The 44,593-nt window shown below is 62.0% G+C and carries 55 protein-coding genes and 1 pseudogene (1 of these 56 only partly in view); 30 read left to right on the plus strand and 26 right to left on the minus strand.

Annotated features, from left to right (window positions below):
* Positions 1-741 carry the 5' portion of a Rieske 2Fe-2S domain-containing protein gene (locus tag CK489_RS36420; RefSeq protein ID WP_095735658.1) on the minus strand. It extends 483 nt beyond the left edge of the window, so only the first 741 of its 1,224 coding nucleotides appear in the window; the start codon lies at positions 739-741; its stop codon lies beyond the left edge, outside the window.
* A 102-nt stretch (positions 742-843) separates the two neighbouring features.
* Between CK489_RS36420 and CK489_RS36425 the strand changes: the two genes are divergently transcribed.
* From CK489_RS36425 to CK489_RS36435, 3 genes are all read left to right on the plus strand, one after another.
* Positions 844-1,719: an SDR family NAD(P)-dependent oxidoreductase gene (locus CK489_RS36425; protein WP_050631612.1), complete on the plus strand. Its 876-nt coding sequence runs from the start codon at positions 844-846 to the stop codon at positions 1,717-1,719.
* Between the two features lie 14 nt (positions 1,720-1,733).
* Positions 1,734-2,048: a cupin domain-containing protein gene (locus CK489_RS41115; protein WP_143278300.1), complete on the plus strand. Its 315-nt coding sequence runs from the start codon at positions 1,734-1,736 to the stop codon at positions 2,046-2,048.
* 149 nt (positions 2,049-2,197) lie between these two features.
* The gene (locus CK489_RS36435) at positions 2,198-2,824 is read left to right on the plus strand and encodes a hypothetical protein (protein WP_143278301.1); all 627 of its coding nucleotides are present in this window, start codon (positions 2,198-2,200) and stop codon (positions 2,822-2,824) included.
* A 425-nt stretch (positions 2,825-3,249) separates the two neighbouring features.
* On the opposite strand, the gene CK489_RS41120 is transcribed toward CK489_RS36435, so the two are convergent.
* Positions 3,250-3,666: a hypothetical protein gene (locus CK489_RS41120; RefSeq protein WP_143278302.1), complete on the minus strand. Its 417-nt coding sequence runs from the start codon at positions 3,664-3,666 to the stop codon at positions 3,250-3,252.
* An 885-nt stretch (positions 3,667-4,551) separates the two neighbouring features.
* On the opposite strand from CK489_RS41120, the pseudogene CK489_RS36440 reads away from it, so the two are divergent.
* The 7 genes and pseudogenes from CK489_RS36440 to CK489_RS36460 all read left to right on the plus strand — a co-directional run bounded on the left by CK489_RS36440 (position 4,552) and on the right by CK489_RS36460 (position 8,189).
* Positions 4,552-5,216, plus strand: a pseudogene (locus CK489_RS36440) (SOS response-associated peptidase).
* Between the two features lie 231 nt (positions 5,217-5,447).
* On the plus strand, positions 5,448-5,942 hold the full coding sequence (locus CK489_RS36445) for a hypothetical protein (RefSeq protein ID WP_143278303.1): 495 nt from the start codon (positions 5,448-5,450) through the stop codon (positions 5,940-5,942).
* A 214-nt stretch (positions 5,943-6,156) separates the two neighbouring features.
* The gene (locus CK489_RS41565; protein ID WP_158226548.1) at positions 6,157-6,306 is read left to right on the plus strand and encodes a hypothetical protein; all 150 of its coding nucleotides are present in this window, start codon (positions 6,157-6,159) and stop codon (positions 6,304-6,306) included.
* 136 nt (positions 6,307-6,442) lie between these two features.
* On the plus strand, positions 6,443-6,598 hold the full coding sequence (locus CK489_RS41570; RefSeq protein ID WP_158226549.1) for a hypothetical protein: 156 nt from the start codon (positions 6,443-6,445) through the stop codon (positions 6,596-6,598).
* A 6-nt stretch (positions 6,599-6,604) separates the two neighbouring features.
* A complete protein-coding gene (locus CK489_RS36455) occupies positions 6,605-6,895 on the plus strand; it encodes a hypothetical protein (RefSeq protein WP_245350651.1) in 291 nt (96 codons plus the stop codon).
* 424 nt (positions 6,896-7,319) lie between these two features.
* On the plus strand, positions 7,320-7,487 hold the full coding sequence (locus CK489_RS41980) for a hypothetical protein (protein WP_198961109.1): 168 nt from the start codon (positions 7,320-7,322) through the stop codon (positions 7,485-7,487).
* Between the two features lie 498 nt (positions 7,488-7,985).
* Entirely contained in the window at positions 7,986-8,189 is a 204-nt protein-coding gene (locus CK489_RS36460; protein WP_095735663.1) for a hypothetical protein, read from the plus strand.
* Positions 8,190-8,836: 647 nt separating this feature from the next.
* Here the strand turns inward: CK489_RS36460 and CK489_RS41125 are convergent.
* Complete coding sequence (locus CK489_RS41125; RefSeq protein WP_143278304.1) at positions 8,837-9,103, minus strand: hypothetical protein; 267 nt, start codon at positions 9,101-9,103, stop codon at positions 8,837-8,839.
* Positions 9,104-9,218: 115 nt separating this feature from the next.
* Between CK489_RS41125 and CK489_RS36465 the strand changes: the two genes are divergently transcribed.
* Positions 9,219-9,506 (plus strand): hypothetical protein, encoded by a 288-nt coding sequence (locus CK489_RS36465; RefSeq protein ID WP_095735664.1) that lies wholly within the window; start codon positions 9,219-9,221, stop codon positions 9,504-9,506.
* A gap of 115 nt (positions 9,507-9,621) precedes the next feature.
* Here the strand turns inward: CK489_RS36465 and CK489_RS42720 are convergent, their stop codons facing one another.
* Complete coding sequence (locus tag CK489_RS42720; protein ID WP_283807334.1) at positions 9,622-9,750, minus strand: hypothetical protein; 129 nt, start codon at positions 9,748-9,750, stop codon at positions 9,622-9,624.
* A gap of 156 nt (positions 9,751-9,906) precedes the next feature.
* Here CK489_RS42720 and CK489_RS36470 point away from each other — a divergent pair, with 156 nt between their 5' ends.
* Entirely contained in the window at positions 9,907-11,409 is a 1,503-nt protein-coding gene (locus tag CK489_RS36470) for a CYTH and CHAD domain-containing protein (protein ID WP_095735767.1), read from the plus strand.
* Between the two features lie 303 nt (positions 11,410-11,712).
* Complete coding sequence (locus tag CK489_RS36475) at positions 11,713-11,895, plus strand: hypothetical protein (RefSeq protein WP_095735665.1); 183 nt, start codon at positions 11,713-11,715, stop codon at positions 11,893-11,895.
* A gap of 2,186 nt (positions 11,896-14,081) precedes the next feature.
* On the opposite strand, the gene paoC is transcribed toward CK489_RS36475, so the two are convergent.
* From paoC to paoA, 3 genes are read right to left on the minus strand one after another with little or no spacing between them, the layout of a single operon-like run.
* Positions 14,082-16,280, minus strand: coding sequence for an aldehyde oxidoreductase molybdenum-binding subunit PaoC (gene paoC / locus CK489_RS36485; protein ID WP_095735667.1), 2,199 nt, complete (start codon positions 16,278-16,280; stop codon positions 14,082-14,084).
* 15 nt (positions 16,281-16,295) lie between these two features.
* Entirely contained in the window at positions 16,296-17,246 is a 951-nt protein-coding gene (locus CK489_RS36490; protein WP_095735668.1) for an FAD binding domain-containing protein, read from the minus strand.
* On the minus strand, positions 17,243-17,887 hold the full coding sequence (gene paoA / locus CK489_RS36495) for an aldehyde dehydrogenase iron-sulfur subunit PaoA (RefSeq protein WP_095735669.1): 645 nt from the start codon (positions 17,885-17,887) through the stop codon (positions 17,243-17,245). Before paoA ends, CK489_RS36490 begins: the two co-directional genes overlap by 4 nt.
* A gap of 196 nt (positions 17,888-18,083) precedes the next feature.
* On the opposite strand from paoA, the gene CK489_RS36500 reads away from it, so the two are divergent.
* Positions 18,084-18,899, plus strand: coding sequence for a thioredoxin domain-containing protein (locus CK489_RS36500; RefSeq protein WP_095735670.1), 816 nt, complete (start codon positions 18,084-18,086; stop codon positions 18,897-18,899).
* Here the strand turns inward: CK489_RS36500 and CK489_RS36505 are convergent.
* The 6 genes from CK489_RS36505 to CK489_RS36530 are packed head-to-tail and all read right to left on the minus strand — an operon-like array spanning position 18,844 to position 25,893.
* Positions 18,844-19,938: a hypothetical protein gene (locus CK489_RS36505; RefSeq protein ID WP_143278305.1), complete on the minus strand. Its 1,095-nt coding sequence runs from the start codon at positions 19,936-19,938 to the stop codon at positions 18,844-18,846. The genes CK489_RS36500 and CK489_RS36505 overlap by 56 nt on opposite strands.
* On the minus strand, positions 19,935-20,462 hold the full coding sequence (locus CK489_RS36510) for a c-type cytochrome (RefSeq protein ID WP_502694165.1): 528 nt from the start codon (positions 20,460-20,462) through the stop codon (positions 19,935-19,937). Before CK489_RS36510 ends, CK489_RS36505 begins: the two co-directional genes overlap by 4 nt.
* Entirely contained in the window at positions 20,462-20,992 is a 531-nt protein-coding gene (locus CK489_RS36515) for a DUF3341 domain-containing protein (protein WP_095735673.1), read from the minus strand. The genes CK489_RS36510 and CK489_RS36515 overlap by 1 nt, the downstream gene beginning before the upstream one ends.
* Positions 20,985-22,340 carry an NrfD/PsrC family molybdoenzyme membrane anchor subunit gene (gene nrfD / locus CK489_RS36520; RefSeq protein ID WP_095735674.1) on the minus strand — a complete coding sequence of 452 codons (1,356 nt, stop codon included), beginning with the start codon at positions 22,338-22,340 and terminating at the stop codon, positions 20,985-20,987. The genes CK489_RS36515 and nrfD overlap by 8 nt, the downstream gene beginning before the upstream one ends.
* Positions 22,337-25,240, minus strand: a complete 2,904-nt coding sequence (locus CK489_RS36525; RefSeq protein ID WP_095735675.1) for a TAT-variant-translocated molybdopterin oxidoreductase — start codon at positions 25,238-25,240, stop codon at positions 22,337-22,339. The genes nrfD and CK489_RS36525 overlap by 4 nt, the downstream gene beginning before the upstream one ends.
* On the minus strand, positions 25,237-25,893 hold the full coding sequence (locus tag CK489_RS36530) for a cytochrome c3 family protein (RefSeq protein ID WP_095735676.1): 657 nt from the start codon (positions 25,891-25,893) through the stop codon (positions 25,237-25,239). Before CK489_RS36530 ends, CK489_RS36525 begins: the two co-directional genes overlap by 4 nt.
* 119 nt (positions 25,894-26,012) lie before the next feature.
* Between CK489_RS36530 and CK489_RS36535 the strand changes: the two genes are divergently transcribed.
* Genes CK489_RS36535 through CK489_RS36555 form a run of 5 tightly spaced genes read left to right on the plus strand, consistent with a single transcriptional unit; the run spans position 26,013 to position 29,858 of the window.
* Positions 26,013-26,366: a hypothetical protein gene (locus CK489_RS36535; RefSeq protein ID WP_143278306.1), complete on the plus strand. Its 354-nt coding sequence runs from the start codon at positions 26,013-26,015 to the stop codon at positions 26,364-26,366.
* 40 nt (positions 26,367-26,406) lie between these two features.
* A complete protein-coding gene (gene coxB / locus CK489_RS36540) occupies positions 26,407-27,345 on the plus strand; it encodes a cytochrome c oxidase subunit II (protein ID WP_095735678.1) in 939 nt (312 codons plus the stop codon).
* Entirely contained in the window at positions 27,342-28,949 is a 1,608-nt protein-coding gene (gene ctaD / locus CK489_RS36545) for a cytochrome c oxidase subunit I (protein ID WP_095735679.1), read from the plus strand. The genes coxB and ctaD overlap by 4 nt, the downstream gene beginning before the upstream one ends.
* On the plus strand, positions 28,942-29,586 hold the full coding sequence (locus tag CK489_RS36550; RefSeq protein WP_095735680.1) for a cytochrome c oxidase subunit 3: 645 nt from the start codon (positions 28,942-28,944) through the stop codon (positions 29,584-29,586). The genes ctaD and CK489_RS36550 overlap by 8 nt, the downstream gene beginning before the upstream one ends.
* The gene (locus CK489_RS36555) at positions 29,583-29,858 is read left to right on the plus strand and encodes a cytochrome C oxidase subunit IV family protein (protein WP_095735681.1); all 276 of its coding nucleotides are present in this window, start codon (positions 29,583-29,585) and stop codon (positions 29,856-29,858) included. Before CK489_RS36550 ends, CK489_RS36555 begins: the two co-directional genes overlap by 4 nt.
* Positions 29,859-29,895: 37 nt before the next feature.
* On the opposite strand, the gene CK489_RS36560 is transcribed toward CK489_RS36555, so the two are convergent.
* Positions 29,896-30,453 (minus strand): phosphatase PAP2 family protein, encoded by a 558-nt coding sequence (locus tag CK489_RS36560; RefSeq protein WP_095735682.1) that lies wholly within the window; start codon positions 30,451-30,453, stop codon positions 29,896-29,898.
* 110 nt (positions 30,454-30,563) lie between these two features.
* Entirely contained in the window at positions 30,564-30,767 is a 204-nt protein-coding gene (locus tag CK489_RS36565) for a CsbD family protein (RefSeq protein ID WP_050630357.1), read from the minus strand.
* 176 nt (positions 30,768-30,943) lie between these two features.
* Between CK489_RS36565 and CK489_RS36570 the strand changes: the two genes are divergently transcribed.
* The 9 genes from CK489_RS36570 to CK489_RS36610 all read left to right on the plus strand — a co-directional run bounded on the left by CK489_RS36570 (position 30,944) and on the right by CK489_RS36610 (position 38,335).
* Entirely contained in the window at positions 30,944-31,432 is a 489-nt protein-coding gene (locus CK489_RS36570) for a YciE/YciF ferroxidase family protein (protein ID WP_095731220.1), read from the plus strand.
* 11 nt (positions 31,433-31,443) lie between these two features.
* The gene (locus CK489_RS36575; RefSeq protein ID WP_095735683.1) at positions 31,444-31,980 is read left to right on the plus strand and encodes a DUF4142 domain-containing protein; all 537 of its coding nucleotides are present in this window, start codon (positions 31,444-31,446) and stop codon (positions 31,978-31,980) included.
* 105 nt (positions 31,981-32,085) lie between these two features.
* Positions 32,086-33,294 (plus strand): MFS transporter, encoded by a 1,209-nt coding sequence (locus CK489_RS36580; protein WP_095735684.1) that lies wholly within the window; start codon positions 32,086-32,088, stop codon positions 33,292-33,294.
* Positions 33,295-33,479: 185 nt separating this feature from the next.
* Positions 33,480-33,782: a plasmid stabilization protein gene (locus CK489_RS36585; protein WP_095735768.1), complete on the plus strand. Its 303-nt coding sequence runs from the start codon at positions 33,480-33,482 to the stop codon at positions 33,780-33,782.
* 73 nt (positions 33,783-33,855) lie between these two features.
* Entirely contained in the window at positions 33,856-35,643 is a 1,788-nt protein-coding gene (locus CK489_RS36590; protein ID WP_095735769.1) for a thiamine pyrophosphate-requiring protein, read from the plus strand.
* Between the two features lie 40 nt (positions 35,644-35,683).
* Positions 35,684-36,436: a DUF72 domain-containing protein gene (locus CK489_RS36595; protein ID WP_095735685.1), complete on the plus strand. Its 753-nt coding sequence runs from the start codon at positions 35,684-35,686 to the stop codon at positions 36,434-36,436.
* A gap of 51 nt (positions 36,437-36,487) precedes the next feature.
* Positions 36,488-37,105, plus strand: a complete 618-nt coding sequence (locus CK489_RS36600) for a flavodoxin family protein (protein ID WP_095735686.1) — start codon at positions 36,488-36,490, stop codon at positions 37,103-37,105.
* A gap of 316 nt (positions 37,106-37,421) precedes the next feature.
* Entirely contained in the window at positions 37,422-37,826 is a 405-nt protein-coding gene (locus CK489_RS36605) for an MgtC/SapB family protein (protein ID WP_349626978.1), read from the plus strand.
* A gap of 77 nt (positions 37,827-37,903) precedes the next feature.
* Positions 37,904-38,335: a CBS domain-containing protein gene (locus tag CK489_RS36610; RefSeq protein WP_095735688.1), complete on the plus strand. Its 432-nt coding sequence runs from the start codon at positions 37,904-37,906 to the stop codon at positions 38,333-38,335.
* Between the two features lie 209 nt (positions 38,336-38,544).
* Here the strand turns inward: CK489_RS36610 and CK489_RS36615 are convergent, their stop codons facing one another.
* The 7 genes from CK489_RS36615 to CK489_RS36635 are packed head-to-tail and all read right to left on the minus strand — an operon-like array spanning position 38,545 to position 41,583.
* On the minus strand, positions 38,545-38,757 hold the full coding sequence (locus CK489_RS36615) for a hypothetical protein (RefSeq protein WP_095735770.1): 213 nt from the start codon (positions 38,755-38,757) through the stop codon (positions 38,545-38,547).
* Between the two features lie 36 nt (positions 38,758-38,793).
* Positions 38,794-38,949: a hypothetical protein gene (locus CK489_RS41575; RefSeq protein ID WP_158226550.1), complete on the minus strand. Its 156-nt coding sequence runs from the start codon at positions 38,947-38,949 to the stop codon at positions 38,794-38,796.
* Positions 38,950-38,973: 24 nt separating this feature from the next.
* A complete protein-coding gene (locus tag CK489_RS41985) occupies positions 38,974-39,138 on the minus strand; it encodes a hypothetical protein (protein WP_198961110.1) in 165 nt (54 codons plus the stop codon).
* Between the two features lie 58 nt (positions 39,139-39,196).
* Positions 39,197-39,376 (minus strand): hypothetical protein, encoded by a 180-nt coding sequence (locus CK489_RS36620; protein WP_143278307.1) that lies wholly within the window; start codon positions 39,374-39,376, stop codon positions 39,197-39,199.
* A 9-nt stretch (positions 39,377-39,385) separates the two neighbouring features.
* Entirely contained in the window at positions 39,386-39,730 is a 345-nt protein-coding gene (locus tag CK489_RS36625; protein ID WP_095735689.1) for a cupin domain-containing protein, read from the minus strand.
* Between the two features lie 36 nt (positions 39,731-39,766).
* Positions 39,767-41,065, minus strand: coding sequence for a PQQ-dependent sugar dehydrogenase (locus CK489_RS36630; protein WP_198961118.1), 1,299 nt, complete (start codon positions 41,063-41,065; stop codon positions 39,767-39,769).
* A 41-nt stretch (positions 41,066-41,106) separates the two neighbouring features.
* On the minus strand, positions 41,107-41,583 hold the full coding sequence (locus tag CK489_RS36635; RefSeq protein ID WP_095735691.1) for a DUF2231 domain-containing protein: 477 nt from the start codon (positions 41,581-41,583) through the stop codon (positions 41,107-41,109).
* A 136-nt stretch (positions 41,584-41,719) separates the two neighbouring features.
* On the opposite strand from CK489_RS36635, the gene CK489_RS41580 reads away from it, so the two are divergent.
* A complete protein-coding gene (locus tag CK489_RS41580; protein WP_158226551.1) occupies positions 41,720-41,866 on the plus strand; it encodes a hypothetical protein in 147 nt (48 codons plus the stop codon).
* A 39-nt stretch (positions 41,867-41,905) separates the two neighbouring features.
* Here CK489_RS41580 and CK489_RS36645 read toward each other — a convergent pair whose 3' ends face one another.
* Together CK489_RS36645 and CK489_RS36650 are read right to left on the minus strand one after the other, a co-directional pair.
* Positions 41,906-42,235, minus strand: coding sequence for a four-helix bundle copper-binding protein (locus CK489_RS36645; RefSeq protein WP_095735693.1), 330 nt, complete (start codon positions 42,233-42,235; stop codon positions 41,906-41,908).
* A 140-nt stretch (positions 42,236-42,375) separates the two neighbouring features.
* A complete protein-coding gene (locus CK489_RS36650) occupies positions 42,376-42,579 on the minus strand; it encodes a hypothetical protein (protein WP_095735694.1) in 204 nt (67 codons plus the stop codon).
* A gap of 146 nt (positions 42,580-42,725) precedes the next feature.
* Here CK489_RS36650 and CK489_RS36655 point away from each other — a divergent pair, with 146 nt between their 5' ends.
* A complete protein-coding gene (locus CK489_RS36655; RefSeq protein ID WP_245350655.1) occupies positions 42,726-43,895 on the plus strand; it encodes an MFS transporter in 1,170 nt (389 codons plus the stop codon).
* Between the two features lie 43 nt (positions 43,896-43,938).
* Here CK489_RS36655 and CK489_RS42960 read toward each other — a convergent pair whose 3' ends face one another.
* Positions 43,939-44,079 carry a hypothetical protein gene (locus tag CK489_RS42960; RefSeq protein WP_502694166.1) on the minus strand — a complete coding sequence of 47 codons (141 nt, stop codon included), beginning with the start codon at positions 44,077-44,079 and terminating at the stop codon, positions 43,939-43,941.
* A gap of 14 nt (positions 44,080-44,093) precedes the next feature.
* On the minus strand, positions 44,094-44,570 hold the full coding sequence (locus CK489_RS42965; RefSeq protein WP_502694160.1) for a YhjD/YihY/BrkB family envelope integrity protein: 477 nt from the start codon (positions 44,568-44,570) through the stop codon (positions 44,094-44,096).
* Positions 44,571-44,593 lie beyond the last annotated feature (23 nt).

Below are 44,593 nucleotides of genomic sequence, written 5' to 3' on the forward strand. Positions count from 1 at the left end.
CGGCGCGATCAAGCCGTAATAGGGCATCACGAACTCGGTGACGCGGGCGAGGCACGATCCGTCCGGTCCGGTGCGCAACGCCGCGGCGCGGAAGCCGTAGGCCTTCTTCTCGAACTCGTAGCCCACTTCAGTGTTGACGCGCGTCGCGCCAAAATCGGTCGACGAGGTCGCGGTCCAGCTTTGGTGCAGCAGCGCGACATGCGAGGAATCGATGGTCGCCTCGACGCCCTGCAGCCAGTTTGCATTGAGCTCGATGCCGGCCGTGTAGACCTGGTCCGGCGGCAAATCCATCCACTCGAAGTCGGGCGCCGGGGGGGCCGTGCCCTCGCCGAGCCAGACCCAGATCAGGCCGGCGCCTTCGCGCACCGGATAGGATTTCGCCCTGACCGTCTTGGCGAATTCCCTGGGATTGTTCGGCTCGTTGGGAACGTCCAGCACCTCGCCATCGGCCTTGATCTTCCAGCCGTGGAACAGGCAGGTCAGCGAGCAATCGTCGACCCGTGCCAGCGCCAGCGAGGCGCCGCGATGGGGACAGGCCTCGTCGAGGAAACCGACGGTGCCATCGTTGCCCCTGAACGCGACGAAGTTGCGCCCGAACAGCTTGACGCGAACCGGCGCCTCGCCCTTGCGCACGCGCACCGAGAGCACAGCCGGCAGCCAGTAATGCTGGCGCAGCATCCGTCCCATCGGCGCGTCACCCGTGACGCGGCACAGCAATTCGTTCTCTTCCCTGGTGACCATCGCGAAACCTCCCTGTTGACGCCTTCGACGCTCCCGACCTAATATCTTCCTAGGAAGATTATTGTCAAGATACCTTCCAGAGAAGCCATATCGGGAGATCGCATGACCAAGGGACGCCTCGAGGATCGCATTGCACTGGTGACGGGAGGAAGCCGCGGGGTCGGCAAGGGTGTGGCGATCGGCCTTGCCGAATCCGGCGCGACCGTGATCGTCACGGCACGGACGCGCAATAGCGGCGGATCGGAATGGCCAGGTTCGCTCGACGAGACCATTGCCGCGATCGACGAGGCCGGCGGCCGCGGCATCGGCGTGCTGTGCGATCATTCCGACGATGGTTCGGTGAAGGAGGTCTTCGACCTGATCCGGCGCGACCACGGACGGCTCGACGTGCTCGTCAACAACGTGTTCGCGGCGCCGAACGTGATGCCGGTGAATGTGCCGTTCTGGCAGGTGCCGGCCTCGCTATGGGACACCATGCACCGCGTCGGCCTGCGTTCGCATTTTATCGCCAGCCAGTTCGCTGTGCCGCTGATGCTACCGCAAGGGCGTGGCCTGATCGTCAACACGTCATCAGGCGGCGGCATCCGCTACACCTTCAACGTGCCGTTCGGCGTGCAGAAATCTGGCGTCGATCGCATGGCGCGCGACATGGCGCACGAGCTGCAGCCATTCGGCATTGCCGCGGTCTCGATCTGGCCCGGCTACATCAAGAGCGAGAAGCTTGCGGCGCAGCCCGACCGCGTGCCGCCGGCTCTCGCCAGGCTAATTACGGAACGCGGCGAAACGCCGGTGTTCGCCGGACGCGCCGTAGCTGCGCTCGCTGGCGATCCCAACATGATGGCTAAGAGCGGCCAAATCCTGCTCGCCTCGGAGTTGGCGGCAGAATACGGCTTTACCGATGTCGACGGAAAGGTCCCGCCGGCGCCAAGCCGCGATCCGGCGCCGCTTTCCGTGTTCAAGCCGAACATCATGCCCTGAGGAAGAAGCAACCCATGCGCGTCGCGATCGAAGCATTGGCCCTATTTGCGGGACGAGACCGGCAGCGGCTATCGCTCGCAATCTTCACCGGCTTCGCCTGCGCGGTCTCGATCGCGAAAACTTTGCCGCTGGCGATGAGCGTGACATCAGCATTTCCAGCGCCGCTGTGCGCCGAGATCTCGTCGTCCACGTCAGCGCTGAACAAGGTCGAGGTGATTTCGTCGTATGCCCTGCCTGACGTCCCAGGCAAGCGGGTCACGGTGGTGCCGCGTCAGCCATGGGCCGGGCGGAGTTCAAGAGCACGGATGATTGGGAAAATTATCGGTTGAACCCGATAGATTCTCCCAGTGCTGCTCAGCATGCTTATTTTGCTGTACGGTGGGCTCGATCGATTTGATTTCATCAACAATGCCCAACAGCGCGTTCGATCCGGGCAAGCCTGTCCGGGAGACACCGACCGCGACCTGGGACGATCTCGTTGCGTTCAGAAAAGCCGCGAAGAAGCTCGGATACCTTCTCGGTTGCAACGGCAGCGTTGGTGACCTGGGAATGGTTGCAGCGCGAGGAGCATGTCTTCTGCGCCTTCGAGATCACGCACTACCGGCCAAAGGAACGGCCCAACAGTGTCAAGATCGTCCATCCCAAGAACGGGCAAGAAGCCTGGTGGCCGCTTTTCGATGACCGGGGAGAAGCCCTCTTCCCGGAGCTGATGGCCGAGCTCGTCGCCATCAAGCAACACGTGGTTTCGGGGCTGGTTTTCCAGCGGAATCACGCGCACCGCAAATCGCTTACCCCGATACCATGGATCGCTAAACGCAAGGATTTGCGGTACCTGCGCAGCGTCGTGAAGGACATCGTCGCGGCAGCCGGCATCCGAGCTGAGCTTTCGTTTACCTCATTCCGCCATGGCGGATTTGCGGAGGGCGCCGACAGCGATCTGACGGGCGCGGAACTGCGTGCAGCAGGCCGCCACCGGTCGGCGCGGCAATTGCCGACCTACGCGAAATGGACGCGCAAACAGCCGATATCGGGGACCAGGCAGCGGCGCGAGGAGCGAAAAAAGCAGCCGGTTTGTCGAAATAGACATGGCTGCTTGTCGGAATGACCGCTACGAGGGCTTACCTAAGCTATTGAAAAGCTTGGTGGGCGCACCAGGGCTCGAACCTGGGACCCGCTGATTAAGAGTCAGCCCCTCTACAGGTTATTACAGATACTTAGCTGTAAAAACGCCTCCCAGCGTGGCCATATAGATCAATGGGTTACAAGCAAATTGTAAATCACAAGCCGGCGCGTTGCCGACCTCGCAGCCCTTGGCAAAAGAGGCGTGAGGCCGTTGGCCGGCCCGCGGTGGTGGGGGATGCTGCAGTGTTTTCCAAAGTGCACCAGAATTTGCGCCTGCCGAAGCTTGGCACCCAACGAATCCAGCACCCTAGTGCGTTTCTGGAGCTGCCGCGTGGGTTTCGCGGTAGCTCGTTCTAAAAATTGCTCACTCACGATGGCATTGCGAATGTCCGCGAGGTCTGCGGCGCTTCACGCCGTTCGCCGACTGGATCGGCCTTTCCCGCGGCGACGCCGTGACCCTTGACGACGGCTTCGGGGAGGGTCAGGCAACCTTGCGGCTTCCGTCACCGCTTGAGGAGCGGATTCGCTCTTTGACTGATCGTCGACTGATCGAAGCGGCGATCTTCGGACGGCGCCCGCAGTCTCGAGCGCGGCGAGAAATTTCCGTCCTTCATCCGTGATTTCCCAACCTTCATTATCGCGAACAACAAATTTGGCTAGAAAGATATTCAGATCTGGCGCCTGCTGCGCCAAACGCTTCATCCGATCGGTCCAGTCTTTGCCGCTGTTCATCAGGATTTCGACGGCGTGACGAATCTCGGCAACGGAGGCGCGCCCGGCGGACTGGCCGGCCAGCACTTTCAAGACGGTAAGTTGGAAGGACACTTCCACGTCTCCGGCGGTCTGGCGGAATGCAAGTCTCCGCGAGATCAGTTAACCGGCGCTCAAAGATTGATTAACAAATTACTAATTGGCGGAACTGATGGGGCACCGAACATAATGATCCCCCGCTGGGGGTGCATTGAGGGCTCTAATCATTGGAGCGGGACAACGACTTCCTGCGGCCTCTGCGTCCCAAACGTGAATAGCAGACGAAACGATCAATAAAAACAAATGCGATCTGCTCGCGATTGACCACCGTTATCGCTATTTGTTCCCGGGGTTTCGGTGGTCAATCGGTGGTTGGCTGACCGTCTCGCCTGAATTTGCTTCACGGATTAGAAGCCGCATCCACGCGCTGAATTAGCGTCGCCGTCCTTCGCGTCGGGTCCTTGGCTAATCCTCACATCGAGGCTGCCGATCGCGAGTCCGATCGCGCGAGATTCCCGTGATGATGCCATCAGCCATGCGGAGCGTCTTGAGAAGGACGATTGGGGCATCGCCTATTGGTTTACGTCGGTCAACAGCTTCCTCGGTGGCAAGCGACCGCAGGACTTGCTAATCAGCAAGCCCGACAGCGTCGTTGCAGCGGCCGAGGACGAGGTAGCCGACCTGTTCTGTCGCTGATGAAGAATCCGATGCACGTTGGCCGATGGCCTGTCAATCGGCACCCAAGCGGGTTGTGGTATCACCTTCGGTAGTTGCAGGTCTCGGTGTTCTGCAGAATCATAGCGGCAAGTAAGCGTGGACCAGTAATGTGGTCGCCCCGCTCACCCGAACTGCAAGTGAAGATCATAGTTGTCTAGGTCGCCGAACACGACCAGCGCCAATGTAACAATAGGATCTCCGCCATGAACCCACCATCAACGTGGTGGGCAGGAGAGCGACAGGATGTGCAATCTTTATTCGATCACCACAAACCCGGCCGCGATCCTAAATCTGTTCCGGATCGTCAACCGGTACGTCGGTAACCCGGCCCCGATGACGGGCGTCCTCCCTGACTACCCAGCGCCGGTTGTCCGCAATGCCGGAGCCGAGCGTAAGATGGTGCCGATGCGGTGGGGCATGCCGCCTCCGCCGCGCACAGGCGGGCCGCCGGTCACCAACATCCGCAACGCGTCATCACCGCACTGGCGCGGCTGGCTGAAACCGGAAAACCGCTGCCTGGTGCCAGGCAACAGCTTCGCCGAATACACACCAGAACCAAATCCGGAGACCAAGAAGAAGGACGTCGTTCGGTTCGCCCTCGGCGACGAACTCCCGCTGACGGCGTTCGCCGGCATCTGGACCGAGTTTAAGGGTGATCGCGGGACGAAGTCCAAGCCGTCCTCGGCCCTCACCTAGTCTGCGGCTTCCTGACGACCTCGCCGAACGCAGTTGTCAAACCGATCCATCCCAAGGCCATGCCGGTGATCCTGGCAACCGACGAAGAGCGCGACGTCAGGATGCGAGCACCGTGTGATGAGGCCAAGGTGTTGCAACGGCCGCTGTCCGACGACGCGCTGAAGATTGTGATGCGCGGAGCTGACAAAGAAGACCGTTTGTCGGCTGTCTAGGGTCTCAAAGGGGGTCGGTGCCTGAGGCGATCGATGGTGGACTTTCCGGGTTCGCCATGCATACGATCAACGAAGCGGTGACGGCGCTCCGGGCAGTCTATGCTCTAGGTGGTCGGCTGGTCCGCCGATAAATCGAACGGCGCTTCCAGGATGGCAGAAGACTCTCTCGATGCGAAGGCATCACTTGGAGCCCGGCCCGAACTTATGTCGGCCTGAATTCGGATGGAGCGCATGAGTATCTTCGGAAGGCAGCAAGGAACTCTGGTCTCAATCCACGAAGACAACGCTAATACGAAGGACTGGCTCATTCTTCTGGAAGCCGCCACCATTGTTGGGCACGAACGCGAAAGGCTGCGTGTTGCCCTCACTACGCAGGACCGGCAGCTGGTGAAGAAGCGAAGGCTTTTTCGTAAGCCGGAATACTTCCTCGTTCTGGACGGATATGACCCGCGGATCCACGCGCTCTATTTCTGCCCACAGCTTTACAAGCATGAGGATGGTAGTCTCGTCCCACTGACCGGACCTGAGATCGGCCAATTGATGGCGAAGGCGCTGGAGGGCGGAGCCATTGAAAAGGCGCCGTGGTACGTGCCCAACGACGGCCTGCCCGCTGATCCCGTGATTAAGGCTTCGTCCAAGATGGAATTCGACAGCCTTGTGGTCGAGCCACCGGGCACGGGGGCAGATAAGATGCTGCGCGCTGTCGGGTCTCCCGACAAAACCTGACGCGCCGGGCCAAGGGGTTAGTCTGCCTGCGGGTTCATCGCCAACCGGCATGACAACGTTCGTGTTACTGCGACGCGCGCTTCGCCGCAGTAGAAAGCCATCTCCCAACGAGACAGCAGTGAGCAGTCGGGCGAAGCCGAATTGAAACGATCGACGAAATCCGCAGGTAATATTTAACTGCTAAGCTCTCTCCATTAATTTGGGGAGAATTTCAATGGTTGCGCTTTCAAAGACTACAGCCGAGATCCAAGTTGCTCGCCGGCACGTTTCAGGCCTTGCCGTCGTAACCCTGTTCAGCCTCTTCGGCTTAGTGCTGTCTATCTTCCTCGCGCGGTACGGGATTGATATCGCCTCGGGCATGTAGTTCGCGATCTAAGCTGCATACCGTCCATTCCTGCAGTGGGACTATTGCCCGTACCTTCCCGGTACCGGCACCACTTGTCGATTGCTAAGTCCCGCGCATGCCCACTTCGTACAGCCACAGAGGCGTCACGTTTAGCGTGACACGCCAATACGACGATCAATTCGAGATCATCATTGAGCTAGGTGAAGAGGTGCTACATAGCACCGTGCGCACGCGGTTGCCCGAACTGGCAAAGCGGCGTGCGGAAATGCTCATCAACCGCAAGCTGAGAGAGAAACTCAAGCCTGTATGAGCACGAATGACCGAGATGACGAAAGTTTCTAAGATGCAGATGAAGGGTGACCCACCCTACTCCGACCTTGAGAAAGCAGCCCGCAGGATCATGGAGCACGCTCGGGCGTTCGAGCCCATCCAGGATGGCCGGATCTACATTGAGAAGATCAACCGCCCCATGCTCGACGAGGACAAGGCGACACTGGCCGAATACTGGGCCGGTCTACAACACGCGATCGGCCAAGGCTGGCTCGAGTACCACGAGAGCGGGACGTTCGTGCGAATGCTTCAGGCTGGCAAAGACCTGTTCGCTTAAAAAGCGCCCCAGCCGAGGGGTTTGAGCTGGGGCCGAGTTCACTTGGAGTCGACCCGGCGCCGTCCATTGCGCCGGGCAAAGGTAAACCCGGTATGCGCCACACCCGTTCCTTCGGTATGGGAACAAAGCGGCTCTTGTGTCGTTACAGATCATCACCGGCCAAGGCTCTGCCCGTAGGCGTCGGTGGCTGAGAGACCGCTAGCGCTCCCGCCTGCTACAAGGAGCACGGTCATGGACCACCCAAACTATGAAGCAGAACTGCGCGCAGCTATCCAGCGCACGCGTGAACTTGTGCGCTTCGCAGCCGATCTCCTGAAACAAGCGGCGCCCGACACATTTTTGGGCAGGGTTACGCATGAGCCACCCTTACAAGAGAGTCACATAGGCAAAAGCCCTGAACGGATAGCGGAAATAGAATGACCGGATGAGTGATCCGTTCGCTGCTGCCATGGAAGAAAGTTCTCGGCTGCGCGCACAAAGGAAGGCTCTGGCCGACCAGCGCGACCAGGATATTGCCGATCTCAGGCTTTCGGTGCTCGAGAGTGCTATGGCTCGGGTAGAAACAAAGGCATATCCCGACAACCGAGAGTAAGGCTCATGTGCAGCAAGTGCGACGATCTGGACTTGCGCGTATGCCAATTCCGACGCTTCGTCGCTCAGTTGCTTGATCCTCTCACATTGCGGCGATTGAGCGCCGCCATCGTGCAAATGGAAGCTGAGAAAGCAACGCTTCACCCAGAGTAAGGCCGCCTCAGTTGGCGGCCGCCGAAAAAATCTCAGCGCACGGGGGTTGAGCGCTGGGATTTTCAGACGATGAAGCAGCGGGATGTTTCATCATCGTACTGGCCTCGTCGATGTTCCAACAGAAGCGACGCCTGTTTAGTTCCCTTCGGCTACCTATTTTGCAGCCTCTTCGAATATTGAACCTTCGGAGGGCCTCCGAGTCCTAATGGCCGCGGTGAACGGAGTTCCTTAGGAACGCCCCATCTGTCCAAGAGTTAATGGAAATCATCGCACGGCCCCCTGGCATTCATCGGTGATGAGAACGCCAACTTGCGCTCCCGCCTTCCTCCCGCGGAAAGGATAGCGCATGGTCATCAAGCGTCGTCGTTTCAAACAAACTCAGTCACTCGAAGAACGTCTGGCCGACGAAGCGGCCCGCCTGCGCGCAAAGGCGAAGACGTTGCCGTCATGCGCCGAGAAAGAGGCGCTTTTGGAGAATGCCCGTCAAGACGATACGGCCGCTCACATGAGCGAGTGGCTAAATTATCCTGGCCTTCAACCGCCGACATAGGGTTCGTAGGCATAGCGATGTTCGTTGAGTAAGTTCGCGAACCTGCCCTGTACGCGGACGGGTCGGTAGATGCTGCCGGCAGCTAGCCTCCCTTCACTCAGGCCGCCAATGTTGCCGGGACCGCTATTTGTCAGGTGCGATCACCGGGGGTAGCGGCTGCGTGGGGAGGATAACCGTATCAGTCTGATGCCAGCGCGATATAGCGAGAGCCAGCCACGACGCCTGCCGTTATGATGATCGCCCCACGCATATGGCGATCTTAGGTCACTATGTGGACACCACAATTTGCCAGATGGTCGAAGGCCGCCTCAGTTGGCTTCCCGCTGCTGCCTTAGAGGCCGCCGTAGCTTGCGAGTGCGGCTGATCGGTTAGCCATGTCAGGGTTGTAGCGTCCTACCCACGCCGGCGAACGTCCGCTTATCTGGCCCATAGCTAATGGTCTGCATGATCACCGGGAATGTCAGCTCTTCGCGCTGAACCGGACGTTGCCAGGCTCTGCGGCCAAGGTCGGTTTTGAGCCACCGCAAGCCCTGGGAATGTCCAGCGAAACTTCGTGATGGCGGGCGGATGTACCCCACGTCATGAAAATGGCCCCGGCTTCAACAGGAGCCGGGGTCAAGTTCTCTCGATAGATCAGGATCAGATCGCTACATCGTTTTATGACGCTTGTGGCGCTCGTGGTGAGAACTGCTCTTCATTCCCATTCCGCCCCTCATGCCGCTCTTCTCGGAAGGGTTATTGGCCGTTGCGCCGGGATTTGCCGATGACGGGCTGCTTGAAGCGCCTTGACCACTCTTTTGCGCAGGCGAGTTGCCACCACCACCACCACCACCGCCCCCGCCGCCCTGAGCGGACGCTGCCGCAATCGATCCAAAGATAAACGCGGCCGTCAGCGCGCCCTTTGCTACTTTCATTGGGTATTCCTCCGTATAATTCAACGGACGGCAACTGGCTGTCGAGACAGTCGTTCCTACTGGAACGTTAGCGGCTGGCTTGATTTGATTCGTTTGTTTACTGCGGAGTTGCGCTGTGGCGGTTCAGCGGACGAAGCAAGAGCCGATCGGGACCAAGACATTATTTCCCGGCTTTATCGCGGCCGCCTTGGCATCGCCGATCGACCGGGTAACGACTGGCTCACGCTGGCTTCACGAGATCGAGTTCGATGGCTATCGCGTCCAGGTGCTTCTCGCTAACGAAGAGGTCAAGACCTACCCCCGCCGCGGCAACGATTGGACGACTCGCTTCAAGAAAGTCGCTAACTACGCCTACCATATAACCGCTTCGTCCGCTGCGAAAACTGCCGCTGCAGGAGTGTAAGGCGGTGCTGAAAAAAGCCGAGCGAGCAATCCAGATCGAGGACCTCGTTACAACGCTGGGCGCTGAACTGCCGCGATAGCGAATATCGCGTCGAGCGTTCGCATGCCATCGGTTGTTAGCCAGGAAACTGCGGCTGCAGCAGCGATACCATCATCCAGACTGCAATCAAGAACGCCGGCGCACAGCCGACCGCAGCGGCCAACCAAAGCTCTGCATCAGGGAACAGTTCGCGCTCGTCCTGCATGGCTATTTTCCCATACGTCGAATTGTCAACGGACGGATCTCGATGGCGTTCCCGCGCCTTAGTCCATCAGTCGACGCCGGAAAGCGACTTGCTTTTCCCCGCATTTGGAACTTCGGGCTTTTGCACCACTTTAAGTGGGCACTGGATGCTTTGCCGATGAATTCTGAAACCGAGCTAAAATTTCGGGTTGCGGCGCGCAAATTGTCCTCCGTCTTGGGGAGCGGTGGCTGGCTGGTCCGCGACCGATCCGAGCGAGAGCTTGTGTCGACCTATTACGACACGACGAAGCATAAGCTTAAGCGACATGGTCTCACACTTCGTATCCGCAAGGCCGGCGATCGATACATGCAGACCGTGAAAATCACCGGCGCGGCCGTTACGCGCGGCGAATGGGAGTATGAAGTCGTCGACAATAGGCCTGACCTCAAAAAGGCAAAGAATACGCCTCTCGAAGACTTGGCCGACGGAACACTTGCCCGCAAGCTACGGCCAGTGTTTCGGACCAACATCCATCGTACGGCGCAGACAAGACGGGTCCGGAGAAGCCAGATTGAAGTCGCGGTCGATCGCGGTCAGGTTGGCGCCGGGCGGCATTCGCGACCCATTGCCGAGTTCGAGCTGGAATCGAAGTCCGGACATCTCGCAGATCTGTTTCGACTGGCGCGCAATATCGAACGCAAGACCGGCGCCGAACTCGATCTAAGCTCGAAGGCGGAGCGTGGCTTTCAGCTCGTCGCTGGACGTAGCGACAGCGCACAGCATGCCGAGCCGATCCAACTCGAACGGGAGTTCACACCGCGCGATGCGTTTCGCGTGATTGGGCGTTCGACAGTTCGTCAGATCACAGCAAACAGCGATCCAGTGCGAAATATGGATCCCGAAGGCGTGCATCAGATGCGCGTTGGCTTACGGCGGCTGCGGGCGGCCATTTCCCTCTTCGACGATGTCTTGGCGCATGCAGACACCGCGCGAATCAAGCTTGGGCTCAAATGGCTCACGTCAGAGCTCGCACCGGCTCGGGAAATCGACGTATTTCTGCGAGAAAGCATTCGGCCAGTCGCTCAGGACGCGCCGAGCCGAGGCGCACGAGCAATCCGCAAGAAGTTTTCCAAACAACGAATGGCGGCCTTTAAGCGCGCCCATAACGCGATTGATTCTGCCCGCTATCGCCATCTACTGATCGATACGGTCGAGTGGATCGAATCCGGACGGTCTCGCACGACGGATGATCGATCAATCGCCGGATATGCGGGGGACGTGCTCGACCGCCGAATCAGGAAGGCACGAAAACAGGGCAAGCGGCTGAACGACCTCGATGCGAAGCAGCGCCACAAACTGCGGATCAATATCAAGAAGATCCGCTATGCCGTGGACTTCTTCAGAAGCCTTTATGAGGATGCGGATCAAGCTACGCTCGCGCGTGTTTCCGATCGGCTGAAGCGGATACAATCCGCCTTGGGGTCGCTCAACGATTTCATGGCACATCGCAAGCTGACGACGGAGGCCGCACTGACAGCGCCGCCCGCGAATCGCCGCGCCCAAGCCTTCGCATCGGGTCTCATCGTCGGCCGGGAACGCCAAGCCACCCATGACTACATGAAGGCCGCCACGAAAGCGCTTCATGGACTGCATCCTTTGGACGTCGAGCCCCGCCGCTAGCCTGCAGTTGGCCGCCGGTAGCGCGCATTACTTGGCCGCAAAGATCGAGCGCGGCTCGAAGTGCGGCATATCATCGACGCCAGATGGCTCTCATGCGGCCCCAACGCTGCGCTTGATAGATAAGGGGACACCGCAAGGTCCCATCATCGGAACAGGAACGGGCACGCGCAGTCTTCGTTGTCCAAGTTCGACACCGACCGCCAGGCGGCGCTGACCGCCGATGAGGAGCCGCAGCCGTTGGCACGTAATTTTAAGCTGGATTGCTCCATTTTGGCCATTCGGCTCAATTGAGCGGAGCAGATTGTGACAGACGAGCTTCAATACCGCGGTCATCGGCTGGTCGTCGTCGAGCAGCCAGGCGGTGGCTCGCTAGTCGAAATCACCTCCCTCTCGGGAGGTCAAACGATCCGTACGATGACCTATCAGAGCCGTGAGGAAGCGATTGCCTTGGCAAAGCGAAACATCGACAAGCATCCCGGCGGGTAGCACCGGTTTTCACGACTTGCGCATCATGGCATTGCCGGCGTTGACGATGGACGCCAGCGGGCGAAGTTGCGCCTCACGACCGAAAATGCCGCGCTGAAAATCAGTCCGCTTCTCTTCACTTACGTTAAAGCGGCGGCCGACTTCCTCAGATTACCTTGATCGCAGATCTGGCTTTCCAGGATGGCGCAACCGTGGCTCAGGAAAATGAACCCATCTTCGAACCCAAGCAAGCCGACCTCTGGCGCGTGCTATTTTCACTTGCGATATCGGCAGCTGTAGGTACGGGCGCTTATTTTGGTTTTCGGCTCCTGCTCGGCCACTAATGACGAGGCCCTCACTGAGTGGTCCGAAACTTCCTGCCGGGGGAAGCCCAGGCGCTCATTTACATATGCTAATGCGGGAACTTGCGGCCTCGGCATGATCCATTTGCCTGTCTCCAACAACACAGCCCCGGATGCGCAGGCAACGGCCTCAGCACTGGCCTCCGGCCCCCAGAAGTGCTGAGGCCGTTTCTGCGAGTGGGTTTCTACGCATGGAGCTATTCCCCAGGCGGGACTGTTTCCCGTACCTTCCCGGTGCAATCGTCGTTCGCGGATCGCTAAGAGCGCTCAGCGAACCGGCACGATCGGACGCTTTCAGGAAAGCGAGCGATAATGCCGAAGCCTTGGACAGCGGAGGAGAACGACGGCTGTTAGAGCTGCGAAAAAAAGGATTGATATGGATCCGCGTGGCGGCGGTCCTTGGCAGAACTGAAGCCTCAGTCGTCGGTCGCTATCTGAAGCATCTAGGACAGTAGCCGCGCAAGATCATCTACAAACCGAAATTGCGATTGCCATCGCAGGATCCCCTGCTCCAGCTGGCATCAGCAATCTTAGCTCAGAACAGGCAGTTGCGGGCCGCTCTGATAGACCACCGCTGGAGGGCCGCGGTGTTCGAAAGCCGGCTGCAAACGCTTAGCGATAGCGTGGCCAAAGAGACGCAACGCGCCGAAGAGAGCATCACCATGCGACAATCGCCGCCGCTCTGAACACTCGATAAGAAGGGCCCCCGCGCCGCGGCGGAGGCCCTTCGGGGCTAGGAGGGGGAGGAGCACAACTCCATGCCCCATTCTGTGGGCGGAGCAAGCCCAGGCGTCGAGATCCAGATATCGATCCTCAGCGCGAATTCAGCAGAGCGAATTCTCTGCATGGCGGTTTCTCGCTCGGCGCCTTCCAAATTTGATGCTTGCCGAATGAGGTCGTCCTTAAAGGCCGAAAGCCGGTGTCGAAGGGGGATGTGCTGCTTAGATCGCCGTCGGATTTTCTTCATGACGCGCTCCAGTCGGGAAGCGGAGCGTCCGCGTTCACCTTTGCGACGTAGCTTAAGCAGCCGCTGGGGTTGCAACCACAACCTAGGTTACGAGCGGAATGGCCCAAGCCCCCAAACCAGGGGCCCTCCGAAGGTTCGAGAGCCAGTTGCAGCCGATCACAAGACGGCTCGCTCCGACGAACGAGCGCGACGAAAACGCTCCCGCGCCGCCCAGGAAGCAGCTTATGCTGTTCGGGAGATCCAATCTGAGCATGGCCACAGACTCGACCGCACGGTGGGTGGCCAAGTTCAAGTTGGCTAGTCAGCGAGGCTGTCCTACTTCCTCACACCAAGGAAACGGCCCCGGCTAGAGGGGCAAGCCGGGGCCGTCCTTCATTGCAATTCTGCCGTCGCCGAACCACCGGTTTTCGATAATCTGGCAGCCCTCTGGGCCTAAAATCCATCTTAATGAAAAACTTGCTGCCCAGTTCTTGAATGATGCACGCGAATCCATGTTCCGGGAATCACACGTGTGAATCGCGTTCAATTGGATTGCTGCTTTTTTCGCGGCTGAGGTCCATCGCGAGTGGACCGCGTCGTCGCCGTCGACCTCCACGCAAAATGAGATCCGACCCGGGGCGGCCCGGCTGCTTCGTCTTTCTGAACGGGCGCAGTTTGATCTGCTCGATTTAGCCACTAGTCGGCGCAACCGAGCGCTATTGCCGCCTAATGAAACCGTTAGGAACGGTGGCGTCGTGTCGCTGGTTGCCTAAGCGTCGCTCAACCAGGAACGGCAGAGCGACGCCACGTCGTGCCCTTTGGCTGTCCCGAGCAAAGGGCACCTTGATCGTCGTAAGCCGAATCGAACTTCTCCGTCTGATAACCGACCGCAGAATTGCTCAGCCGAGCACTTCGAGCAGCTTATCGATGGTGATCGGATATTCCCGAACCCGGACGGCAGTTGCGTTGTAGACCGCGTTGGCGACGGCGGCGGCCACGCCACAGATGCCGAGCTCGGCGACGCCCTTGGCCTTCATCGGCGACGAGATTGGATCGGTCTCGTCGAGGAAGATCATGTCCTGATGCGGAATGTCGGCGTGAACCGGCACTTCATAGGCTGCCAGGTCGTGGTTGACGAACAGGCCATACCGCTTGTCGACGACAAGGTTCTCCATCAGCGCGGCGCCGACGCCCATCGTCATTGCGCCGATCACCTGGCTGCGCGCCGCCTTCGGATTGAGGATGCGGCCCGCCGCGCAGACCGCGAGCATCCGCCGGACGCGGATCTCCGCGGTGTCGGCATCGACGCCGACCTCGACGAAATGCGCGCCGAAGGTCGATTGCTGGTAGGTCTTGGCGAGATCGCCATACTCGATGGCATCCTCCGCCACCAGATCACCCGCGCCGGCGGCCTGCGCCAGCGGCACGCTGCGATTGCCGGAACAGACCAGACCATCGGCGAACACCGCCTCTTCGGAGTTGAAGCCGAGCTTCTGCGCAATGGCCTCGCGCAGCTTGGTGCAAGCTGCATAGACGCCGGCGGTGGAATTGTTTCCGCCCCACTGCCCGCCTGAGCCGCACGACACCGGAAAGTCCGAATCACCGAGCCGCACCACGACCTTCTCCAGCGGAACGCCCATCATCTCGGCGGCCGTCTGCGCGATGATGGTGTAGGAGCCGGTGCCGATGTCGGTCATGTCGGTCTCGACCGTCACCATTCCCTGCTGGTCGAGGCGGACGCGTGCCGCCGATTTGGTGACGAGATTGTTGCGAAAGGCGGCAGCAACGCCCATGCCGACCAGCCAGCGCCCGTCGCGAACCTGGCCCGGTTTCGCGTTGCGCTTGCTCCAGCCGAACCGCGCGGCGCCCTCGTTCAGACACTGCACGAGCTGCCGCTGCGAAAAATGCCGCTGAGGGTGTTCCGGATCGACCTGGGTGTCATTGGCGATACGCAGCGCAACCGGATCGATGCCGAGCTTGTCGGCAACCTCGTCGATCGCGATCTCGAGCGCCATCATGCCGGAGGCTTCTCCGGGCGCGCGCATCGCGTTGCCTTCGGGGAGATCGAGCGCCGCGAGCCGCGTCGCCGTCATCCGGTTGGCGCCTGCGTAGAGTAGCCGGGTCTGGCTCACTGCCATGTCGGGCTCACCCTGGCTGACATTGCCGGACCAGCTTTCGTGACCGATCGCGGTGATTCTGCCGTCGTGCTCCGCGCCGATCCGGATCCGCTGGATCGTCGCCGGCCGGTGCGTGGTGTTGTTGAACATCAGCGGCCGTTGCAGCGCCACCTTGACCGGCCGGCCGGCCGCACGGGCACCTAGCGCGGCGAGCAGTACGTCGGCGCGCAGGAACAGTTTTCCGCCGAAGCCGCCGCCGATATAGGGCGACACGAGGCGAACATTCTCCCTCGGGATGCCAAGCGTCTTCGCCATGTCCTCGGCGCCCCAGGCGATCATCTGGTTGGAGGTCCAGACCGTGAGCTTGTCACCGTCCCAGGCCGCGATCGACGCATGCGGCTCCATCATCGCGTGCCCCTGATCGGGCGTGGTGTAGGTGGCATCCAGCTGCACGGGTGCTGCGGCAAAAGCGGACGCGAAATCGCCGACGGCGGTATCGGCAGGGCCGCCGATCTTCGGGTCCGGTGTACTCACATTGCCCCGTTCGGCGGCGAGATCGAATTTGCCATCGCCCTTGGCGTAGTCGATGCGGAGCAGCTGTGCCGCGGCGCGCGCCTGCTCGAAGGTGCCGGCGACCACGATGGCGACGGCCTGGTGGTAATGCGCGATCTCGGGACCGCCGAGCAGCGGCGCTGGATTGCGCTCGCCCTTGCCGAGCTTGCCGGCGTTCTCGGCAGTGACGATGGCGAGCACGCCGGGCGCAGCCTTCGCGGCCGCAAGATCGATCGCCGTGATCCGGCCTTTGCCGATCGCCGAGCCGACCACGTAGCCATAGGCCTGGTTAGCCACGACATCGTGCCGTTCATAGGCGTAAGGCGCGGTCCCGGTGGTCTTCAGCGGTCCCTCGATCCGGCTGGTCGGATGGCCGATCACCTTGAGTTGGTCGATCGGATTGAAGGTCGCGGGATGTTCGAAACGCATGGTCCTGAGCCCTTCCTAAGTCCTGGCCTCGCGCAGCACCGCCGCGAGCGTTCGTTCCGCGAGCGGCAGCTTGAACGCATTGTCGCCGGTCGGCTTTGCATCGGCGAACAGCCGCGCGGTGACGGCCTTGGCGCCCCGGGGCAATTCCGCTTCCGCTGCCTCCACCCGCCACGGCTTGTGCGCGACGCCGCCGAGCGCGACGCGGCCGCTGCCGTCGCGCTGCACGATTGCGGCGACCGAGACCAATGCAAAAGCGTAGGAGGCGCGGTCGCGGACCTTGCGATAGGTTTGCGTCCCGCCAACAGGCTTCGGCAGCGTCACCGCGGTGATCAATTCGCCGGGCTGCAGGGTGGTCTCGATCTCGGGGCTGTCGCCGGGCAGACGATGGAACTCGGCAATCGGGATGTTGCGCGTGGCGCCATCAGGCCGCACGATCTCGACCGCTGCGTCGAGCGCGCGCATCGCTACCGCCATGTCGCTCGGATGGGTCGCGATGCAGGCCTCGCTCGCGCCGACGATTGCATGCTGTCGGCTGAAACCCTCGAGCGCTGCGCAGCCGCTGCCGGGCTTGCGCTTGTTGCAGGGCAAATTGGTGTCGTAGAAATAGGGACAGCGCGTCCGCTGCAACAGATTTCCGGCGGTCGTCGCCTTGTTGCGCAACTGGCCCGACGCCCCGGCAAGCAACGCCCGCGAAAGCACGCCATAGTCACGTCGTACACGGGCGTCCGCGGCGAGATCGGTGTTGCGCACCAGCGCGCCGACCCGCAAGCCGCCATCGGCTGTCGCCTCGATCCGGTCGAGCGCAAGGCCATTGACGTCGATCAAATGGGTCGGCGTCTCGATCTCAAGTTTCATCAGGTCGAGCAGATTGGTGCCGCCGGCGATGAATTTGGCATTCGGCGTGCCCGCAGCTGCCGCGGCCGCCGCGCCCGGCGTCGCGGCGCGCTCATAGCTGAACGATCTCATGCGCTCCTCCCGGCTACCTCGCTGATCGCCTCGGCGATGTTGGAATAGGCGCCGCACCGGCAGATGTTGCCGCTCATGCGCTCGCGAAGCTCGGCATTGGTCAGCCGCATCGGAGCATTGAGATCAGCAGTCACATGACTCGGGATACCCGCCTTGACTTCAGCCAGCACAGCGACCGCCGAGCAAATCTGGCCGGGCGTGCAATAGCCGCATTGATAGCCGTCGTGCTCGACGAATGCGGCCTGCAGCGGATGCAGCGCGTCCGGCGTGCCGAGCCCTTCGATCGTCGTGATCTGGTCGCCCTCGTGCATCACCGCAAGCGTCAGGCAGGAATTGATCCGCCGCCCGTCGACGATGACCGTGCATGCCCCGCATTGGCCGTGGTCGCAGCCCTTCTTGGTACCGGTCAAATGCAGGTGCTCGCGCAGCGCATCGAGGAGCGTGGTCCTGGTATCGAGCTCGAGCTGATGGGATTCGCCGTTCACGTCAAAGGATACTTTCGTCATCACTTGTGCTCCTTCCAGCCCGATTCCGTTGGTCGCCTCTGAGAACGCGTACGAGGCGCGCGGTGTGGCGAGTACGACGGCTCCGATAATCAATAGATCACGGCGAGACGGTTCCAAATCTGATCGGTAGGGCATGGAGACGTTCCTTAGCGGCTCGCAAGATCGAGCGAGATCTGGCCACACGTTGCGCCTTAACCGACGTGCCGACGCCGTTGTTCCTAGAGGCATCAGTCTCATGATCCAAGACGGCACCTGTGCCCGAACAGGAACGTTGCCTCGCGCTGGAACCGGTCGTTCCCTGCGTTGTTAATCGCCCGATTGCGAGCCATCGATGAGCCACTCCCATCTACGTTTCGCTTTTGCTTCGCTGGCGTGCGCGTTTGTCGCGCTTTCGTCGCTGCCCGAAGCGGGTTTCGCTGCACTTACGTCGGCGCAAGTCGATCAGGTGGCTCTCCAGCCGCGGACCGGCGATGGCTTGCCTCTGTCGCTTCGCCTCACGGACGAGTCCGGCGCGACCAAGCCGTTGAAGGAATGGCTGAGTGACGTGCCGACGGTTTGGATCGCTGCGGACTACACCTGCAAGAGCCTCTGCGGGCCAATGCTATCGATCGTTTCCAGCGCGCTGGCCGATACAGGCCTGCAAGCCGGCAGCGCCTATCGGCTGATCGTGTTGGACCTTGATCCAAAAGACACAGCCGCAGATGCGCGCGCAATGAGGGCGGCACAAATCAATCCCCGGTCCGATCTCGCAACGCAATCAGTCTTCCTGAGAGCGGTCCCAGCCGATGTCAGCGCTTTGTTGGCGGCGCTTGGTATAGAGCCGGCCTATGATACCGAACACGATCAATTCGTTCATCCGGTCGCCGCGTTCGTGGTCACTACCGAAGGGCGCATTTCGGACGTGATTTCGGGTATCGCGATTGATCCGGGCAATCTTCGATTGGCACTCGTCGACGCCAGCCGCGGGCGGATCGGCTCTTGGTCTGATCAAGTTCACCTGCTGTGCTACGGCTTCGATCCTGCAACCGGCCTCTATACGCTCTCGGTCTGGCGGATACTGGCCGGCGCCGCGGTGATCACAATGGCCGCCGTCATCGGGCTCGTGGCGCTTTTGATCCGGCAGGATACCTCGCCCAAGCCAGGTTGAAGACCCGGCCGTCATTGGCCAGCGCGCTGTCGAAAGCCAGCCACAACAGTGCGCCAAGGAAGAGCACCGAGGCGAGCAGCATCAGCGCCGTCGTCAGCAGTGTGATATTGTGGATCGCCGGCAGGATCAAAACGGCCGCCTCGCACCAGCGCATCAGCAGGGTCAGCCCGCAGAGCATCATGAGCGCGCGGGGGCCGGACCGCACCCTCGCGCTCAGCAGCGCGAAGAACGGGAGCACGAACTGTCCAAGCGCAACCGCAGCAAGCAAATATTGCCACCCTTGCTCCGAGCGTGCCTGATACCAGGACACCTCGTCCGGGATGTTGCCGGACCAGATCACGATGTACTGCATGGCGTGAAGGTAGGCCCATAGCAGGGTCAGCGAGAGCAGCAGCCCACTGTAGCCGGCACTACGGCCGATCCGGCGTCCCGAGAACAGGCTGATGCCGACCACGAACGCGCAGCCGCTGAGCAGCGTAAAGCTAAGGAAAAGAAGGCCGTAGACCGAGGAATGAAAGTCTGGTTCAAGCGATTCCATCCAGTCGATGCAGGCCAGCGAGACGGTCAAGGCGTGGACGACCAATCCGGCCGATGCCGCCCGCACCATGACGGCGTCGTTGCGCCAGGCCCGGCGGAGCCACAGCGCGAAGCCGATCCAGAGCCCGAAATAGATCGCGCCGCGCATCACGAAGAACCAAGGGGCGAGATAATACGCCTTGAACGACGGCAAGGCTGACGGATCCGCCATCGCCGGATAGATCTGCTTCATGAAGAGCAGGATGGGCACTGACGCCAAGGCAATGACCGGCAGCGTTGCCGTCGCGGCAACGAATTGCGCGTAAAGCGCCTCGGTCCAGACGCGACGGACCAGATAGCTCGTCATCCACAGTGCCAGCGCGCCGATCGGGATCGAGACCCACGTCAGCCAGGCCACGAGATACGCCGATGCCGTGGACCGGCCGTCAACGATAAAGCCGGCCGCAAGGATCAATCCCGTAACGAGCAGAACGGCAATCCTGACGTCGCGGCGAAGGCTCATGGCTGCCCCGTGAGCGTTGCGCGCTCATCTGGCGGCACATCCTCGATCGGGGCACGCCGGCTGAATTGCAGGGCGCGGATATAGGCCACGATGGCCCAGCGATCCCCGGGGGGCACGCGCGCGGCGTAAGAGTACATCGCGCCGTAACCGTTGGTGATCACGTCGAAGAAGTGCTGATCGTCAGCCGTCACCAATCGGTCGACATGGTAGCTGGTCGGGTGCGGCATCCCGCGATGAACGATGATGCCATCGCCGTCGCCGCCCGCGCCGTGACACGGCGAGCAAAAGATCGAAAACCGCTGTCGACCGCGATCCAGCAGCTCGGCCGACATCGCGGGTTTGGTGGTCACCGCCCTCTCCCGCTCCAGGTAGCCGCGCGCCACGGTGTTGGCCGCCGGAGGGCGCAACACGCTGCCGCGGAACAGCGGTGCGCGGGAATACTCGCTGTATTTCGGTTGCACATCCATGTTCTGGTCGCAGGCTGCAAGCGACAACGCGAGTGCGGCTGTGAGCGCCAGTCGGATCATGGCGGCACGCGCTCCACCGATGCGGCGCCCGCACCCGCAAGGAATTCCGCGGTGGCCTGGTCATCGAACATCGGATCCTCGCCTTTGACGCAGAGGAAGAAGCGATCCTTGCTGGCGAGTTGGAAGCGCGGCGCCGCGAAGACGGGATAGTTGAGCCGCGGCAAGCCGTTCTGCCAGAGCATGGCGATTGCCATCGCAAGCGCCGAGAACAGGATGGTCAGCTCGAATGTGACGACGGCGAATGCTGATAGCGCGTAAATCGGTCGGCCGCCAACATTCAGGGGGTAGTCGTAGCTGACGAACATCTGCATGAGAAGCGCTGTGGTCCCTCCTGCAAGAGCTCCGACCAGGCCGACGAGAGAGATCGAAGGTCGCGGAATTTTCAGAACTCGCGCTAGACCCTCGACGGGAAACGGCGTGAACGCGTCGAGCTCGCGATAGCCGGCTGCGCGGGCCCGCCGTGCGGCGGCCAACAATGCTTCCGGGCTGTCGAATTCTCCAAGCATTCCATAGGTGCGCTCAACCATGCCGCGCCTCCTCCTTCTCCTCGTGAAGAAGCTCCTTCGTCTCGAATATCGAGATCATCGGGATGAGCCGCACGGCGATCAGGAACGGCACCAGGAACAGGCCGATCGTGCCGAGATAGGTCGACCAATCCCAGAAGGTCGGCGTGAATTTGCTCCACGAAGACACCAGGAAGTCACGATAGAGGCTGGTGACCAGGATCATGTCCCGCTCCAGCCACATCCCGACCGCCACCGAGATCGAAATCAGGAGCATCGCCCAGCCTGAGCGACGCACGCCCCTCCACCACAGTGCCTGCAGCGGAACGAAGTTGAAGAGCACCGCGCCCCAATAAATCCAGGCATAGACACCGGCGACGCGGTCCAGCAGCGTCCGCATCTCATGCGCCTCGCCGGAATAGAGCGCGTCGAACACCTCGAACACATAGCCGTAGGCGGTCATCAGCCCGGTCGCGAGTAGGACCTTGCCGAGCACGTCGAGATGATCGTCGGTGACCAGGTTTTGAAGGCCGAACCACGAGCGCAGCGCGACAGCGATGATGGCGACCACGGCAAAGCCGGAGAACGCGGCGCCAAGCACGAAATATGGCGGAAAGATCGTCGAGTGCCATCCTGGGATTTGCCCAGCAGCGAACAACAACGATACCTCGCTGTGAACGGACACGACCAGCGGCACGGCGAGCGCTGCGGTCGTCCGGTAAGCCTGCGACCAGCGCTGCCAGTGTATGGCCGAGCCGCGCCAGCCGAGCGAAGTGATTCCGAAGAAGATCTGCCAGCCGCGCCCGGTTGCGCGATCCCGCGCGGCCGCAAGGTCCGGGATCAACCCGGTGTACCAGAACACTAGCGACACCGTGAGATAGGTCAGCACCGCCCAGATGTCCCATTCCAGCGGGCTGCGAAACTGCGGCCAGACGCCCATGGTCGCGGGATAAGGAAACATCCAGTAGACGTACCAGGGGCGCCCAAGGTGCAAAATCGGGTAGATGCCGGCGCAGACGACCGCGAACAGTGTCATGGTCTCGGCGAAGCGGTTTAGCGAGTTGCGCCATTCGCTGCCGGTGAGGAGCAGCAACGCCGAAATCAGCGTGCCTGCATGGCCGATGCCGAGCCACCAGACGTAATTGTGGATCGCAAACGCCCAGTTGACGGGAATGTTGATGCCCCAGATCCCGACGCCGCGCGTGAACAGCTCGACCACCGAGATCACCAGCAACAGCAGCAAGGCACTCGCGAACGCCATCGCGACCACCCAACGGCGCCGTGCGGGAAAGTGCAGCGGAATGCCGGTGAGCTGGTCGGCGATGCCCCCCATGCTCTGCCGCCTCGGCAGGATGTCGGAGTGATTGCTCATCCCTGCCCGCTGCCCGAGCCGTCATCCCGCCAGCGCGCCAGATAGGTGGTGCGGGGCCGTGTCCCGAGCTCTTCCAGCAGCACGTAGTGCCGGCCATCGCGCTTCAGCCGCGAGACCTCGGAATTGGGATCGTTGATGTCGCCGAACACGATCGCCTTGGTCGGACAGGCCTGCTGGCAGGCAGTCACGACCTCGCCCTCGCGCAGCGGACGACTTTCCTTGTCGGCGGTGACGTGAGCCGCCTCGATCCGCTGGACGCAGTAGGTGCACTTCTCCATCACACCGCGCGAGCGCACGGTCACGTCCGGATTGTGCGCCGCTTGCGTCGGGGAATCGGCCGGCGCGCGGTAGTCGAAGAAGTTGAAGCGTCGCACCTTGTAGGGGCAATAGCTCGAGCAGGTCCTCGTGCCGATACAGCGGTTGTAGACCATTTGGTTGAGCCCTTCCGGGCTGTGCGTGGTTGCATGCACCGGACATCCCATCTCGCAGGGCGCGTCCTCGCAATGCATGCAGGGCACCGGCTGGAAATAGCTTTTGGGTTCCTCGATGCTGCCGTCGTAGTAGCGGGCGATCCGCAGCCAGTGCATTTCGCGGCCGACCTTGAGCTGGTTGGCTCCTACGACCGGTACATTGTTCTCGGCTGTGCAAGCCGCCACGCAGGCATTGCACCCGATGCAGGCGTCGAGATCGATCACCATGCCCCAGGCGTTCTCCGAAGATCTCCACTTCGGATAGAAGCTCGCCTGTTCGGACGATGACGGTTTTGCCACCTCACCCGGGCTCACCTCGCGGACGAAATCGAAACCTTCCATGCGGTGATGTAGCTGCGTCACCGCGAGCGTTTCGGCGCCATCGACCTTGCCTACGCTGCCCTTGGCGAGCCACGGCCGATCGACTGGCCGCACCTGGTAGGCATCGTAACCAAGTCCGTCGCCGACACGGCCCGCCCGTGTCCGGCCATAGCCCAGATAGAGCGCAACGGTGTTGCCGGCCTGTCCGGGCATGATCCACGCTGGACCTGTGACGTTGCGGTCGCCAATTCGCACCTCCACGTGATCGCCATTGGCGACCAAAATCCGTTTCGCGAGATCAGGCGCGAGCGCGACGATGTTGCTCCAGGTGACCGTGGTCAAAGGTTTTGGCAATTCCTGCAGCCAGCCAATATTGGCGAATTGACCATCCCAAACGGTCGGGTCTAGCCGGAACACGACGTCGGTTTCATCAAGCATTGACGGCGCGGTGACCGCTCCGCTGACGGGCTTTGCCTCCACAAAGGCCGCAGCGCCCTCAACGAAGCCCTCGCACAGCGCTTGCTTCCAGCGCGTCGAGAACGTGTCGCCGAATGTCGTCTGCCAAGTCTCGTGCACTGCCGCATCGGATGCGGGATCGATCTCGCCGAGCAGCATCGCGAAGACCTGATGAATGGTTCTGACGTCGTAGAACGGCACGATCACGGGCTGGATGATGGTCGCCGTTCCATCGACCGCTCGCGCGTCGCTCCAGCTCTCCAGTGCGTGCGCGGTTGGAAGTTGCCACTCGCACAGCGCGCCTGTCTCGTCACGCTGCAGGCCGACATGAATCGAGGTCCGCACGCGCCGCAGCGCGTCTGCTGTCTCGAGTTCACCGGGGGCGTTGTAGGCTGCATTGCAGTCAATCACGATGATCGACTGGACCTTGCCCGCATGGATATCGGAGACCAGTTCTGCGAGCGTCCCCGGAGCAGGCGGACCGGCGATCGGGCCGGTGAAGTTCAGCGTTTGCCCGGCGTTGCCAAGGACATCATTGATCCTCGCGGTCCAGATCGCCGCAGCCTCGCCGGCGGCCGGGCCCACGCAGACTAGTGACTTGCTACGCGCCTCGCCGCAGGCGTCAGCCGCGCGCCCAATCCAGTCGCGCTCACGCGCCGAGAGATCTCCAGCGCCTGCCCCGGAAATGCCGAGCGCCTTTGCCAATGCTTCCGCGAGAATGGGCATGCGCGAGGCATCGGCGATCAGCCGGCGGCCCGCGGTCGCGCCGGTTGCCGACGGCACGCTCTCAGCCATGAACAGATGATTGCCGGGACGATCGGCAGACCTGCGCCGGGAGGTGGCCCATCCACGCGCGTTGCGCACCTGATCGAGGCCGGGGCCCAGAATGTCATCGTCGAGGCTGACAACGACCTCACACCGCTCGAGTGCGTAGTGCAGGTCCAACGCCTTGCCATATGCCGCCTCGGCCAGGAGCCGCCGCTGAGATGCCTCTGCAGGAACATGGAGATGAACCCGTGCTTTGGGAAACTGCTTCAGCAGCGCATCGATCTGCCGCAGCAGCGTTGGCGACGTGATCGGACCGACCAGCAGCCGCAATCCCTCTCCTTCGTCCCGTGCCCATCCCTCGCGGAGCACGCCGGTCGTCGCAACCACGTCCGTCCAGCTCACGGGTTTGCCGCGACGCGTCGGTACTTGCGCGCGGTCGGGGTCGTAAAGCCCAAGCACCGCGCTTTGCATGAAGACGTCGCTACGGCCCTGGGTGACGGGGTGATCGGGATTGCCGTCCAGCTTGGTCGGTCGCCCCGAGTAGGTCGTCGCGAGCACCGGCTGCGCATATCCGTCAAACACGACCGCAGTGGCGTAGGTGCGCGGGGTTCCGATCGTTACGTCATCGGGTTGATCGACGTAGGGCAGCGCGGCCACGAACGGGCTCTTCTCGCAACCGGTAAGCCCAGCGAGCGCGAAGGACGCTCCCATCAGCTTGAGGAACTGGCGCCGGGCGGTTGGAGAGAACTGTTGAGCCGCCGGATATTCGGCATCGACGAACGCCTGGAACGATGGATCGTTCAACAGTTCCTCGATGCCCGACCATTGGCGTGGTCCGCCTTGCGGCGACGCGACCCGATTGCCGTGTCTGATGTCGCGCTTCATCGGTGACACACGGTACAGTGAGTGAGTTCGCCGAAGCGGATCTTTTCGTGCGCCGCAATTGCTTCGCCCTGGACGCGCGCGGCGGCGGGCGGCGTCCACGCCATATCGGTGATGTGCTCCGGCGGCCGCAGCATCGGCGCGGGATCGCGATGACAATCCAGGCAAAACTCCATGGTGAACGGCTTGGGGCGATAGGTCAGCGCCATCTGGTCAATGCGGCCGTGACAGCTTTCGCAGCCGACGCCCTTGGCGATGTGGATGTCATGGCGAAAATAGACGTAGTCCGGCAACTTTGCGACGCGCGTCCATTGGATCGGCGTGTGGTGAGCAAGGCTCTGCCTGACCGGTTCCAGCATAGAGGCATTGGTCCATATCTGCGAGTGGCAGGTCATGCAGGTTTCCGTCGGTGGCAGACCGGCCTGAGGACCGGTTTCGACATTACTGTGGCAGTAGCGGCAATCGATCCCGAGTTCGCCGGCGTGATGACGATGGCTGAACGGCACCGGCTGCTGGGGGCGGACATCGGTCGAAGTCATGTAGGCGGATCGCGCGAAGCCGATGATGCCAACCGTGCCACCGGCCACCAGCGAAAGACTTCCAACGAGGAACAACCGCATCCACGTATCGGCGGCGGGTGAAAAGAGTTGAGCCATCCGGGCCGACCAACTGGCGGGATGCCAGATCGACAATTTCGCCTCAGTCGATTGGTTCCTAGCGGAGGAACACCGGTAGCCGTTCCGCATTGATCATGCGGCGCGCAAGGATCCGGAACATGGCTCAGACGAGCGGATTCGACTTCGAACGGTCGGACATCGCGACCAATGCCGTCGCCTGGATCGCAGCCGGTCTCGGCGCCTTCGTACTGATCGTTCCACTCGTGATGCCGTTGATCTTTCCGCAATCGTCGCACTACGCCAGCCCCACTGCGCGACCGGCACTCAGCTCGAACGCGCCGCCGCTGGAAGTCGCGCCCTCCGACGAACTCGCACGTGCACGCCGCAGCGATGCTGAGGTGACGGGCACTTACGGTTGGGTTGACCGCGACCGCGGGATCGTGCGCGTGCCGGTCAAGCGCGCCACGGAAATGCTGCTGCGAAAGGGGCTGCCGGGATGGCCCACCCCATGAATTGCGATCTTTCCGCCAGATTATCGGCGGTCGCCTGAGCATGTGGCGCCAGTGGATTCCGTTCTGGCACCCCGGCGTGTCCCCGGAAGGCGGCGACGTCGACCTGCTGTTCGCCGGGCTCCTGATCGCCAGCGCTCTGGTGCTGGGCCTGCTGTTCTTCCTCCTCGCGCTGTTCTGCGTGCGGTACCGCGCCGGCAACGACGTGGACCGCGAGAACCACGAGGCCAAGAGCTGGCACTGGGAGGTCAGCTGGACCACGGCCTCCCTGCTCTGCTTTCTCGCCCTGTTCGCCTGGGGGGCGGCCGTCTACTTCGAACTCTACCGCAAACCGCCCGACGAATTGACCGCGTTCGTGGTCGCCAAGCAGTGGATGTGGAAGGTGCAGCATCCCGGCGGTCAATCCGAGATCAACGCGTTGCACATGCCAGTCGACCGTCCGATTCGGCTCGTGATGGCCTCGCAGGACGTCATTCACAGCTTCTTCATTCCTGCGCTCCGTCTGAAGCATGATGTGGTGCCCGGGCGCTATCAGGACCTCGAGATCACGGCCCAGAAGACCGGGCACTATCATCTTTTCTGCGCCGAGTATTGCGGCACCGCGCACTCAGGAATGACCGGCGAGATCGTGGTGATGGAGCAATCCGATTTTGCCAATTGGCTCTCGCAACAGGCGCCTGCAAGTCCTCTCGCGGACGAAGGCGGCGCGCTGTTCCGCCAGCTCGGATGCAGCGGCTGCCACAGCGCGAGCAGCAAGATCCATGCGCCTCTGCTGGAGGGCGTCTACGGACGCCCGGTGCCGCTGTCCGACGGCAGCACCGTGATCGCCGATGATAAGTATATCCGCGACTCCATCCTGCTGCCGCGCAGCCAGATCGCCGCGGGTTACGAGCCGCTAATGCCGTCCTTCGAGGGCAAGATCACCGAGGATCAGCTGCTTCGCCTGGTTCTCTACATCAAATCGCTGGGTCGACAGCCATGATTGAACCCAACTACCTCACGGCCGATTACACGCTGCGATCGTGGTTCTTCACGACCGACCACAAGCGGATCGCGATCCTCTACTTCGCAAGCCTTACGCTGTTCTTCTTCATCGGCGGCGCGGCGGCAACCGCGATACGGATCGAACTCGCCACGCCGCAGGCGGATCTGGTGAGCGACGACATCTACAACCGCCTGTTCACCATGCATGGCATCATCATGGTATGGTTTTTCCTGATCCCGTCGATCCCCAACACGCTCGGCAATTTCATCGTGCCGCTGATGATCGGCGCGCGCGACCTCGCCTTCCCCCGCCTCAACCTGTTGAGCTGGTACATATTCATGCTGGGCGGCAGCGTGACGCTGTTTGCGATCCTGGCCGGCGGCATCGACACAGGCTGGACCTTCTACACTCCGTTCTCGACGCTCTATTCCAACAGCTACGTCATGGTCGCCGCCGCCGGCGTCTTTATCGCCGGCTTCTCGTCGATCCTGACCGGACTGAACTTCATCGTCACCATTCATCGGCTGCGTGCGCCGGGATTGACCTGGTACCGGCTGCCGCTGTTTCTCTGGTCGCTCTACGCGACCTCGGTGATCCTCGTCCTAGCCACCCCGGTGCTGGCGATCACGCTTGTGCTGATCGCGGTCGAGCGCTTCTTCGGCGTCGGCTTCTTCGATCCGCGGATCGGCGGCGATCCGCTCCTGTTCCAGCACCTGTTCTGGTTCTACTCGCACCCCGCGGTCTACATCATGATCCTGCCCGGCATGGGCGTGATCAACGAACTGATCTCGTGTTTTTCCCGCAAGCAGGTGTTCGGCTACAAGTTCGTGGCCTGGGCGAGCCTTGCGATCGCCGCGCTCGGCTTTTTGGTCTGGGGCCACCACATGTTCGTGACCGGACAATCCCTGCTCGCGAGCCTCGTGTTCTCCTTCATGAGCTTCGTCGTCGCGGTGCCCTCCGCGATCAAGGTCTTCAACTGGACCGCTACCCTGCACAAGGGATCATTGCGGTTCGACGCGCCGATGCTGTACGCGCTGGCCTTCATCGGGCTGTTCACGATCGGCGGGCTGACCGGCCTGTTCCTCGCCTGCCTGGCCTTCGACGTCCACGCTACCGACACCTATTTTGTGGTCGCGCATTTCCACTACATCATGGTGGGCGGGATGGTGACAGCCTATTTCGGCGGGCTGCATTACTGGTGGCCGAAGATCACGGGCCGGCTCTACTCAGAATACTGGGCGCGCGCCGCCGCGATCCTGATCTTCCTCGGCTTCAACCTGACGTTCTTCCCGCAATTCGTACTCGGCGCCGAGGGCATGCCGCGGCGCTACCACGTCTATCCGCCCGAATTCCAGGTCTGGAATGTGCTGTCGTCGGGCGGCGCCACGATTCTTGCCGCCGCCTACCTGCTGCCGCTGTTCTATCTGAGCTATTCCGTGTTCTTCGGCGCGCGCGCCCCCTCGAATCCGTGGGATGCGCCGGGGCTCGAATGGCAAACATCGTCGCCGCCACCGGAGCACAATTTCGACGTTCAGCCGGTCGTGACACGCGCGCCCTATCAATATTCGCGCAAATTCGAGGCGGAGCCACAGAATGCCTGACAGTCCCGCCGTCGCCCCGCAATTTGCCTCGGCCGCCCATCGTGACGAGACCGCCGAGCTCGGCATGTGGGTTTTCATCGCGACTGAGGTGCTGCTGTTCGGCGGCTTGCTGCTCACCTATTTCGTCTACCGGCACGCCTATCCGCAGGGCTTTACCACCGGCAGCCAGCACACCGAGATCGTGATCGGGACAGCCAACACCGCGATCCTGCTCACCTCCAGCTTCCTGGTCGCCTGGGCCGTCGAGATCTTCTCTGCCGAGACCCGAAGATTGACCGCCGGGCTGCTTGCCGGCGCAATCTCCCTCGGGCTCGCCTTCATCGTATTGAAGGGCATCGAATATCACGGGGAGTACGAGGAACATCTCGTACCGGGCATCGATTTCCGCTTCTCAGGGGACCTCGCCAACGGCGTCCAGTTGTTCTTCATCTTCTACTTCATCGCCACTGCGATCCACGCCCTCCACGTCATCATCGGCATCGGATTATTGGGGATTCTGGCGGCCCTTTGCCGCGAGGCCCGAACAACTCGGCACCGCGCAGCGCTGCACAGCGCGGCGCTGTACTGGCATTTTGTCGACATCGTCTGGATCTTCCTGTTCGCGCTGATCTACCTGCCCGGGAGGTCGGCCGGATGACACAATGGCGCCCATCGCTTTCGCTGATCGCCGCCTGGCTCGGCCTGCTGGGCCTGCTCGCACTGACCGTGACGATAGCCTACGTGCCGCTCGGCGCCGCCAATGCGGTCGTGGCGCTCGGCATCGGCGTCACCAAGGCCGCCCTGGTCGCCGCGATCTTCATGGAGCTGCGGCATCGCGATGCGCTCACCCTGCTGTTTGCCGGCGCCGGCCTGTTCTGGCTCGGTATCCTGCTCTGGCTCGGACTGATGGATTTCCTGACCCGGACGTGAGACAGCTCTTTGGGCCCGGCGCAGCATGTCGGGCGTGTTAGATTGACTTGCTACCGTAGCCGGTCACGCACCGGATCAGCCGCTCGAGCACCACCCCAATCACCGATCCCACGACGACATCGCTCGCCCAGTGCGCCAGCAAGAACACGCGCGTCGATATCAGACAGGCCCCGAGCGCGCGGACCATTCGACGCTCGCCTTGGGGGAGTTGGCTCGCGGCCGAACTGATGGCGCCGACCTGAATGGCGTGGCCGGAGGGAAACGCGTCCTTCGCCCTGCCCGAGATCGGAATGCCATGGAGATGCCCGACAACGGTAAGCCGGTCGGGCCGCTCCTGGTCGAAAACCGATTTCAGCAGATGCGGAACAAGCGACGCGGCCAACGCCGTGACCAGAAGGTGGTCGCTCGCCAGGCGCTGGGGCTCGGATTTGCGGCGGCACCATAACCACCACCCCAATGTCGCGGCACAGACGACGTGCTCGTCAGCCACCCATGTCAGGATCGAGGCCGCGCGCTCGGTTGGCGGTGTCGTGTTGCGCGAGATGGTGCGCGCAATGGCAATATCGGGCGTTGTCGGCCGGACCGTGATCGGCATGGAAATCCGTGGTTAGGGGCGATGACAACATCCTCCAACGCTGGGCATCAGCCACCGTTCCAGACCGCAAGGGCCTCGTCAAAGGCGGGGCCCTTCGAGTACAGCCTCATTCACCATTTCTGGCGGCCGTACCAGTCGTTCACTTCCTTGGTGGCCTGGTCCTTGGCATAGCCGTAGCGCTGCTGGAGGCGGCCTTCGAGCTGGTCCTGCTTGCCGGCGATCACGTCGAGATCGTCATCGGTGAGCTTGCCCCACTGCTCCTTGACCTTGCCCTTCATCTGCTTCCAATTGCCTTCGACACGATTCCAATCCATCGCTGTCCTCCGTTGAAAGATGAGCCCCTCCAACGGCTGCGCCGAGGCTTCATTCCTTGACGGCCTTGCGGCAAAGCTACGCGATCGCCGATGGCGGATGCGCCGGCGCAGATAGGAACGAGGTCCCGGAGCGCCGGTTGTGGGTGCATATCAACCCGCAGACACGGAGCAGACCCATGCCGGAGAAAGACCTCAGCGCCCTCTTCCTCGATACCCTCAAGGACATTTATTACGCCGAGAAGCAAATCCTCAAGGCGCTCCCGCGCATGGCCAAGGCCGCTGGCTCCGACCAGCTGCGCGCCGCGTTCGAGAAGCATCATGACGAGACCGAAGGACAGATCGATCGGCTCGAACAAATCTTTGATCTGATGGGTAAGCCCGCACGCGGCAAGAAGTGCGATGCCATCGAGGGCATCCTCGACGAAGGCAAGGAGATTATGGAGGAGTACGCCGACACGCCGGCACTCGATCCGGGTCTGGTCTCCGCGGCTCAGGCGGTCGAGCATTACGAGATCGCCCGCTACGGCACCCTAAAGGCCTGGGCGGCCAAGCTCAGCATGAAGGACGCCGTCAAGCTGATCGACCAGACCTTGGCCGAGGAAAAGAAGACGGATGAAGCCCTCACCAAGCTCGCGGTCAGCGCGATCAACGCCGAAGCGGCCTGAGGAGACCGGCCATGAAGCGAACCATTCTGGCGATTGCACTCGGTTGTGCGCTGGCCTCGCCGGCGTTGGCCCAGTCAGTGGGTGAGAAGAGCGGCGTCAACTCGGTGCTCGGCGTCGCGCCGAAGACGGAAGACTTCATCAAGGAAGCCGCAACCAGCGACATGCTGGAGATCGAAGCGGCCAAGATCGCTCAGCAGAAAGGAAATGCCGCCGAAAAGAAGTTCGCCGATCAGATGATGACCGACCATACCAAGACCAGTACGGAGCTCAAGGCGATGGTCAGTGGCGAGATGGCGTCGGCATTGCCGACCGGCCTCGACGACAGTTCCCAGAAAAAGCTCGGCCGGCTGCGCGACGCCAAGGCGGACGATTTCGCCAGCGAGTACGATCCGATGCAGGTCAGCGCCCACAAGGACGCGGTCTCGCTGTTCGAGCGCTACGCCAAGGGTGGCGACGATCCGAAGCTGAAGGACTGGGCGGATAAGACCCTGCTCGCGCTCAAGCACCATCTCGCGATGGCGCAGGACCTCGACAAGAACCGCAAGTAGCCATCGACCGCGGGCAGTCGCCGATCGGGCTGCCCGCGGCTTCGCCTGGAACGAACGGTCCGATCGCGGATTGCCCCGCTATCCCGGCTTTATGAGGCAATTCGAATGGCGCACTTTGCAACCGCACGCGCCCATCGGGTGGAACTTCGGAATACTGCTGCGCTCGCAGCGGTCGGGATGCTGGTTGCCACAGCCTTCGGCCTCAGCACCCTGATCACGCCGTTGTACCTGGTCTATCAGAAGGCGTTTGGCTTCTCGCAGATCACCCTGACGTTGATCTATGCGGCCTACGCGATCGGCAATATCGCAGTACTGCTGCTGTTGGGCCGCGCCTCCGACCGGGCCGGCCGCCGGGTGACGGCATTGTCGGCGATTATGGTCCTGATCGTCGCCGCTTTGGTCTTCTTGTTCGCCCGCGGCGTTGCCTGGCTCTATATCGGCCGCATCCTCAGCGGTCTCGGCATCGGCCTTGCCAGCGGCACCGGCAATGCGTGGCTGGCCGAACTGGTCGGTGAAGCAGACAAGGGACGCGCGGCCATCATTGGCACCAGCACCAACTTCCTTGGTATTGGTCTCACCGCACTGCTGTCGGGGCTGCTCGCGCAATATGCCCCCTGGCCGCTACACCTGTCGTTTGTGGTCTATCTCGCTATCGCGTGCGCCGTCGCCGCGCTGATCTGGTTCACCCGCGAAACCGTGCAGCAGCCTGATCCCGGACAGATCGAGATGCGACCGAAGCTGGCGCTGCCACGAAAGATCCAGGCCCAGTTCGTCGCCCCTGCCATCACCGGATTCGGTTTGATGGCACTGGTTGGTTTCTATGCCTCGTTGATGCCGTCGATCCTGTCGCACAATCTTCGCATCGAGAACCGCGCCGCGGGCGGGGCACTGCTGTTCGAACTCGCCATCGTCGTCGCGCTGGTCATCGTGGCCACGCAGACGCTCGCCAGCCGGACCTCGATGCTGTGGTCGCTGGCGTTGATGATCCCGGCGGCGGCGGCGATCGTCGTCGCACAGGTTTCGGCGTCTATTTTGGTCATGCTGGCGGCGACGATTGTCGTCGCCGTGTCGACGGGGCTCGGTTATCGCGGCAGCCTCCAGGTAGTCAATGAGATCGCACCTGCGGATCAACGTGCGGCGGTGGTATCAACCTATTTCGTCTGCTGCTTCATCGGCAATGCGCTGCCGGTGATCGGCGTCGGCGTGCTGTCGAGCCTCACCAACACGACGGTCGCCGACATCGCATTCGCTTGCACGATTGCAGCGTTCGCTGCGGTCGCGCTGGTCTTCGGCCTGCTTCACCGTTCGGGATAGGAACGGCTTGGCGTTCCGGCCGTTCAGCCTTCAATCATCTGCCGGCGAACCCGTATGCCGGATCGTCGGCGGAATCACCGAGTGCCGCTTGCGAGGATGCCCGACCTGTTCGCAACGCCCTCCGGGTGTGATTGCATTCGCCGGAACCCCGGAATGAAGCCGCCAAAATAAACAAGGAGATGCACATGCCGCGTGGTGACAAGTCGAGCTACACCGACAAGCAGAAGCGACAAGCAGAGCATATCGAGCAAGGTTACGAGAAGCGCGGCGTCACGAAGAACGAAGCCGAACGGCGCGCCTGGGCAACCGTGAACAAGGAGACCCACGGCGGCAAGAAGGCCGGGTCCGGCCGTGGCAAGGAAGACGATCACGCGCCCTCGCGCGAAGGCGGCAGGCTCGGCGGTGCGGCATCCGCAAACCGTTCCGCAGCGGAGCGGTCACGTTCAGCAAAGAAGGCGGCACGGACCCGAAAGCGGCGAGCTGCCTAACCCGGCAAAGAAGCGTAACGACAAGGGGCTGTCCGCGGGGTTCCCGCTAACGACCCTGCCAAGGTGAATGACCATGTCTCAGACCGTCAGCGATTTCGTCGTCCACCGCCTCCATGACTGGGGCGTACGGCACATTTTCGGCTATCCCGGCGACGGCATCAACGGTGTGTTCGGCGCCCTCAATCGCGCAGCCGGCCGCATCGAGTTCATTCAGGCGCGCCACGAGGAGATGGCCGCATTCATGGCATCGGCCTACGCCAAGTTCTCCGGGCGTCTCGGGGTGTGCATTGCGACCTCAGGACCGGGAGCCTCGCATCTCACGACCGGCCTCTATGATGCGCTGCTGGATCATCAGCCGGTGCTAGCGCTCGTCGGTCAGCAGGCGCGCAATGCGCTGGGCGGCCAGTATCAGCAGGAACTTGACCTGGTCTCGATGTTCAAGGACGTCGCCGGCGCCTATGTTGTGCAGGCCTCCTCGCCCGCCCAGGTTCGCCACCTGATCGACCGTGCGGTGCGGATCGCGCTGGCGAGGCGCACGGTGACGGCGGTCATCCTGCCGAACGATCTTCAGGAGGAGACCTACAAAGACCCGCCTCGCGCTCATGGCACACTGCGCTCGGGCATCGGCTACGCTCCTCCCCGCATCGTCCCGCATGAGGCCGAGCTCGATCATGCGGCTGACATCCTCAACGCCGGAAAGAAGGTCGCCATGCTGGTCGGCGCCGGCGCACTCGGCGCCACTGACGACGTCATCGCCGTGGCGGACCGGCTCTCGGCGGGGTGCGCAAAGGCACTGCTTGGCAAGGCCGTGCTGCCGGACGACCTCCCCTGGGTCACCGGCTCGATCGGGCTGCTCGGTACCGAGCCGAGCTATGACCTGATGATGGAATGCGACACGCTGCTGATGGTGGGGTCGGCCTTCCCTTATGCCGAGTTCCTGCCAAAGGAAGGTAGTGCTCGTGGCGTTCAGATCGATATCGACGCCAGCATGCTGTCGATCCGCTTTCCGATGGAGGTAGGCCTGGTCGGCGATGCCGCCGAAACGCTGCGCGCCCTGCTGCCGCGTCTGAAGCAGAAGCCCGTGGACGGCTGGCGCAGATCAATCGAGGACAATGTTCAAGAATGGTGGAAGACGCTCGAGGATCGCGCCCGGCAACCCGCCAAGCCGGTCAACCCACAGCGCGTTACCTGGGAGCTCTCGCCCCGGATTCCCGACCGCGCCATCATCACCAGCGATTCCGGCTCCTGCGCCAACTGGTTCGCGCGGGACCTCAAGATGCGACGCGGTATCAACGCCTCGCTCTCGGGCGGCCTCGCCTCGATGGGCGCCGCCGTCCCCTACGCGATCGCCGCCAAATATGCCGATCCTGACCGTCCGGTGATCGCATTGGTCGGTGACGGCGCGATGCAGATGAACAACATGGCCGAGCTGATCACGGTCGCCAAATACTGGCGCCAGTGGAAAGACCCTCGCTGGATCGTCTGCGTGTTCAACAATGAGGACCTCAACCAGGTGACCTGGGAGCAGCGGATCATCAATGCCGATCCCAAGTTCGAGGCATCACAGCGCATTCCTGACGTCTCCTATTCCCATTTTGCCGAGATGATTGGATTGCGCGGGATCTATCTCGATCGCCCGGACCTTATCGGAATGGCCTGGGAACAGGCCCTGGCGAGCGATGTCCCGGTGGTGCTCGAGGTGAAGACCGATCCGGAGGTACCGCCGCTGCCGCCGCACATCACGCTGGAGCAGGCCAAGAACTTCTCCATCGCACTGGCCAAGGGCGATCCCCATGAGGTTGGCGTGATTCGTGGCGCCGCACGGCAGGTGCTGGAGACCATCCTCCCAGGCAAGGAGTAAGGCGCCGCCGAACCAATTGATCCAGAGCTCGGACTACTGCATGGCGCGCGTATTGATTGGTACCTCCGGCTGGCACTATGCGTCCTGGCGCGGCCCGTTCTTTCCGAAGGGATTGCCGCTCAAACGGCAACTCGATTACTACGCGAGCCAGTTCCGTACCACGGAGCTTAACGGTGTCTTCTATCGCACGCCGACAGAAAAGGCGGTCACGGGCTGGCGCGAGGCTACCAACCGGGATTTCACCTTCGCCTGGAAAGCATCGAAATTCATCACGCACTGGAAGCGCCTCTCCGAAAACTCGATCAACAGTCTTGAACTGCTCGATGACCGCCTGTCATTACTGCGCGACAAGGCCGGCCCGATCCTGTTTCAGCTGCCGCCGAATTTTACTGCGGACGCTGACCGGCTGACATCGTTCCTCAAGCTGCTGAAGCGACGGCGGCGCTATGCTTTCGAGTTTCGACACCCGAGCTGGTACGAGCCGCGCATCCTGAAGATTCTGGCGGCGCGCAATATGGCGCTGTGCATTTCCGATCATCACGACGCCCCCGCGCCCTGGAAGCGCACAGCCGATTTTGTCTATGTCCGCGGCCACGGCCCGGGCGGCCGATACCGCGGCCACTACGAGCCCGCCGAACTTTCGGACTGGGCGAAGCGCATCCGCGGCTGGAAGCGGCAGGGATGTGACGTCTACGTCTATTTCGACAATGACCAGAAAAGCGCGGCTCCCGCCGACGCGAGGAGGCTCTGCAAGCTGCTCGGCCTCGCGGCTCCTCGCGCGCCCACCCGATAGGAACGAACATTTCCGCGCTGCATTGGCCTCCTTAGGAAAGGAACCGATGCGATGTCCTCTGATGCGCTGAAAGCCGTCGCGCTGAATTGCACGCTGAAGCGGGGTAATGATTCATCCTCGACCGAAAAACTGCTCGCGGAATTGCTCAATGCCCTCGGTGAGCACAAGGTGTCCGGCGAAGTTGTTCGCATCGTCGATCTCAACATCAAGCCCGGTGTCGCCTCCGATGAAGGCCTCGGCGATGACTGGCCAGCGCTGCGCGGCAAGATCCTCGCGTCCGACATTTTGATCGTGGGGACGCCGATTTGGCTGGGCCAGCCATCCAGCGTCGCCAAGCGGATGCTGGAGCGAATGGATGCGTTCCTGGCAGAAACCGACGACAAGAACCGCATGCCGTCCTTCGGGAAGGTCGCGATCGTCGCCGTGGTCGGCAACGAGGATGGTGCCCATCATTGCCACGCCGAACTGTTCCAGGCACTGAACGACGTGGGCTTCACCATTCCAGCCGGCGGCGGCACCTATTGGGTTGGCGAGGCGATGGGATCAACCGACTACAAGGATCTCGATAAGCCCTACGATAAGACGGTGCAGACCACCAAGATGCTCGCCGCTAACGCGGCGCATCTTGCACGGCTCCTGAAGTCGGCGCCCTATCGTGGTGTATCCTAGGTGCGGAGCGGGACATGCCGCTTCATCCCACCTAGACAGACATCGCCGTCCGCCTCGCTCTGACCGTTCTCGCCGGCGCCATCGTCGGGTTTGACCGCGGCCCCGCGGACACGCGGCCGGGCTACGGACCACGATCCTGGTCGGCCTCGCCGCCTCGTTGTCGATGAATCCAGGCCAATCTTCTTCTCCCGCTCGACAGAAAGGGCTCCGGCTCCTTTGCGGTCATGGACCTGATGCAGCTCCCGCTCGGTATCTTGACGGGCGTCGGCTTCATCGGCGGTGGCACGATCCTCAAGAAGGGGACCCGGTCACCGGCGTGACCACGGCCGCGACGCTCTGGTTGATCACGGTCATCGGTCTCTGCCTTGGTGGCGGCCAGCTCGCGCTGGGGTGCGTCGCGACCCCCATTGGGGTTTGCACCCTCTCGGGCCTCAAATGGGTCGACGTGAAGCTCCCCCGGCGCCACCGGGCGACGTTGACCGTCACCTATGAAGCCGACATCGGCGTGATCGACGCACTGCCAAACTTGATCAAGTCGCTGCACTATAGAGGCCGGTTCCAAGAACAACGACGCCGCGAGGGCTCAGCCGAGGCCGATTATGTCTTTGAGGTTTGGTGGCAACGGCCGGAAGACGCCCCATCGCCGGTCGATCTTCTGCGTACCATCGAGAAACAGTTCACCATCAGGTCGTTCGAGCTGACGACGGAGAATGGCAGGTAGCTCGGCACACGTTAGGAACGTCGCCTTGAGCCGCGTCGTTAGGCAATCGAAACAGCCAGCCAAATGGAGAGGCGCTGATGAAGATATCCAACGCGATGACACCCGAGGTCCAGCTGTGCACTCCCGATGACACGCTCCGCGATGTCGCCGAGGCCATGGGAACACTGGGTGTCGGCATGCTGCCGGTCGCCGACAATGAGCGTCTAGTCGGTATGATCACCGATCGCGACATCGCGATTCGCGGTGTCGGCATGGGCCGAGGGCCGGACTCGCGGGTCGGCGACATCATGACCGCCGAGGTGAAGTATTGTTTCGAGGATCAGGAGATCGAGGATATCGCCCAGAACATGGGGGCGATCCAGGTCCGGCGCCTCCCCGTGCTAGACCGAGACAAGCGCCTGGTCGGCATCATCGCACTCGGGGATATCGCGCAGATCCAGCCGAACGACGGTACCGGCGCGGCTCTTAGCCAGATCTCCCGGCCGACGACCCAGCACGCCCAACTCTAGACGAATCCGTTCGCTCTCCTGCTCCGCATCCTCTGCTCGCGGAGCGGAGAGCTTCCGCTAGGTGCATCAATGCTTGCTTATGTTCCCTGGATGTTGATTTTCGTGGGGATCATAGCGCTGATCGACACGGCCCTGCTTTGGCGCGCCGCCACATGAGTTCCGACCAAGCCGCATCTCGTCAAAACGCGCGATGCGACAGCAGCAATACATCAGCTCGCGTGCTTGGTAAGAGCAGCCTCACCCTCTTCTCGCCCCGGCACGCTGACATGGACCTCGTGGCCCATCCTGATCGCCAATGCCGCGGCGGCTGCTGCAGACTCGAACGCAGCTTCCTTGGTGGCGTATCCGCCATTGACCTTGCCGTCATGTAGGACGCTCCATTCTTCGCCCGATGCGATTACCGCATATTGAGCCAATCCCATCATCTCCTCCAAGGTAAGCGCTGAGATCGCGCTGCATCATGTCTCGTTCCGCTTGTATCTCTCACGGACGATCTCATTGGCGGCCTGAACGGCACGCCTGTTGCGGAAGTGGTACTGAAGAACCCCGAAAATCAGGGCCGTAAGCAGCACGAGTGCGGTGATGCCATAGATGATTTCGAGGCCCATATCCATTCGGTATCTCCAAGCGCCCGCACATCACTGCGTGTTCGATTCATGCCAGTTTTCCAGGTCCGGCTTCTCGTCTCCCGAGCGCTGCTCTTTCTCGGGATTGCCCTTCCAGGGCTTGTCGGTTTGGGCATGTGACCCCCAGTCGCCCGGGCGGCCGGAATCTTGTGTCACGGGTTTTGGTTTTTTATTCATGTCGATCTCCTCAGGTGCAGAAGCGTCTGCGCGCCCATGAGTTCCTAACGCTCCACGTTCATGGTCCTCCGGTAACCGAGCCCGCGGTCACCATGACCAGCGCATCGAGCTCGACCGTGCCGCTGACCGACAAGTCTGCAGCCGCCCGTACGCGAAGTTCGTCCGGCCGGTTGGCGGCCTGCCGCTCCAATTCACCGATGATGGCTTCCCTGAGCTTCTCCTCGAGCATGTTGGACATATCCAGCCTCTACGATTGAACCTTGTCTCGGCCATGCACCTGCGCCGGCGGCGCGGTGGCTTCGACCGCTGTAAATGGCTCGAGAATACGATAGCGGTGCTCCGCCCCCGCGGGCACCAGCCAGGAATCGCCGGGCTGCAGGCGGATGGTCTGTCCTTCCAGGGTCAGCTCGGCCGCACCGCTGACGACATATCCGACCGTCTCGTAGTCGCGGCGATCGGAAGAGCCGGGTTGCGGTTGCTCGTTATTCCAGAGCCGCATCGCCACGCGTTTGCCTGACACGAGATAGGTCTGGCCCATCTCTCCTTTCGGCGAGGTGCTGACGGATACTTTCTTGACCGAGCCGTCACTCATGTTGTTCTCCAATCGTTTGCGCGCGCGTGGGAGCCGTCAGAGCCGGCCCGAGGCGCTGACGCGCCACACCGTATTGCCGACGTCGTCGGCGATCAGCAGCGCTCCCGATTTGTCGATCGCCAGTCCCACCGGCCGGCCGCGCGACTTTTCATCCTCGCTCAGGAATCCGGTCACGACATCCTGCGCAGGTCCGTTCGGATGGCCGTCGGCGAACGGCACATAGACAACCTTGTAGCCGTTGAGCTGCGGCCGGTTCCAGCTGCCGTGCTCGCCGATGAAGGCACCATCACGGTACGACGACGGCAACAGGTCACCGCTGTAGAAAGCCAACCCCAGCGGCGCGACGTGCGAGCTGAGCGCGTAGTCCGGGACCACGGCCTTCGCAACGAGGTCCGGCCGTTGCGGCTGCACCCGCGGATCGACGTGCTGGCCGAAATAGCTGTAGGGCCAGCCGTAAAACCCGCCGTCCTTCACCGACGTCAGATAATCAGGCACGAGGTTCGGGCCGATCTCGTCGCGTTCGTTGACGACCGTCCACAGCGCATGGCTTTGCGGCTCGAAGGTCAGGCCATTCGGATTGCGCAGCCCGCTGGCGAATATCCGCCAGCGACCGGTGGCGCGCTCGACCTCGAGGATCGCCGCCCTGTTCTTCTCGGCCTCGATGCCATTCTCGGTGATGTTGCTGTTGGACCCCACGCCGACATAGAGCAATGCGCCGTCCGGGCTCGCTACCAGGCTCTTGGTCCAGTGATGGTCGATCGGGCCGCCGGGCAGCTGGGTAAGGGTCTGCCCTGGCTCGGTGATCTTGGTCTCGCCCTCGTGATACGGATAGCGAACAATGGCGTCGGTGTTTGCGACATAAAGATCGCTGCCGACCAATGCCACGCCGAACGGCGAATGGAGGTGATCGAGGAAGACGCTCTGCATCTCCGGCTTTCCGTCGCCATTGCTGCGCAACAGAGTAATGCGATTGCTGTCGCCGGTGTCGCCGCCGGAGGTCGCCCATGACTCCACCCATTTCATGATGAAGTCCTTCGGCCGCTTGATCGGCTCAGTCCCCGGCGCCTTGGATTCGACGACCAGGATGTCGCCATTGGGAAGCACATAGAGTGAGCGCGGATGCTGCAGGCCGGTCGCGAGCGCATTGATCTGCAAGGTGTCCGGCACCTTGGGCTTCTCGCCCTGCTTCCAACCGACGACCGAAGCGACATGCATGGGCGGCACCAGATACTGCTCCAGCCCCGGCAAATCCGGGCGGGCGCCGATCTGGGTTTTTGGGTCGGGCGCGGTCTCCTTGCTGCAGGCTGCGAGCCACAAACCGGCCATCAGCGTCATCGCAACTTTGAGGTGGGTGGTCCGTATCAGATCAATCAGCATCAGCCCGCCACTCCGACCCGAAAATGATAAACCATCGCCCAGCCGAGCCAGCCCGTGAACAGCATGACGAGCACCGTCAGCACCGACAGCACCAGGCCGGTCGGCACCACTGACGTCCAGGCATCGCGGCTGTGGATGAAGGCGTTGAATAGCGCGAGCAGCATCACGATCACGTTGCCGACCATGTGAAACCAGGCGTAGGGCAGCCTTCGGATCAGGCGATTGCTCAGGAAGTCGATCAGGCCTGCGATCGCGGCAAGGCCGCCCATGATAAGCCCCGCGAACAACAGCCACGCCGAAAAATTGGCCCACTGCATTTCGGCCGTTTGCCAATAGGCAATGTCGGTCACCAATGTGCCGACAAAGCACGCGATTGGAAACGGCACCAGCATCGGATGGATGGGGTGTGTGCCTATCCTTGCCGTGGAAGCCGGATTGACAGGATGCGTGGCAACTGTCGTGACCTCTTGTTGCATTTGCGCAGCTCCGAAAGGGGTCCAACGGCGCGTTCAAAGTGAGGTTCCTAAGCCGCGCGGTCCGGTCACGGACTGCATTAGGAACCAATCTGCGTCGGCGGCGTCGGCATAGAGCTGCCACGAGCAGGACGCCAACATGGTCAGGGAAGGTCCCGCTGAGCCGGCGCCGCCGAGCATCGCCGAGACGACACAAGCAAGGCAGGCGCGTCCATACGGCATGATCGTCACGTCGATCATCATTGCGCTGGCAATCATCGTTCTCGTTTACGTTCTGATGAAGTAGACAAGGACTGTCGGAATCCATGCGAAAGGCGGTTGGCGCTCAGGCCGCCATCTTCCGGCATGATTCCGCGCAGGCACGACACATCGCGACACATTCGTCCATACCGCCGACACGCTCGCAGTCTTCGGCGCATTCGGCACAGATTTCCGCGCATTCGCGGCAGGTGTGTTTGTGGTGCGGTGTGTTAATCAGCATGAAGTGAGCCGCAGTCCGGCACATTTCCGCGCAGGCCATAATGAGGCGGAAATGCGCTGGCTCGACATGCTTGCCGCCGGTGACGCGGCAATGGTTCATCGCCGTAGCGAGACAGGTCTTGTAACAGAACAGACAGGTCTCGATGCATCGCTTCATCTCTTGCGAAAATGCCATGTCAACGTCTCATGCCGCACTGCGCCGGGATAGCGATCTTGTTGCCTCTCAAATCCATAAATTGCTCCATTGGCGCTTGCCCGAAAGATTCTCGATCAACGCGCTGCCGTCGCAGTTGCCCGGCGAGCGTCTGACAGGCGTCATACTGTCGCCAACAGCTGTCGCAGGTGGCAGAGCCCGTCAAACGTCAGCCTTGTCTCGCGCACCTCGCCGCGAGCAACCTCCGCCTCGAGGAAGGTCTCGAGCTCGGGAAGCGCGCGATCGAACTTGTCTGCGATGCCCATCAGCTCGCAGGTTTCCTTGATGCGCTCGATCGGCTTTTCCAGAACGTTGATCTGAACCATTCGGCATAAGCGTGCGCGATGCCGTTAGTTCCTGCGTGGGTCACGGCGGCGGCCGGAGAAAAAATTCAGACGCCGCGGCGTCCTTCGGGGGTCACGCGCGTTCATGGAACATGGGCCACCGCAAAGCAAAATCGTCCGCCGTATCCATGTGGCCCCTGCTCGCCGTCAACTTCTTCATGGCGGACATGCAGTCCGGGATCGGACCGTTCGTCGGGATCTTTCTGCAGCTGCATGGCTGGAGCAGCGGGCTGATCGGCACCGCGATGACGCTGGGCAATGTCGCGGGCATGCTGATCACGACTCCGATCGGCGGCTGTATCGACACGACCAACCATAAGCGGGCATGGGTGATCCTGCCCGGCGTCGCCGTCGTGGTCGCGTCAGCCGCGATCCTACTGTCGCAGACATTCTGGGCCGTCGCCTTGTCGCAGGTCGCGACATCGATCGCGGGAGCGGCCATCGTTCCGGCCGTCACCGGCATCACGCTGGGCATCGTCAGGCAGCGCGGTTTCAATCGCCAAAACGGCCGCAATCAGGCCTTCAACCACGCCGGCAACATGGTTGGAGCCGCTGCGTCCGGCTATCTCGGCTGGCAGTACGGCTACGTGGCGGTCTTCCTGCTCGCGGCGATGTTCGGTGCGATCACGATCGCTTGCGTCCTGATGATCCCACCCGACAGCATCGACTATCACGCGGCCCGCGGCAAGGAGGATGATCCGGAAAGCCAGCCCAGCGGCTTCACGGTACTGGTCAAGCATCGGCCGCTGCTGGTGCTCGCTGTTGCGTTGGCCGCCTTCCATCTCGGCAATGCAGCGATCGTGCCGCTCTACGGCCTTGCCGCGGTGGCCGACGGCCATGCCAACGGCCCGAGCTTCGTGGCAACCACAATCGTCATCGCCCAGGCGGTGATGATCCTTGCGTCGATAGCCGGCATGCATGCAGCCGAGCGCCGCAATTACTGGATCGTCCTCCTGCTGTCGTTCCTGGCGCTGCCCGTGCGCGGAGTGCTTGCCTTCTTTCTCTCCGGCTGGTGGGGCGTGGTGCCGGTCCAGATTCTCGACGGGATTGGCGCCGGGCTGCAAAGCGTCGCGGTGCCGGGAATGGTTGCGCGATCGCTGAACGGGTCCGGCCGTATCAACCTCGGACAAGGCGCCGTCATCACGGTGCAGGGCGTCGGCGCGTCGCTCAGCCCCGCGCTCGGCGGTTGGATCGCGCAGTGGCTCGGCTACGGCCCGGCCTTCCTGGTGCTCGGCGGTTTGGGGTTGCTATCGGTCGCGATCTGGGTGGTATTTCGGCCGACTGTGCGGCAGTACTGAAACGGCTTTCGAGCGAAAGCGATTTCAGCGAACGGCTTCCGTGCTAGAAGGTCTTGCCGACAGTATCGGCCATTCCGGCGCCGCGGGCGCCGAGCGGCTTGCGGCGGCCCTCGGTCGAATCGATCGCGGTCTGATGCTCGATCTCCGAATTCAATACCCCGCACAGCACGATGATCGCGGACATCCAGATCCAGGTCATCAAGCCAATGGGGGCGCCCAGCGAGCCATAGGTCGCACTGTAATTGCCGAAATCGCAAGGTACCAGGACAGCAGCGACGAACCGATCTGCCACAGCACAGCTGCCGCAACGGGGCCGACGCTCAGCCATTGCCAGCGCGGCTCTGTTCGGCTTGGGCCATAGCGGTAGAGCACCGCAAGCGCCAGCCCGATGGCCAGAGACGTCGCGCCGAGCACCGCAACCAGGCTTGCCGTCTGAATGCCGAACAGCTGCAGAACGGCGATACCGACCACCGCGAGCACTGCATAGCGGGCAAGGCTCGACAGGAACACCGTGACCAGAGCGTCGACCCGATGCGTTGCCGTAAGCACACGCGATACGAAGCGCTGCGCAATCCCCGAGGCATACCATCCGAGAACCAGAAGCAGGATCGCAAAGACGGCATTGAGACCGTAAAGGACCAGTGTCGCCTTCAGTGTTTCGAGATTGAGCACCATCTGCCCTCCATTTGGCGAAGCCG

This window comes from Bradyrhizobium sp. UFLA03-84, from assembly GCF_002289535.1.
Lineage (GTDB): Bacteria > Pseudomonadota > Alphaproteobacteria > Rhizobiales > Xanthobacteraceae > Bradyrhizobium > Bradyrhizobium viridifuturi.

Coding starts and splice junctions, on each gene's coding strand:
- CK489_RS36585 (WP_095735768.1), top strand. CDS start 33,480: ATGCCGCGTGGTGACAAGTCGAGCTACACCGACAAGCAGAAGCGACAA.
- CK489_RS36455 (WP_245350651.1), top strand. CDS start 6,605: ATGACCGAGATGACGAAAGTTTCTAAGATGCAGATGAAGGGTGACCCA.
- CK489_RS36635 (WP_095735691.1), bottom strand. CDS start 41,583: ATGCAACAAGAGGTCACGACAGTTGCCACGCATCCTGTCAATCCGGCT.
- CK489_RS36550 (WP_095735680.1), top strand. CDS start 28,942: ATGCCTGACAGTCCCGCCGTCGCCCCGCAATTTGCCTCGGCCGCCCAT.
- CK489_RS36625 (WP_095735689.1), bottom strand. CDS start 39,730: ATGAGTGACGGCTCGGTCAAGAAAGTATCCGTCAGCACCTCGCCGAAA.
- CK489_RS36505 (WP_143278305.1), bottom strand. CDS start 19,938: ATGAGCCTTCGCCGCGACGTCAGGATTGCCGTTCTGCTCGTTACGGGA.
- CK489_RS36490 (WP_095735668.1), bottom strand. CDS start 17,246: ATGAGATCGTTCAGCTATGAGCGCGCCGCGACGCCGGGCGCGGCGGCC.
- CK489_RS36470 (WP_095735767.1), top strand. CDS start 9,907: ATGAATTCTGAAACCGAGCTAAAATTTCGGGTTGCGGCGCGCAAATTG.
- nrfD (WP_095735674.1), bottom strand. CDS start 22,340: ATGAGCAATCACTCCGACATCCTGCCGAGGCGGCAGAGCATGGGGGGC.
- CK489_RS41115 (WP_143278300.1), top strand. CDS start 1,734: ATGCGCGTCGCGATCGAAGCATTGGCCCTATTTGCGGGACGAGACCGG.
- coxB (WP_095735678.1), top strand. CDS start 26,407: ATGTGGCGCCAGTGGATTCCGTTCTGGCACCCCGGCGTGTCCCCGGAA.
- CK489_RS36595 (WP_095735685.1), top strand. CDS start 35,684: ATGGCGCGCGTATTGATTGGTACCTCCGGCTGGCACTATGCGTCCTGG.
- CK489_RS42720 (WP_283807334.1), bottom strand. CDS start 9,750: ATGCAGGACGAGCGCGAACTGTTCCCTGATGCAGAGCTTTGGTTGGCC.
- CK489_RS36610 (WP_095735688.1), top strand. CDS start 37,904: ATGAAGATATCCAACGCGATGACACCCGAGGTCCAGCTGTGCACTCCC.
- CK489_RS36650 (WP_095735694.1), bottom strand. CDS start 42,579: ATGGTTCAGATCAACGTTCTGGAAAAGCCGATCGAGCGCATCAAGGAA.
- CK489_RS41565 (WP_158226548.1), top strand. CDS start 6,157: ATGGTTGCGCTTTCAAAGACTACAGCCGAGATCCAAGTTGCTCGCCGG.
- CK489_RS36590 (WP_095735769.1), top strand. CDS start 33,856: ATGTCTCAGACCGTCAGCGATTTCGTCGTCCACCGCCTCCATGACTGG.
- CK489_RS36630 (WP_198961118.1), bottom strand. CDS start 41,065: ATGACGCTGATGGCCGGTTTGTGGCTCGCAGCCTGCAGCAAGGAGACC.
- CK489_RS36645 (WP_095735693.1), bottom strand. CDS start 42,235: ATGGCATTTTCGCAAGAGATGAAGCGATGCATCGAGACCTGTCTGTTC.
- CK489_RS36425 (WP_050631612.1), top strand. CDS start 844: ATGACCAAGGGACGCCTCGAGGATCGCATTGCACTGGTGACGGGAGGA.
- CK489_RS41580 (WP_158226551.1), top strand. CDS start 41,720: ATGGTCAGGGAAGGTCCCGCTGAGCCGGCGCCGCCGAGCATCGCCGAG.
- CK489_RS36555 (WP_095735681.1), top strand. CDS start 29,583: ATGACACAATGGCGCCCATCGCTTTCGCTGATCGCCGCCTGGCTCGGC.
- CK489_RS42965 (WP_502694160.1), bottom strand. CDS start 44,570: ATGGTGCTCAATCTCGAAACACTGAAGGCGACACTGGTCCTTTACGGT.
- CK489_RS36500 (WP_095735670.1), top strand. CDS start 18,084: ATGAGCCACTCCCATCTACGTTTCGCTTTTGCTTCGCTGGCGTGCGCG.
- CK489_RS36580 (WP_095735684.1), top strand. CDS start 32,086: ATGGCGCACTTTGCAACCGCACGCGCCCATCGGGTGGAACTTCGGAAT.
- paoC (WP_095735667.1), bottom strand. CDS start 16,280: ATGCGTTTCGAACATCCCGCGACCTTCAATCCGATCGACCAACTCAAG.
- CK489_RS36535 (WP_143278306.1), top strand. CDS start 26,013: ATGGCTCAGACGAGCGGATTCGACTTCGAACGGTCGGACATCGCGACC.
- CK489_RS36600 (WP_095735686.1), top strand. CDS start 36,488: ATGTCCTCTGATGCGCTGAAAGCCGTCGCGCTGAATTGCACGCTGAAG.
- CK489_RS36530 (WP_095735676.1), bottom strand. CDS start 25,893: ATGGCTCAACTCTTTTCACCCGCCGCCGATACGTGGATGCGGTTGTTC.
- CK489_RS36515 (WP_095735673.1), bottom strand. CDS start 20,992: ATGGTTGAGCGCACCTATGGAATGCTTGGAGAATTCGACAGCCCGGAA.
- CK489_RS36560 (WP_095735682.1), bottom strand. CDS start 30,453: ATGCCGATCACGGTCCGGCCGACAACGCCCGATATTGCCATTGCGCGC.
- CK489_RS36620 (WP_143278307.1), bottom strand. CDS start 39,376: ATGTCCAACATGCTCGAGGAGAAGCTCAGGGAAGCCATCATCGGTGAA.
- paoA (WP_095735669.1), bottom strand. CDS start 17,887: ATGCCCTACCGATCAGATTTGGAACCGTCTCGCCGTGATCTATTGATT.
- CK489_RS41125 (WP_143278304.1), bottom strand. CDS start 9,103: ATGAAAGTAGCAAAGGGCGCGCTGACGGCCGCGTTTATCTTTGGATCG.
- CK489_RS42960 (WP_502694166.1), bottom strand. CDS start 44,079: ATGTCCGCGATCATCGTGCTGTGCGGGGTATTGAATTCGGAGATCGAG.
- CK489_RS41985 (WP_198961110.1), bottom strand. CDS start 39,138: ATGAATAAAAAACCAAAACCCGTGACACAAGATTCCGGCCGCCCGGGC.
- CK489_RS36445 (WP_143278303.1), top strand. CDS start 5,448: ATGAGTATCTTCGGAAGGCAGCAAGGAACTCTGGTCTCAATCCACGAA.
- ctaD (WP_095735679.1), top strand. CDS start 27,342: ATGATTGAACCCAACTACCTCACGGCCGATTACACGCTGCGATCGTGG.
- CK489_RS41575 (WP_158226550.1), bottom strand. CDS start 38,949: ATGGATATGGGCCTCGAAATCATCTATGGCATCACCGCACTCGTGCTG.
- CK489_RS36525 (WP_095735675.1), bottom strand. CDS start 25,240: ATGAAGCGCGACATCAGACACGGCAATCGGGTCGCGTCGCCGCAAGGC.
- CK489_RS36460 (WP_095735663.1), top strand. CDS start 7,986: ATGGTCATCAAGCGTCGTCGTTTCAAACAAACTCAGTCACTCGAAGAA.
- CK489_RS36565 (WP_050630357.1), bottom strand. CDS start 30,767: ATGGATTGGAATCGTGTCGAAGGCAATTGGAAGCAGATGAAGGGCAAG.
- CK489_RS36655 (WP_245350655.1), top strand. CDS start 42,726: ATGTGGCCCCTGCTCGCCGTCAACTTCTTCATGGCGGACATGCAGTCC.
- CK489_RS36575 (WP_095735683.1), top strand. CDS start 31,444: ATGAAGCGAACCATTCTGGCGATTGCACTCGGTTGTGCGCTGGCCTCG.
- CK489_RS36615 (WP_095735770.1), bottom strand. CDS start 38,757: ATGGGATTGGCTCAATATGCGGTAATCGCATCGGGCGAAGAATGGAGC.
- CK489_RS41980 (WP_198961109.1), top strand. CDS start 7,320: ATGAGTGATCCGTTCGCTGCTGCCATGGAAGAAAGTTCTCGGCTGCGC.
- CK489_RS36570 (WP_095731220.1), top strand. CDS start 30,944: ATGCCGGAGAAAGACCTCAGCGCCCTCTTCCTCGATACCCTCAAGGAC.